At 60.0% G+C, this 56,567-nt stretch carries 55 protein-coding genes and 1 pseudogene (2 of these 56 running past the window's edge); 30 read left to right on the top strand and 26 right to left on the bottom strand.

The genetic code is table 11. The features are described 5' to 3' along the window. Both HKD46_RS06815 and HKD46_RS06810 read left to right on the top strand, forming a co-directional pair. A protein-coding gene (locus tag HKD46_RS06815; protein WP_039039541.1) for a LysR substrate-binding domain-containing protein crosses the window boundary here: on the top strand, window positions 1-891 show its 3' portion. The gene continues 15 nt to the left of window position 1, outside the view; only the last 891 of its 906 coding nucleotides appear in the window; its start codon lies beyond the left edge, outside the window; it ends in the stop codon at window positions 889-891. Between the two features lie 166 nt (window positions 892-1,057). Continuing rightward, the gene (locus HKD46_RS06810; RefSeq protein ID WP_033131364.1) at window positions 1,058-1,498 is read left to right on the top strand and encodes a TM2 domain-containing protein; all 441 of its coding nucleotides are present in this window, start codon (window positions 1,058-1,060) and stop codon (window positions 1,496-1,498) included. A 171-nt stretch (window positions 1,499-1,669) separates the two neighbouring features. Here the strand turns inward: HKD46_RS06810 and HKD46_RS06805 are convergent, their stop codons facing one another. The 4 genes from HKD46_RS06805 to HKD46_RS06790 all read right to left on the bottom strand — a co-directional run bounded on the left by HKD46_RS06805 (window position 1,670) and on the right by HKD46_RS06790 (window position 6,625). Beyond that, window positions 1,670-2,635, bottom strand: coding sequence for an ABC transporter permease (locus HKD46_RS06805; RefSeq protein ID WP_010672471.1), 966 nt, complete (start codon window positions 2,633-2,635; stop codon window positions 1,670-1,672). A gap of 114 nt (window positions 2,636-2,749) precedes the next feature. Then, window positions 2,750-3,868 (bottom strand): ABC transporter permease, encoded by a 1,119-nt coding sequence (locus tag HKD46_RS06800; RefSeq protein ID WP_171865056.1) that lies wholly within the window; start codon window positions 3,866-3,868, stop codon window positions 2,750-2,752. 79 nt (window positions 3,869-3,947) lie between these two features. Further along, entirely contained in the window at window positions 3,948-5,525 is a 1,578-nt protein-coding gene (locus HKD46_RS06795; RefSeq protein ID WP_171865055.1) for an ABC transporter ATP-binding protein, read from the bottom strand. A gap of 101 nt (window positions 5,526-5,626) precedes the next feature. Then, the gene (locus HKD46_RS06790; protein WP_041212138.1) at window positions 5,627-6,625 is read right to left on the bottom strand and encodes a BMP family protein; all 999 of its coding nucleotides are present in this window, start codon (window positions 6,623-6,625) and stop codon (window positions 5,627-5,629) included. 589 nt (window positions 6,626-7,214) lie between these two features. On the opposite strand from HKD46_RS06790, the gene HKD46_RS06785 reads away from it, so the two are divergent. The 4 genes from HKD46_RS06785 (at window position 7,215) to HKD46_RS06770 (ending at window position 14,347) form a co-directional block, all read left to right on the top strand. Further along, window positions 7,215-9,122 (top strand): hypothetical protein, encoded by a 1,908-nt coding sequence (locus tag HKD46_RS06785; protein ID WP_171865054.1) that lies wholly within the window; start codon window positions 7,215-7,217, stop codon window positions 9,120-9,122. Between the two features lie 4 nt (window positions 9,123-9,126). Further along, window positions 9,127-9,588, top strand: coding sequence for a hypothetical protein (locus HKD46_RS06780; RefSeq protein WP_171865053.1), 462 nt, complete (start codon window positions 9,127-9,129; stop codon window positions 9,586-9,588). A 68-nt stretch (window positions 9,589-9,656) separates the two neighbouring features. Then, window positions 9,657-11,828, top strand: a complete 2,172-nt coding sequence (gene uvrD, locus HKD46_RS06775) for a DNA helicase II (RefSeq protein ID WP_171865052.1) — start codon at window positions 9,657-9,659, stop codon at window positions 11,826-11,828. Window positions 11,829-12,163: 335 nt separating this feature from the next. After that, window positions 12,164-14,347: an AAA family ATPase gene (locus HKD46_RS06770; RefSeq protein WP_171865051.1), complete on the top strand. Its 2,184-nt coding sequence runs from the start codon at window positions 12,164-12,166 to the stop codon at window positions 14,345-14,347. Window positions 14,348-14,551: 204 nt separating this feature from the next. On the opposite strand, the gene HKD46_RS06765 is transcribed toward HKD46_RS06770, so the two are convergent. Both HKD46_RS06765 and HKD46_RS21560 read right to left on the bottom strand, forming a co-directional pair. Beyond that, window positions 14,552-15,592, bottom strand: coding sequence for an IS481-like element ISAs19 family transposase (locus HKD46_RS06765; RefSeq protein ID WP_119197101.1), 1,041 nt, complete (start codon window positions 15,590-15,592; stop codon window positions 14,552-14,554). Between the two features lie 123 nt (window positions 15,593-15,715). Next, window positions 15,716-15,916, bottom strand: a pseudogene (locus HKD46_RS21560) (hypothetical protein); the annotation flags it as partial. Window positions 15,917-16,089: 173 nt separating this feature from the next. Between HKD46_RS21560 and HKD46_RS06755 the strand changes: the two are divergent. Further along, window positions 16,090-16,617 carry a hypothetical protein gene (locus HKD46_RS06755; RefSeq protein WP_171865050.1) on the top strand — a complete coding sequence of 176 codons (528 nt, stop codon included), beginning with the start codon at window positions 16,090-16,092 and terminating at the stop codon, window positions 16,615-16,617. 107 nt (window positions 16,618-16,724) lie between these two features. Here HKD46_RS06755 and HKD46_RS06750 read toward each other — a convergent pair whose 3' ends face one another. Beyond that, the gene (locus HKD46_RS06750) at window positions 16,725-17,618 is read right to left on the bottom strand and encodes a LysR family transcriptional regulator (RefSeq protein ID WP_171865049.1); all 894 of its coding nucleotides are present in this window, start codon (window positions 17,616-17,618) and stop codon (window positions 16,725-16,727) included. Between the two features lie 278 nt (window positions 17,619-17,896). Continuing rightward, window positions 17,897-18,682 (bottom strand): hypothetical protein, encoded by a 786-nt coding sequence (locus tag HKD46_RS06745; RefSeq protein ID WP_104452049.1) that lies wholly within the window; start codon window positions 18,680-18,682, stop codon window positions 17,897-17,899. Between the two features lie 237 nt (window positions 18,683-18,919). Between HKD46_RS06745 and HKD46_RS06740 the strand changes: the two genes are divergently transcribed. Then, complete coding sequence (locus HKD46_RS06740; protein ID WP_171865048.1) at window positions 18,920-19,261, top strand: SH3 domain-containing protein; 342 nt, start codon at window positions 18,920-18,922, stop codon at window positions 19,259-19,261. Between the two features lie 105 nt (window positions 19,262-19,366). Here HKD46_RS06740 and ydfZ read toward each other — a convergent pair whose 3' ends face one another. Continuing rightward, the gene (gene ydfZ / locus HKD46_RS06735) at window positions 19,367-19,564 is read right to left on the bottom strand and encodes a putative selenium delivery protein YdfZ (protein WP_171865047.1); all 198 of its coding nucleotides are present in this window, start codon (window positions 19,562-19,564) and stop codon (window positions 19,367-19,369) included. A gap of 290 nt (window positions 19,565-19,854) precedes the next feature. Here ydfZ and HKD46_RS06730 point away from each other — a divergent pair, with 290 nt between their 5' ends. Next, entirely contained in the window at window positions 19,855-20,355 is a 501-nt protein-coding gene (locus tag HKD46_RS06730) for a DUF1993 domain-containing protein (RefSeq protein WP_171865046.1), read from the top strand. Between the two features lie 86 nt (window positions 20,356-20,441). Here the strand turns inward: HKD46_RS06730 and HKD46_RS06725 are convergent, their stop codons facing one another. Next, window positions 20,442-20,891, bottom strand: a complete 450-nt coding sequence (locus HKD46_RS06725; protein ID WP_171865045.1) for an SRPBCC family protein — start codon at window positions 20,889-20,891, stop codon at window positions 20,442-20,444. A gap of 92 nt (window positions 20,892-20,983) precedes the next feature. After that, entirely contained in the window at window positions 20,984-21,931 is a 948-nt protein-coding gene (locus HKD46_RS06720) for a LysR family transcriptional regulator (RefSeq protein WP_171865044.1), read from the bottom strand. Window positions 21,932-22,035: 104 nt separating this feature from the next. Between HKD46_RS06720 and eamB the strand changes: the two genes are divergently transcribed. Further along, window positions 22,036-22,623 carry a cysteine/O-acetylserine transporter gene (gene eamB / locus HKD46_RS06715; protein ID WP_171865043.1) on the top strand — a complete coding sequence of 196 codons (588 nt, stop codon included), beginning with the start codon at window positions 22,036-22,038 and terminating at the stop codon, window positions 22,621-22,623. 143 nt (window positions 22,624-22,766) lie between these two features. Next, entirely contained in the window at window positions 22,767-23,432 is a 666-nt protein-coding gene (locus HKD46_RS06710; protein ID WP_041212148.1) for a chromophore lyase CpcT/CpeT, read from the top strand. A 53-nt stretch (window positions 23,433-23,485) separates the two neighbouring features. On the opposite strand, the gene HKD46_RS06705 is transcribed toward HKD46_RS06710, so the two are convergent. The 6 genes from HKD46_RS06705 to HKD46_RS06680 form a co-directional block, all read right to left on the bottom strand. Continuing rightward, the gene (locus HKD46_RS06705) at window positions 23,486-24,124 is read right to left on the bottom strand and encodes a LysE family translocator (RefSeq protein WP_010672488.1); all 639 of its coding nucleotides are present in this window, start codon (window positions 24,122-24,124) and stop codon (window positions 23,486-23,488) included. Window positions 24,125-24,209: 85 nt separating this feature from the next. Further along, on the bottom strand, window positions 24,210-25,013 hold the full coding sequence (locus tag HKD46_RS06700; protein ID WP_010672489.1) for an AraC family transcriptional regulator: 804 nt from the start codon (window positions 25,011-25,013) through the stop codon (window positions 24,210-24,212). 56 nt (window positions 25,014-25,069) lie between these two features. After that, a complete protein-coding gene (gene rarD, locus HKD46_RS06695; protein ID WP_134996686.1) occupies window positions 25,070-25,966 on the bottom strand; it encodes an EamA family transporter RarD in 897 nt (298 codons plus the stop codon). Between the two features lie 122 nt (window positions 25,967-26,088). Further along, the gene (locus HKD46_RS06690; protein ID WP_010672491.1) at window positions 26,089-26,262 is read right to left on the bottom strand and encodes a hypothetical protein; all 174 of its coding nucleotides are present in this window, start codon (window positions 26,260-26,262) and stop codon (window positions 26,089-26,091) included. A 124-nt stretch (window positions 26,263-26,386) separates the two neighbouring features. Then, window positions 26,387-27,883: an aldehyde dehydrogenase gene (locus HKD46_RS06685; protein WP_171865042.1), complete on the bottom strand. Its 1,497-nt coding sequence runs from the start codon at window positions 27,881-27,883 to the stop codon at window positions 26,387-26,389. 251 nt (window positions 27,884-28,134) lie between these two features. Beyond that, window positions 28,135-28,677 (bottom strand): cupin domain-containing protein, encoded by a 543-nt coding sequence (locus HKD46_RS06680; RefSeq protein WP_010672493.1) that lies wholly within the window; start codon window positions 28,675-28,677, stop codon window positions 28,135-28,137. A gap of 171 nt (window positions 28,678-28,848) precedes the next feature. Here HKD46_RS06680 and HKD46_RS06675 point away from each other — a divergent pair, with 171 nt between their 5' ends. From HKD46_RS06675 to HKD46_RS06650, 6 genes are all read left to right on the top strand, one after another. Then, a complete protein-coding gene (locus HKD46_RS06675; RefSeq protein ID WP_171865041.1) occupies window positions 28,849-30,177 on the top strand; it encodes an aspartate aminotransferase family protein in 1,329 nt (442 codons plus the stop codon). A gap of 98 nt (window positions 30,178-30,275) precedes the next feature. Beyond that, on the top strand, window positions 30,276-31,772 hold the full coding sequence (locus tag HKD46_RS06670) for a CoA-acylating methylmalonate-semialdehyde dehydrogenase (protein ID WP_039039524.1): 1,497 nt from the start codon (window positions 30,276-30,278) through the stop codon (window positions 31,770-31,772). Between the two features lie 83 nt (window positions 31,773-31,855). Beyond that, entirely contained in the window at window positions 31,856-32,584 is a 729-nt protein-coding gene (locus HKD46_RS06665; RefSeq protein ID WP_171865040.1) for a glutamine amidotransferase-related protein, read from the top strand. Between the two features lie 153 nt (window positions 32,585-32,737). Beyond that, window positions 32,738-33,709, top strand: a complete 972-nt coding sequence (locus HKD46_RS06660) for a LysR substrate-binding domain-containing protein (protein WP_171865039.1) — start codon at window positions 32,738-32,740, stop codon at window positions 33,707-33,709. 60 nt (window positions 33,710-33,769) lie between these two features. After that, on the top strand, window positions 33,770-34,609 hold the full coding sequence (locus HKD46_RS06655; RefSeq protein ID WP_128272518.1) for a PfkB family carbohydrate kinase: 840 nt from the start codon (window positions 33,770-33,772) through the stop codon (window positions 34,607-34,609). Between the two features lie 275 nt (window positions 34,610-34,884). After that, window positions 34,885-35,337 (top strand): Rrf2 family transcriptional regulator, encoded by a 453-nt coding sequence (locus HKD46_RS06650; RefSeq protein ID WP_010672499.1) that lies wholly within the window; start codon window positions 34,885-34,887, stop codon window positions 35,335-35,337. A gap of 52 nt (window positions 35,338-35,389) precedes the next feature. Here HKD46_RS06650 and HKD46_RS06645 read toward each other — a convergent pair whose 3' ends face one another. Beyond that, window positions 35,390-35,902 (bottom strand): ferredoxin-type protein NapF, encoded by a 513-nt coding sequence (locus HKD46_RS06645; protein WP_010672500.1) that lies wholly within the window; start codon window positions 35,900-35,902, stop codon window positions 35,390-35,392. Between the two features lie 137 nt (window positions 35,903-36,039). Between HKD46_RS06645 and HKD46_RS06640 the strand changes: the two genes are divergently transcribed. Next, complete coding sequence (locus tag HKD46_RS06640) at window positions 36,040-36,255, top strand: hypothetical protein (RefSeq protein ID WP_010672501.1); 216 nt, start codon at window positions 36,040-36,042, stop codon at window positions 36,253-36,255. Beyond that, a complete protein-coding gene (gene rmuC, locus HKD46_RS06635; protein WP_045522434.1) occupies window positions 36,252-37,583 on the top strand; it encodes a DNA recombination protein RmuC in 1,332 nt (443 codons plus the stop codon). The genes HKD46_RS06640 and rmuC overlap by 4 nt, the downstream gene beginning before the upstream one ends. Before the next feature lie 82 nt (window positions 37,584-37,665). On the opposite strand, the gene HKD46_RS06630 is transcribed toward rmuC, so the two are convergent. The 5 genes from HKD46_RS06630 to def form a co-directional block, all read right to left on the bottom strand. Next, entirely contained in the window at window positions 37,666-39,108 is a 1,443-nt protein-coding gene (locus HKD46_RS06630) for a TrkH family potassium uptake protein (RefSeq protein WP_010672503.1), read from the bottom strand. Window positions 39,109-39,201: 93 nt separating this feature from the next. Then, entirely contained in the window at window positions 39,202-40,578 is a 1,377-nt protein-coding gene (gene trkA, locus HKD46_RS06625) for a Trk system potassium transporter TrkA (protein ID WP_010672504.1), read from the bottom strand. Between the two features lie 74 nt (window positions 40,579-40,652). Beyond that, window positions 40,653-41,945 (bottom strand): 16S rRNA (cytosine(967)-C(5))-methyltransferase RsmB, encoded by a 1,293-nt coding sequence (gene rsmB / locus HKD46_RS06620; RefSeq protein WP_052814941.1) that lies wholly within the window; start codon window positions 41,943-41,945, stop codon window positions 40,653-40,655. Window positions 41,946-42,005: 60 nt separating this feature from the next. Then, complete coding sequence (gene fmt / locus HKD46_RS06615) at window positions 42,006-42,950, bottom strand: methionyl-tRNA formyltransferase (RefSeq protein ID WP_052814942.1); 945 nt, start codon at window positions 42,948-42,950, stop codon at window positions 42,006-42,008. A gap of 12 nt (window positions 42,951-42,962) precedes the next feature. Beyond that, window positions 42,963-43,475, bottom strand: coding sequence for a peptide deformylase (gene def / locus HKD46_RS06610; protein ID WP_010672507.1), 513 nt, complete (start codon window positions 43,473-43,475; stop codon window positions 42,963-42,965). Window positions 43,476-43,583: 108 nt separating this feature from the next. Here def and HKD46_RS06605 point away from each other — a divergent pair, with 108 nt between their 5' ends. The 7 genes from HKD46_RS06605 to aroE all read left to right on the top strand — a co-directional run bounded on the left by HKD46_RS06605 (window position 43,584) and on the right by aroE (window position 49,635). After that, window positions 43,584-44,672 carry a LysM peptidoglycan-binding domain-containing protein gene (locus HKD46_RS06605; protein ID WP_041214093.1) on the top strand — a complete coding sequence of 363 codons (1,089 nt, stop codon included), beginning with the start codon at window positions 43,584-43,586 and terminating at the stop codon, window positions 44,670-44,672. Window position 44,673: 1 nt separating this feature from the next. After that, window positions 44,674-45,789 (top strand): DNA-processing protein DprA, encoded by a 1,116-nt coding sequence (dprA, locus tag HKD46_RS06600; RefSeq protein WP_042882248.1) that lies wholly within the window; start codon window positions 44,674-44,676, stop codon window positions 45,787-45,789. Continuing rightward, window positions 45,782-46,255 carry a DUF494 family protein gene (locus tag HKD46_RS06595; protein WP_010672510.1) on the top strand — a complete coding sequence of 158 codons (474 nt, stop codon included), beginning with the start codon at window positions 45,782-45,784 and terminating at the stop codon, window positions 46,253-46,255. Before dprA ends, HKD46_RS06595 begins: the two co-directional genes overlap by 8 nt. Window positions 46,256-46,309: 54 nt before the next feature. Next, a complete protein-coding gene (locus HKD46_RS06590) occupies window positions 46,310-46,867 on the top strand; it encodes a type I DNA topoisomerase (protein ID WP_045522424.1) in 558 nt (185 codons plus the stop codon). Between the two features lie 273 nt (window positions 46,868-47,140). Further along, a complete protein-coding gene (locus HKD46_RS06585; protein WP_043153548.1) occupies window positions 47,141-47,701 on the top strand; it encodes a Sua5/YciO/YrdC/YwlC family protein in 561 nt (186 codons plus the stop codon). A 100-nt stretch (window positions 47,702-47,801) separates the two neighbouring features. Beyond that, window positions 47,802-48,710 (top strand): oxygen-dependent coproporphyrinogen oxidase, encoded by a 909-nt coding sequence (gene hemF, locus HKD46_RS06580; RefSeq protein ID WP_043153546.1) that lies wholly within the window; start codon window positions 47,802-47,804, stop codon window positions 48,708-48,710. 103 nt (window positions 48,711-48,813) lie between these two features. Further along, window positions 48,814-49,635 carry a shikimate dehydrogenase gene (aroE, locus tag HKD46_RS06575; protein ID WP_043153544.1) on the top strand — a complete coding sequence of 274 codons (822 nt, stop codon included), beginning with the start codon at window positions 48,814-48,816 and terminating at the stop codon, window positions 49,633-49,635. A 980-nt stretch (window positions 49,636-50,615) separates the two neighbouring features. Here aroE and yihA read toward each other — a convergent pair. Next, window positions 50,616-51,269, bottom strand: coding sequence for a ribosome biogenesis GTP-binding protein YihA/YsxC (gene yihA / locus HKD46_RS06570; RefSeq protein ID WP_041212162.1), 654 nt, complete (start codon window positions 51,267-51,269; stop codon window positions 50,616-50,618). Window positions 51,270-51,412: 143 nt separating this feature from the next. Here yihA and HKD46_RS06565 point away from each other — a divergent pair, with 143 nt between their 5' ends. The 4 genes from HKD46_RS06565 to hemN all read left to right on the top strand — a co-directional run bounded on the left by HKD46_RS06565 (window position 51,413) and on the right by hemN (window position 55,266). Continuing rightward, window positions 51,413-52,030 (top strand): cytochrome c, encoded by a 618-nt coding sequence (locus HKD46_RS06565; protein ID WP_042882257.1) that lies wholly within the window; start codon window positions 51,413-51,415, stop codon window positions 52,028-52,030. A gap of 800 nt (window positions 52,031-52,830) precedes the next feature. Next, complete coding sequence (yihI, locus tag HKD46_RS06560) at window positions 52,831-53,412, top strand: Der GTPase-activating protein YihI (protein WP_039039515.1); 582 nt, start codon at window positions 52,831-52,833, stop codon at window positions 53,410-53,412. A gap of 11 nt (window positions 53,413-53,423) precedes the next feature. Next, window positions 53,424-53,864 (top strand): DUF2489 domain-containing protein, encoded by a 441-nt coding sequence (locus HKD46_RS06555; RefSeq protein WP_043153541.1) that lies wholly within the window; start codon window positions 53,424-53,426, stop codon window positions 53,862-53,864. A gap of 28 nt (window positions 53,865-53,892) precedes the next feature. Beyond that, a complete protein-coding gene (gene hemN / locus HKD46_RS06550; protein WP_171865038.1) occupies window positions 53,893-55,266 on the top strand; it encodes an oxygen-independent coproporphyrinogen III oxidase in 1,374 nt (457 codons plus the stop codon). Window positions 55,267-55,333: 67 nt separating this feature from the next. On the opposite strand, the gene add is transcribed toward hemN, so the two are convergent. Next, a complete protein-coding gene (gene add, locus HKD46_RS06545) occupies window positions 55,334-56,335 on the bottom strand; it encodes an adenosine deaminase (RefSeq protein ID WP_010672522.1) in 1,002 nt (333 codons plus the stop codon). 141 nt (window positions 56,336-56,476) lie between these two features. Next, window positions 56,477-56,567, bottom strand: the final stretch of a protein-coding gene (gene glnG, locus HKD46_RS06540; protein ID WP_010672523.1) for a nitrogen regulation protein NR(I). 1,328 nt of this gene lie beyond the right edge of the window; only the last 91 of its 1,419 coding nucleotides appear in the window; the start codon falls outside the window, past its right edge — the gene reads right to left on this strand; it ends in the stop codon at window positions 56,477-56,479.

Here is a 56,567-nt window from a genome sequence, read left to right as displayed (position 1 = left end):
GGGGTCTGTGAATTTGTCAGCGTGGCGGAGCAGGGGGGCTTTACCCCGGCCGCGCGCAAGCTCGGGGTGTCGGTGGCCCAGGTGAGCCGCCAGGTGGCGCAGCTCGAAGACAGGCTGCAGGCCAAGCTGCTGCTGCGCACCACCCGCCAGGTGCGACTCACCGAACTCGGGGAGATCTATTTTCGTCACTGCCGCCAGTTGCTGGACAACCTCTACGAGGCGGAGCTGGCGGTGGGACGCCATCAGGCGGTGCCCCAGGGCTCCTTGCGCATCACGGCCCCGGTCTCCTACGGCGAGAGCCGCATCGCCCCCCTGGTGAACGACTTCATGGTGCGCTTCCCCCAGCTGGAGGTGACCCTCAACCTCACCAACCAGTTGCTGGATCTGGTGCACGAGGGGTTCGATCTGGCGATCCGCCTCGGCCACCTCAAGGATTCGACCCTGGTGGCCCGCAAGCTGGCGCAGCGGGTTCCCTATGTGTGCGCCTCCCCTGCCTACACCGCCCGCCACGGCATGCCCAACAGTCTCTCGGAGCTGGCCCGTCACACCTGCCTGGTGGGCAACGGGGACGAGTGGCACTTCACCCTGAACGGTAAACCCCACAGCGTGCGGGTACGCGGTCTGCTTCAGTGCAACAGCGGCCACGCCCTGCTGGATGCGGCCATCAAGGGGATCGGCATCATCCAGCTGCCGGACTACTACGTGAGCGACCACCTCGCCCGGGGGGAGCTCATCGAGCTGCTGCCGGAGTTGCGGGCCCCCGAGGAGGGGATCTGGGCCCTCTATCCCCACAACCGCCACCTCTCCCCCAAGGTGCGGCTGCTGGTGGACTATCTGGCCGAGCGCCTCAGCGATCCCCACCAACCCGCTCTGGTTCGGCCCATCGGTTGATGGGGGCGATACAGGTATAAGAAAGAAGCTTGAATGGGTTGGTAGAATACAAGTATTCATAAATGAATTTTTGTTTCAAATGAGCCTTTGTTGTTGTAGCCTGTCAAACGCAATAGACCTGCTCATACCGGGTCTTTATCCTCTTATTGCTAAAGGACAGATAATAATGAAAGGCACAGTTATTGATTTTAATGAATCAGCTCGTACTGGTTTGATTTCTGGGGATGATAGTAATAGATATCAGTTTGACATTATTGAATGGAAAGGGAATCAGCTCCCGAAGAGTGGCTTGAAAGTTGATTTTTCTATTGAAGGCGAGCATGCAAAAGCCATCTATGCCATAGCCTCTAATGCTGGTTCTTCCAAGAAGGTCGCAGCTGCGCTGTTTGCATTTTTCCTGGGCGCTTTCGGTGCTCACAAGTTCTACCTGGGTTACACCAAACAAGGTGTGATCATGCTGCTGATATTTCTGCTTGGTTTCATTCTGCTTGGTTTGCCGTCGGTTGTTATCGGGATCATTGCCTTCATCGAATTTGTTGTTTATATCTCCAAGTCGGATGAAGAATTTGAGCAGACCTATATTATCAATAAGAAAGTATGGTTCTAGTCGATAAATTATTCGGCTAATTACAGGTTTGTTGATATGTTTGTTGCGCTGATGAAGGAATAACCCGTTCTTTGACAAGGCCGGGTTATTTTTCTATTCAGCCAAGAACATCCTGGATATCTCAAAGAAAAGGCCCATGTGCGGGCCTTTTGCATGGCATGAAGGGCGGGGCTATTCCCGCTCCTTGACGTAGGGGGTGCCGAGGGCCTTGGGGGCCACCGCCTTGCCGATGAAACCGGCCAGCAGGAAGACCGTCAGGATGTAGGGCAGCGCCTCGATGGCCTGCACCGGGATCGGGAAATCGCCGATGCTGACCCCTTGCAGCCGGATGGCGACCGCGTCGAGGAAGCCGAACAGCAGACAGGCCGCCATGGCGTTCCAGGGGCGCCATTTGCCGAACACCAGGGCCGCCAGCGCCATGAAGCCCTTGCCCGCGCTCATGTTGGGGATGAACTGGGCGGTCTGGGCTACCGCCAAATAGGTGCCCCCGATCCCCGCCAGCAGGCCGCCGATGATGAGGGCGGTGTAGCGCATCCGCACCACGGAGATACCGGCGGTATCCACCGCAGCCGGTGCCTCGCCCACCGCCCGCAGCCGCAGGCCGAAGCGGGTGCGGAACAGCACCCACCAGGCCAGGGGCACGGCGGCGAAGGCCACGTACTCCAGCAGGGAGTGACCGCTCAAGAGCTCGCTGTAGAGCTGGCCGATGACGGGCACGTCATAGAGCTCCTTGGCATAGGGCAGGTCGATGGGGGCGAAGCGCGCCGCGCCGGAGAGCGCCGGGGTCTGGCCCCCCTGATCGAACCAGTAGCGCCCCAGGGTCACGGTGAGACCGGCCGCCAGGATGTTGATGGCCATGCCGCTCACCACCTGATCACCCCGGTGGGTGATGGTGGCGAAGCCGTGCAGCAGGGCGAACAGGATGGAGATCCCCACCCCGACCCCCAGCCCAATCCAGGCGGAACCGGTGACGGCCGCCGCCGCCGCACTGGCGAAGGCGGATGCCAGCAGCTTGCCCTCCAGGGCGATGTTGACTACCCCGGAGCGTTCACAAAACATCCCGGCCATAGCGGCAAGAATGAGCGGCGGCGCGGTACGGATGGTCGCGTCCAGCATCAGGATCAGCATTTCAAACATGGCTTGGACTCCCTTCGGCTCGCAAAACATCCCCGTCATCCATGGCCGCCAGGATCAGTGGCGGTGCGGTGCGGATGGTGGCATCCAGCATCAGGATCAGCATTTCGAACATGATCAGGCTCCTTTCACTTGGGCGGCCGGGCGGTTGGCAAAGGCCAGATAGGCCTGCTCGATGCGCGGGCGCAGCATGTGCTCCAGGGCGCCGCAGAACAGGATCACCAGACCCTGCAGCACCACGACGATGTTGCGGTCCACCCCGAACTCGAAGCTGAGCTCGGCGCCGCCCTGGTAGAGGAAGCCGAACAGCAGGCTGGCGATGATGACGCCGACCGGGTGGTTGCGGCCCATCAGGGCCACCGCGATGCCGGTGAAGCCGAAGCCTTCCACGAAGTTGAGCTTGATCTGGTGCAGCTCACCCTGCAGCACGTTGAGGGCAAAGAAGCCCGCCAGCATGCCGGAGATCACCATGGCCAGGATCACCACCTTGGGGTAGGAGATGCCCGCATAGGCGGAGGCACTCTGGCTTGCGCCCACGGAGCGGATCTCGTAGCCCCAGCGGGTATGCCAGATGAAGACCCACACCAGGGCCGCACAGATCAGCGCCCAGAAGAAGCTGATGTTGAGGGGGCTGTTGGGCATGGCGATGCCGAAACCGGCCGCCAGCTCGCTCATCTTCGGCAGCCAGCTCGCCACGGCGAACACCTTGCTCTCGGTGGCCATGGATCCTGGCGGCTTGAAGATATCCACCAGCAGGTAGGCCATCAGGGAGGCGGCGATGAAGTTGAACATGATGGTGGTGATGACGATGTGGCTGCCCCGCTTGGCTTGCAGCCAGGCCGGGATGAAGGCCCAGGCCGCGCCGAACAGGCCGCCGGCGATGATGGCGAGCGGCAGCAAGAGGGCGAACGGCTGCACGTCCCCGAGCAGCAGACAGACCAGACCGACCCCGAGGCCGCCGATATAGGCCTGCCCCTCACCGCCGATGTTGAACAGGCCGGCGTGGAAGGCCACCGCCACCGCCAGACCGGTGAAGATGAAACCGGTGGCGTAATAGAGGGTGAAGCCTATCCCCTCGCCGGTGCCGAAGGCGCCGTACCACATGATTTCGGCTGCCTCGATGGGGCTGATGTCGAGGTAATAGAACAGGATGGCCGACACCAGGAAGGCCAGCAGGATATTGACTGCGGGCAGCACGCCCACGGATATCCAGGCAGGAACGCGTGCTTGGCTCATGAATGGGCCTCCTTGATATCGTCGGGGACTGGTGTGTTGACCATCATCAGGCCGAATCCGTTACAAGTGGTTGTGACCTTCATGATGTGGCTCCTTGTGATTGGCTTGCCGCCACGTCGTCAGGAACTATGTTCGCCATCATCAGGCCTATGGTGCGCTCATCCGCCCTGGCGCCGTCCAGCTCGCCGACGATGCGACCGTCGGCGATGACCAGAATGCGGTCGGAGAGGCTCATGATCTCGTCCAGCTCCACCGACACCAGCAGCACCGCCTTGCCCTTGTCGCGCATGGCGATGATCTGCTGGTGGATGTACTCGATGGCGCCGATGTCGACGCCCCGGGTCGGCTGGCCGACCAGCAGCACATCCGGGTCCTGCTCCACTTCCCGGGCGATCACCAGCTTCTGCTGGTTGCCGCCGGAGAAGTTGGCGGTCTTGTGCTCCGGGCTCGGCGGGCGCACGTCCCACTTCTCCATCTTGGCCTGGCAATCCTGGCGGATCGCCTCCTTGTCCTGCAGCCAGCCCTTGTTGTACTGGGCACGGCGGTGATAGCCGAGGATGAAGGCCTCTTTCGCCTCGAAGCGGTTGATGAGCCCCATCTTGTGTCTGTCTTCCGGGATGTGGCCGAGGCCGAAGTTGCGCACCTGCTCCGGGTCGGCCGGGTGGCTCTGGCTTACCTCGTGGCGCTGCGCCCCGGCGATGGTGAAGCCGCCCTTGCTGGGCTTGAGGATGCCGCCGAGCAGGCTGAGCAGCTCGGACTGGCCGTTGCCGGAGACCCCGGCGATGCCGACCACTTCCCCTGCCCGCACCTCGAAGCTGACGGATTTGACCCGTTCCACCCCGGCGTCATCGACGTAAGAGAGGCCCTCGACCTTGAGCTTGGCCTCGCCCGGCTGGGCGGTGCCCTTGTCGACCTTGAGGCGCACCTTGCGGCCCACCATCAGCTCGGCGAGCTGCTCCTTGTCGGTGTCTTTGGTGGCGACATGGGCCACCATCTCCCCCCGGCGCATGATGGAGACCTGATCCGTGATGGCCAGGATCTCCCGCAGCTTGTGGGTGATGAGGATGACGGTCGCCCCCTGATCCCGCAGCTTTTTCAGCACCTCGAACAGGTGATCCGCCTCTTGCGGGGTCAGCACCCCGGTGGGCTCGTCGAGGATCAGGATGCGGGCACCGCGATAGAGCGCCTTGAGGATCTCGACCCGCTGTTGCAGGCCCACCGGCAGATCCTCGACCTTCTCGTGCAGCGGCACCTCGAGACCATAGTCCCGTGCCAGCTCGCCCAGCAGCTTCTCGGCGGCCGCCAGGCTCTTGCCCAGGCGCCAGCCGTTCTCGGCCCCCAGGATGACGTTTTCCAATACGGTAAAGTTGTTCACCAGCATGAAGTGCTGGTGCACCATGCCCACCCCGGCGGCAATCGCATCTTGGGAGCCATGGGGTTTGAACGGATTCCCGTCGATCAGCATCTCGCCTCTGTCGGCGTGGTAGAAACCGTAAATGATGCTCATCAGGGTCGACTTGCCGGCGCCATTTTCGCCGACGATGCCGTGAATGCTGCCTTTACGAACCTGAAGGTCGATCTGCTTGTTGGCGTAAACCTCGCCAAAGCGCTTATCGATACCTCTTAATTCGATGGCATAGCGATCTGTCTGGTCCATGATGCAGTCCTTGCGGGTCATGAAGTAGAGACTAAAAACCGGCCCGTGCGGGCCGGTCATCACTGGTTGAGAGTCGTAGCAGTGACTCGGTATTTGCAGGATCAGTACTTACAGGAGTTGTCGCTCATGTAGTCGTGCACCTTGATCTTGCCGGCGATGATGTCGGCCTTGATGCTCTCGACCTTGGCTTTCATTTCCGGGGTGATCAGCTTGGCGTTGTTCTCGTCCAGCGCCCAGTCAACCCCGCCTTCGGCCAGACCCAGGGACTGGATGCCCGGCTTCCAGCTGCCCTTGGCGGCGTCATCCCAGCTCTTGTACGCGGCCAGACCCACGGACTTGACCATGGAGGTCAGCATGGTGCCCGGTTGCAGGTGGTTCTGGTTGGAATCCACACCGATGGCCAGCTTGCCTTCGTCCTTGGCAGCCTGATAGACACCGATCCCGGTGCCACCGGCGGCGGCATAGACCACATCGGCGCCCTTGGCGAACTGGGACTTGGCCAGTTCTGCACCCTTGGCCGGGTCGGCGAAGGCTGCCGGGGTGGAGCCGGTCATGTTCTGATAGACGTCGATCTTCGGATTGATGTACTTGGCGCCTTGCTCATAGCCGCACTGGAACTTGCGGATCAGCGGGATGTCCATGCCGCCCACGAAGCCGACCTTGCCGGTCTTGGAGGCGATGGCTGCCAGGGCACCCACCAGGAAGGAACCTTCATGCTCCTTGAAGATGAGGGACTGGACGTTCGGCTTGTCGACCACCATGTCGATGATGGTGAACTGGGTGTTCGGGAACTCGGTGGCGACTTTCTCTACTGCGGAACCCATGTTGAAGCCGACGGCGACGATGGGGCCGTTGCCACGGCTGGCCAGACGACGCAGGCCCTGCTCGCGCTGGGCTTCGTTCTGGGGTTCGAACTCCTTGACCTTGACGCCTTTGTCCTTGTTGTAGACTTCGACGCCGTTGCGGAACACGGCTTCGTTGAAGGACTTGTCGAATTTGCCTGCGGTGTCATAGATGACGGCGGGCTCGGAGGCTGCCTGGGCGGACAGGGCAGCGAGGGTGAGGGCGGCCACGGTGGCCAGCTTGAGCACTTTAGTCACGATCGTATCCTTGATTGTTATGTGAGGGTCCACAACCTGTCTTGGCAGGTCATAAAGCACGCTGGCTAACTGTAAGTGAGCCAGCCCGTTGGTCAAGGGGATCATAGAGGAAAAACGTTTGCGTTAACGGTTTGAAATATAAGCAAATTGCCTTATAAGTGTTTGTTTTATGGTGTTTTTGCAGAATTAAATTCCGGGATTAATAGGGCTCGATCGACATTTGTGTTTGGATTCATGACGTTAGGCGCAACCGTTTTCCTCCCCTGATGAAAAAACTGGCTTCCATCGGCACCAGCCCTGCGGCCTCATCGACGCCATGTTGGCGGGCGGGCTGGCTGAGCGCCAGGAGGTCCGCCCGAGGTGTGACAGCCCAAGATGGATGGCTTTTTCCCCTCCCAGGGTCGTCGTCTGTGGCCGTTTTTCCTGCTCGCTCGGGGCCTGCGTGATGGCAAGCACACTCATATGGAAATGCATTGGTGTTTGTCATATGGATACGCTAGGTTATACCCGGATTAACTTGGCCCCCGGGATGGGGCCGTATTTTTTACATTTGTTCGGGTGATAAAAATGAAAAAAAAACGTGCTGAGTATGGCAGTGGCTTGTGTGTTGTCCGGTGTCATGTTGACCGCTTGCGGGGGTGGTGGTGACGATAACGGTGGCGGCAGCAATGGTGGCAACAATGGCGGTGGCACCGACACCGGCAGCAAGCCTCTTCACACTGCCGTCTTCCTGGATTCCGTCGTGGGTGGCCTCGACTATCGGTGCAACGATTACACCGGTGTCACCAATGCCAAGGGTGAATTCCTGTTTGATGATGGCGACACCTGCGAATTCGCATTGGGCAACCAACGCCTGGGGGCGGTGACCCTCAAGGCGGGCAACTCGTTGGTGACCCCTTACACCCTGGCGGGTGACGACAAGGAGAAAGCGATCCGCATTGCGGCATTGCTGCAGACGCTCGACAGCGACAGCAATCCGGAGAACGGCATCACCCTCGACAAGGCGCAGGTCGCGCAACTGGGGATCGTCGAACTGGGTAGCGATGACGCCTTCAACACCTCCCTGGTCGAGGCGCTGAAAACAGCGGGCCTCACCAAGGCCGTCGTCTCTCTGGCTGCGGCGAAAGCCCACCTCTCCGCCACCCTGGCTGGCGTCAATGGCCGCTCCGTGGCGGTCGACAAGGTGCTGAGCGATCTGCAGGGACTGACCGATCTGAAAAACCTGGACGTCGAGAGCAAGTTCAAGGAGTACAAGGAGACCCTGCAGGCCGAGACCGGTGAGAGCGGCAAGGCCGATCGCCAGATCGTGCTGGCCATGCTGACCATGCTGGAGGTGACCAACAACCCCGTGGTGGCTGAACGCCTGGGCTTCACCTCGTCCGCCATTGGCAGTGGTTACAGCACCAGCCTGGCCAAGGTGATGGATGTCATCATCCACACCCCCGGCACCGCCTCCGTGGCGCTCAAAGGTGGCAAGGGATATACCCGTGACGTGGCCAAGCTGATGGGCGCCTATGCCGACAGCCTGGAAAACGTCGCGGCTGCCCTGGCCGATATCCAGGATCCGGATTACAGCGCCACCTATGGCGATGACGATACCGTCACCCTCAACCTCGACGGTGCCAAGGCACTGCGGGCGTCTGCGATGGCGATGGCATCGGCCCTCAACATCGCCGCCTCCTACCAGTACGGTCCGGACAGCGCCTATGTCACCCAGCAGGAAGAAGTGACCTTGCCGCGTATGCACATCAAGGACACCTGGGGCATGCAGCCGACCACCACCTATGAAGAGAGCAGCAGCACCTTCGAGACCCAGTTCAGTCAGCAGGAAATCGAGCCGGATGCGCTGGTGGCGCACGCCGATTTCTTCCGTTTGACCGACGATGCCAAGGCACGGTTGGCCAAGGCCAAGTCGCAGTTGAAGGATGCGGTGAGCCTCGCTCTGACCATCGATCAGAGCAAGCTGGACGAATCGTTGACCCAGGATGAGATCGAGGCCAATGCCGCGACTCTCAAGGAGCTGGCGAACCACTTTGCAGGCACTGTGCCCACTATCCAGTGGGAAAGCATCGAGACCCGATACGTCAATACCGGCATGGGCTGGCAGCCTCAAGAGGTGGGGGTGAAGTACAACATCAATGTGCTGCCGTTCTTCGATGAGATGCTGGATCGCAGTGACATGACCATCAAGGTGACCGGCGGCTGTGATGGCGCCGTGGGGGCGCGGGATGCCGAGCTGTCCAAGGGCATGGGAGAGCCCATGTGTCTCATCACGAGCGACGAGTTCAAGGCACTTGCCCAGAGCGATCGCGGCGCACTGAAGTACATCGGCTGGATGCAGGAAGATCAGGAGAGCCACACCGCCATCTATGCCAAGGGGGTGGGTTATGACTGGTCAACCCAGATGACGCCGGTGGCCGGGTCGACCTTTGACAAGGTATTCGTCTCCTGTACCGACCTGGATGACAACAAGGTCAGCTGTGCCGATCAGCTGTAAACCAGTGGGAGCGCTCCTGACGGGGGCGCTCCTGTTGTGGATGCCGGTGGCACAGGCTGCCGGCATGCTGACGCGCTACACCGATTATCGGGAGCGTGTCTTCGATCGTCAGGGTCAGTTGCAATATCAATTGACCACCCACGAATACTTGCAGCGGATGCCCAGCGGGCGTCCGTCATTGTCCAGTCTGTTTGCGTTGCGAGAGATGCAACGAGCATCACTGCAGCTCAAGCAGGGCACCTTGATGGTGAATGACGTCATCGTGCGCTTCGAGCATGGGCATTATCAGGACGGCATGCTGGTGATGGGGAACACGGAAGTGACCCTGCCTGAGGGCCGCATGCTGGCCTCTTCACTGCGATTTGATCCCGTCCAGCAGGTGCTGGATGCCCCCCGCGCCCGGCTGCTCAGCTTTTCCGGTGAGGTACTGGGCCAATACCGGGACTATCACCGCCCCCTTCGTTGATCCTGCCGGTTGGTCTCTGGCGGCTCAGGCCGTATAATCCCCGCCTGTATAAATAAACAGGAGTGGTGATGGACGTTTCAACCCTGCTCGACGGGCTCAATGACAAGCAAAGAGACGCGGTGGCGGCCCCCCGTTGCAACCTGCTGGTGCTGGCCGGTGCCGGTTCGGGCAAGACCCGGGTGCTGGTGCACCGTATCGCCTGGCTGATGCAGGTGGAACGCTGTTCACCCTTCTCCATCATCGCGGTGACCTTTACCAACAAGGCGGCGGCCGAGATGCGTGGCCGGGTCGAGAAGGTGATCGGTGACGGCGTGCGCGGCATGTGGATCGGCACCTTCCACGGCATCGCCCACCGACTGCTGCGGGCCCACCATCTGGATGCGGGGCTGCCGCAGGATTTCCAGATCCTCGACTCCGACGACCAGTACCGCCTCATTCGCCGGGTGCTCAAGGCGCTCAATCTGGACGAGAAGCACTGGGCCCCGCGCGCCGTGATGGGCTACATCAACGGCAAGAAGGACGAGGGGCTGCGCCCCGGCGACATCGATCTCTACGGCGACCCCGTCACCCGCACCTATCAGCAGATCTACAAGACCTATCAGGAGACCTGCGATCGCTCCGGGCTGGTGGACTTCGCCGAGCTCCTGTTGCGGGCCCACGAGCTGTGGCTCAACAAGCCGCACATCCTCGAGCACTACCGCGACCGCTTCCAGAACATCCTGGTGGACGAGTTCCAGGATACCAACGGCATCCAGTACGCCTGGCTGCGGATGCTGGCGGGCGACACCGGCAAGGTGATGATCGTCGGCGACGATGACCAGTCCATCTACGGCTGGCGCGGCGCCAAGATTGAGAACATCCAGCGTTTCCTGACCGACTATCAGGGGGCGCAGACCATCCGCCTGGAGCAGAACTACCGCTCCACCGCCAACATCCTCAAAGCCGCCAACAGCGTCATCGCCAACAACTCGGAGCGGCTCGGCAAGGAGCTGTGGACCGAAGGGGCCGAGGGCGAGCCGATTTCGCTGTACGCCGCCTTCAACGAGGTGGACGAGGCCCGCTTCGTGGTCGGCCGCCTCAAGGATTGGAAAGAGAAGGGGGGTCTGCTCGCCGACTGCGCCATCCTCTATCGTTCCAACGCCCAGTCGCGGGTGCTGGAAGAGGCGCTGATGCAGGACGCCATGCCCTATCGCATCTACGGCGGCCTGCGCTTCTTCGAGCGCCAGGAAATCAAGGACGCCATGGCCTACCTGCGCCTTATCAACAACCGGGGCGACGACGCCAGTTTCGAGCGGGTGGTCAATACGCCGACCCGCGGCATCGGCGATCGCACCCTCGAGATCTTGCGTATCAACGCCCGCGATCAGGGCCAGAACCTGTGGCAATCGGCCAAGGCACTGCTCAATGACAAGGTGCTGACCGGCCGCGCCGGCAACGCGGTGCGCGGCTTTGTGGATCTCATCGACGCGCTGGAGGAGCAGGTCTCCCTGCTGCCCCTGCACCAGCAGGCGGATATCGCCATCCAGCACTCCGGCCTCAAGGCCATGTATCTGGCGGAAAAAGGCGAGAAATCCCAGGCGCGGGTAGAGAACCTGGACGAACTGGTCACCGCCTGCCGCCAGTACCAGCGCCCGGACGAGCTGGAGGATATGAGCGATCTCTCCGCCTTCCTCGCCCACGCGGCGCTGGAATCCGGCGAGAATCAGGCGGACGAATATGCCGATGCGGTGCAGCTGATGACCCTGCACAGCGCCAAGGGGCTGGAGTTCCCGCTGGTGCTGCTGGTCGGTGTGGAAGAGGGCATGTTCCCCAGCCAGCAATCCACCGAGGAGTCAGGCCGCCTCGAAGAGGAAAGGCGCCTCTGTTACGTCGGCATGACCCGCGCCATGGAGAAGCTCTACATCTGTTATGCGGAGAGCCGCCGCATCTACGGCCGCGAGATGTTCCACAAGCCGAGCCGCTTTATCCGCGAGATGCCCGCCGAGTGTCTGGAAGAGATCCGGCTGCGCACTCAGGTCAGCCGCCCCACCCAGTACGGCCGCTTCAGCCAGAACGAGGTGCAGCAGAGCTTCGACGCCAGCGGCATCAAGCTCGGCCAGCGGGTGCTCCATCCGAAATTCGGGGAAGGAATCGTGCTCAACTTCGAAGGGGTCGGCCAGCAGAGCCGGGTGCAGATCCAGTTCGACGACGTCGGCGCCAAGTGGCTGGTGACGGCGTATGCCCGTCTTGAGGCGCTGTAACTTCTCTGCCTTTTGATGCAATCAACCCGGCTTAGGCCGGGTTGGGTTTTAAATCTGTCATCATGGCTGTCATAAGTCCTAGAACATTTAAATACTCTTCGCTGTTCACCTCCCTGCTCCTTACGTCATCCTCCCTGATAGCGCCTTGAATATTCTCTTTGCCCCTAAAAGGATTGAAGGGGATCAACCACCTAGTCTCTCTTTATTTACCCGCCATAACACCTTGTGTGAAAACTGGGATGGTCATCACGGTACTTTTTTCTTAAATCCTAATTAATAAGCATCTTTATATCATATTTCATGAGCCATCTAATACATAGAGCAAGGTTGCAGCGATGAAGCTAAAAATAGAAAAGTTAAAGAGAGATAACATTTTCACAGATGATTTCTTAGCATTGAAATCAAATAATGAAATAGATTTTGCCAGTAAAAGCATATGTGTACTTTATGGTCCGAATGGGACAGGTAAAACAAGCCTTTCAAAAGTCTTATCTAGAGAAAAAAATGCTCAGTATACAATATCATTAGATGGCTCAACGTTCACAGAAAAAGATGAGCCTGTTGCACACATAATTTCTGATCAGAATGACAGAAACTTAATTCAAGGCGAGACCCAAGATTTCATATTGGGAGACAATATAAGAAGAGAGTACGAACTAAAGGAGAGGCTAAACTCGAACTTTTCTACGCTTTTTGAAAAAGATTTAGTTTCCTTACTTAAAAATAAATATGGTATTAGTACAAAAAACTCCTTTTTTGACGAATTAATTTTAGATAAGAGTTACTTGAGCTACATTTCTGATATTGCAAACAATCGCTCTAAAGGTAAAGCTATAGATAGGCTTGATTTTATTAAAAAAATATATGAAGAAAAGGATTTTAGCGAAATTGTTTTCGATGAAGAGAAATTGAAATACTTTGTAATAGATTATGGTGAAAAGGAATCAGCCATCAGAGCTGTAATTTCTTATACATTCAACCTTACAGATAAAGATAAGAAAATTGCAAAGCTAGAAGAACAAAATCAAGCAATAAATATTTTGAAAAAATATAATTATCTTGATGATTGCATTATTTGTGATCACTCAATTAATTCAGAAGAACTTCTTGCTAAAAAAAGTAGTCAGCTTCACGATACCCAGAGTACGTTATCGGATGAAGAGAAGCTAATCGCAGAAAAAATAATTAAAGGTCTACCGCAAAATGATCCATTTAACATAAGAGATAACGTTTTAACGGCAATTAACAGATCGGATAGAACTTTTATTGATAATTTGGTTGCGGATTTCAATAGATACAAAAATATTTACTGGGAATGCCTAAAAAGAGATTTTGTCAACACTTCAAAAAATTACACTCTAAAAAGTGATAGTGATGAATACCAAAAATTAATGTTAAATAAACCTGAGTTTGACAGTGAGGATATTTTATTTATAGAGAGATTTCTAAATGAGACATTAGAAAGAAAGATCTCCTTGGAAAGGGATGATAATGGTAATATCAAGCTGCTTTTAGGTGGGGCTGAATTTCTACAAGTAGACAGAACAAAGCTGTCTTTAAGTAATGGTGAGCAAAACTTCTTATCCCTATCTTTCGAATTATTGAAAGCTAAAAACATAAATGCAAAATTTATTGTGTTAGATGATCCAATATCAAGCTTTGACTCAATTTATAAGAATAAGTTAGCCTATGCCATTATCTCATTTTTGCGCGGAAAAAAATCGGTAATCCTTACCCACAATACCGATCTAATTAAATTATTAGAGCATCAACAGCAACAAAGCATTAACCTATACTACTTTAATAACATAGAGGGTGAAAACAATGGATTTATTCCAGTTAATAGGGATGAGCTAAAAATACTGTTGTATATACACGAATTATTAGATCTTTTAAGAGATGGAATAAAAAATGAAGTTTTAGATAAAAAACAATTCCTCATATCCATAGCACCATTCATGCGGGGCTACTGTCAAATAATTGGTCTTAAGAATGAAAAGAACGAGTTGACTAAGCTCATGCATGGATATAATTCAGAAAAAGTAGACCTAGTAAAAATTTATACATCTTTATTTGGCAAGCTAGATGACTTTTTTGATGGTACTGAATGTATGATTTCGGCGTTTGACATCATCAACATGGATAGCCAATCATTTAATCCTATAAAAAAAGACACATATCCATTGCTTTCCAAATCGTTACGTCATACGATGAATTATTTATTCCTCAGGCTTAATGTAGAAAATACATTAGTGAATAAATTTAATATAGATACGAAAAAGCATGATCTATTATCTCAAATAATATTGGCTGCATTCCCTATCAAAGGAGATACACCACAGAAGAGAGCACATAGGGTTTTCTTTATGTCCAGAAAAACATTACTAAATGAATTTAATCATTTCGAAATGGACATGAATATATTTCAGCCTGCTATTGACATTACAGACAAATCCTTGAATAAAGAAAGGACGCAAATTATGGACAAGCTAGAAGATCTTAAGGCAGAGCTTACATAATCTATTTTTCTATTTCTCCCTATCCATTTAGGCTCGCTGGAGCACTTGCTTATCGATATATCAATTAAATTTGAGATATCTACTTTTTAACAAAGGCGTAGCTGGTGAAGCTACGCCGTGTTTTTGATGAAGTGTTATCCGGTTTTAAGCCGGATTGTACAGATCTAGTTATCACCTGACACCGGCCTCAAACCGGTGTCTTGTTTACGCTACTTTAGTGCGCACTTCCTTCGGTATCAATTTCAGACCCTTCTTGAACATGCTGTAAGGCGTCTGTCCCTCCATCATCCTGCCCTGATGTGGCCGCTGGGTGTTGTAGTGTTCCAGGTAGCTATCCAGGTCTGTCTGCATCTGCTCTACCGACTCATACCAGGTCGTCCTCCCCTTGATACGGAAGTGTTCATCCAGCAGTGTGCGATGCAGCCGTTCGATAAAGCCGTTGCTCTGCGGCCTGCGTACCTTGGTTGTCCGGTGCTCAATCCCCTCCAGTTGCAGGAACAGCTCGTAGGGATGGTGGTCAGCTCGTCCACAGAACTCGCGCCCGTTATCCGACAGGATGGTATAGACCCGTGCCTCGTGGGCCTCGAAAAACGGCAGTACCGTTTCATTGAGCACATGAACCGAGGTCACCGGCAGCTTGCTGGTGTAGAGCCGTCCCCAGGCGTGGCGGCTATAGCAGTCCAGCACGGTTTGCAGATACACCTTGCCAACCCCCTTGAGCGCGCCGACGAAGAAGGTGTCGACCGCCACCAGTTCTCCGGTGTAGTGAACCTCAATCTGGCGTTCGCGAAACTCGGGGCTGAAGCGTTCGAGCAGGCGAATCTGCTCGTCATTGAGCTCAATGGTCTGCTCCCGGTGAGTTTTCTCAAGGCGCAGCAAGCGGTCGTGCTTGGAGAGCAAGTCGTGCCGTTGCCACACGCCACGCACACCGCCCGCACTGACATTGATGCCTTGCAGAGCCAGTTCTTGCGCGACCCGCAGCGGGCCATGAGTTGGTCTGGTGAGGGAGTAATCGAGGATGGCCTGTTCAATCTCGGGAGCGACCCGATTGGGATGAGCCCCTTTACACCCGGGCAATTTGTCGAGCAATCCCTCGGCGCCATAGGTCTGGTAGTTACGGCGAATTTCGTAGAACTGCTGACGGCTGTAGCCGATGAGCTTGCAGGCTTTGCTGACATTATTGAGCTCTTTGGCGAGCTCTAGCAGGCTGAGTTTGCGACGTGCTACTTTCTCGTTGGTGGTCATACGGTGACTCCGGATAACACGGTAGGGGTACCGTTTTGTTATCCGGTTTGAAGCCGTATGACCACTCCCTTTTGTGGGCAACTGTCAGGTGAATACCATCTCCATACAGATGCAGGAATCTAATCACTTAACCAACTTGCTCTCCATTACCCCTGGCTTGTCCTCCTCTTCACTGATCTGACTCAGCTTGGAGCGGGCCATCAGCAGGCCCATCTTGACCTCCTGCCAGACGTAGTAGCTTCTACCCGCCTCGGTGCTGTAGGGTCAGGGTGGCATCGTTCTCCGACTTGGAGTGATGGTGTGGCTGCCCGGCGCCCTCTGTTTTGGTTGGAAGAAAGGCAAATAAAGCTTCGCATGGGGCTGCATCGTCGAGCAACTATTCAGGTCACCCCAGATGTGACGGGATTCAATATTCCAACAATTAACCGGCATGGTGCGGTACTTGGACGGTGCAGCGAACCACGGCATACTGCCCCGTCATCAGATGGGAGTCATTGATGTCTACATGGATGCCGACACTGCGCTGGCTAGGGCGATGGTTGTTACGAAAAACGGTGCTGGCGCTGCTGACCAGCCTGCTCTTTTTGCTCTCGTTCACCCTGTTCCAATACGTTTCCTGGTGGCCTGCACTGGCCGAGGATACTTTCCTTCAATGGGGCGGCTTCTCCCCCAGTCATACCTTGGCTGAGCTGATCCCGGCCATGCTGGAGTTCAGCGCCGTACTCGCTTGTGCTTTCTGGCCCCTGTTTTTGCTGACGCCCCGTCCGCTGTTGCTGCCGCTCTTTGCCGGGCTCTGGTTGTGGCAGACCTATGACCTTGCCTTTATGACGGCAACCGCGTCGACCTGGCTGCCCCACGAGATCATCTGGACCTTTATCCTGCCTTATACCCACTGGCTGCTGCTCACCCTGCTGGCGGCGTTGCTGCTGATCCGCCAGCTCGGCAGGCGACTATTTGCTGACACACGGGCAGGGGGAGCACCCCGGACGGCAAGCGGTAGCCAGGGGGATCGACCGATGACGTGATCGTCCGATTCCGCGATCGTCCGATGACGCTTCGCTAATCGAACCTACACGCTGCATACAGGTATCGTGGCCGAGAGGCACAAACTCCAAGCTCCCGCCTGTCTGACTCACCTCAACTGAAACGCCTTGACGAGAAATTCGATAAAGAGCCGTACGTTGCGCGACTGCTCCTTGTGGAAGGGGTAGACGGCGAACAGGGCGTGGGGGTCGGGTTGCCAGTCGGGGAGCAATCTGACCAGGGAGCCGTCCGACAGGTCGTTTGACACGAATTCATCCGGTACCAGGATCACCCCAAGCCCCTGCACCGCCGCCTGTTTCAGGGCGATGCCGTTGTTGGCGCAGAAGCTGGCGGGGGGCAGTTCCACCGCCACGCTCTCCGCGTCCCGGGTGAAGAACCATTTGTTGGGGGAGGAGGAGAGGCTGTAGCGCAGGCAGTTGTGGCCCTTGAGATCCGCCGGGTGGGCGGGCTGGCCCGCCTCCTTCAGGTAGTCGGGGGCGGCGCAGAGCACCCGCTGCACCTCGCACAGGGGTTTGGCGCGCAGGGTGGAGTCCTCCAGGGTGCCTGCCCCCCGGATCACCACGTCCAGCCCCTGATCCACCAGATCCATGTAGGCGTCGCTCAGGATCACCTCGATGCCGATTTCCGGATAGCGGCGCTGGAATTCGCAGACAAGGGGGTTGAGGCGGATCAGCCCGTAGGACATGGGCATGCCGATCCTCAGCCTGCCTCTGGGGGTGAAGGAGGCGGCCATGATGGACTGGTCGGCGGCCTCCAGGCTGTCCAGCACGGCGCATATCTGGCCGTAATAGGCCATACCCGATTCGGTGACGCTCAGCCGCCTTGTGGTGCGGTTGATGAGGGCGATGCCGAGAAAGGCTTCCAGCTCGTTGATGTTCTTGCTGACCGCCGCCTGGGAGAGGCGCAGATCGTCCGCCGCCGCCCTGAAGGTGCCCATTTCCACCACCCGGCGAAAGACGTTCAGCGCCGTGATCTTGTTCATCCTGCCCCCGTTAATTCACTACTGGTAAATGATGGCGCCATCATTGCGCACTTTTATCACAATAGTGCGGTTCCCCGGGGTGTCCACCCCCCATCCCCCGCCAGACAGAGAGCTGCCCGTGGCAGACCGGCCCGGATCATGGCCCTCCGGGCGTGGCAGAGACGCAGACGAAAGAGAGGCGATGGGCCCCGGGCACCCCGGCCCCGAGGCGGCAGGCATAGCAGGCATAAAAGCAGGCGGCAGGGCCCGGGCCCCGCCGCCAGATGGCACGCACCGGCTTACTGCACCTTGCCGGGGGCGGGGGGCAGGGTGATGCCGACATCGGCCCAGGGGTTGGTGCCAAGCAGCTGGGCGTGGGGCACGTCCGCCTGGTAGCGCATGGTGAATGCCCTGGGGCCGTGGGCGAAGGCCACCAACAGCCCCTGTTTTGCATCCATCAACCCGGCGTGCATGCCGAGCCCGTGATAGCTGATCCGCACGGCCTTGTCCTCCAGGCCCACCTTGTCTATCTGGAAGCGGGCGATGCTGCCGTCTTTGAGGGTAAAGCCCCAGCGGAACGGGCCGCCGCTGACCACCGTCATCACCTCGTCGATGTCGGTGCCGTCCTCGGCGGAGTTGACGTGCATGCGGCCATATTTGCCGAGCACGGCGCTGCGGGTGCGCTCGTCCAGCGCCATCAGGTCATAGACCTTGGGGTAGGGGCCGACGCCGGTCTCCTCAGTGGCGACGCCGCCCCCTTGCACCGCAGGCTCGCGCCCTGCGAGCCTGGCCTGCTCCAGCAGCTCCCCCTGACTCAGGTTGAAGGCCGCAATCAGGGCGCCGTGCTCCGCTTTGGTCAACGCGCGGCGGTGGGAGGCTTCAAGCAGCGGCCTGGCGGCCTCGGGAATGTCGACGGTGACCACGTTGACGCCGATGGGGTTGAGCGCGTTGTTGACCGCCTCGACGCCGGTCACGGCGGGGCGGCCATCGCTGAACTGCACCGAGACCAGGTCACCGGCGAAGGTGTTGAAAGAGAAGGCCGAGGCGAGGGTGCCGGCCAGCAACGGGATATGGGTGAGTTTCATACAAGACTCCTCGTTAAGGTTCGAGAAGCAGTCTAGGGCGGCGATGTGTTCACTGAAATGACACTCGGATGATATGAAAATTCACTGGCAGTAATGAATCGTGGGGATCAGGGTCGTCGGCCCGCCCTGGGGGAGAGCACCCTCTGCCAGAGGGTGTGAGCCCGGTTGACGCAACGGGGCCCGGCTTGTGGTATGACTCGGGGCGTCATCAAACAGAACCTGTCGGAGGAAGAGACAATGCTGGCGTTGATCACCACGGCGCACCACACCTGTTACCCCAATCCCATCGCCTTTCGGGCCGGAGAGCGGGTGCGCATCGGCCACGAGGACGACGAGTTCCCGGGCTGGGTACGCACCTTTACCGCAGACGGCAACGAGGGGTGGGCGCCCCTGTCCCTGCTGACCCCGATCGGCACGGAGGAGGCGCAGGCGCGCCAGGACTATACCGCCCGGGAGCTGGACGTGGCGGCGGGGGAGCGGGTATGGGTGGATCGGGAGCTGGCAGGCTGGCTCTGGGTTCACAACGAAGCGGGGCAATCAGGCTGGATCCCGGCCAGCTGCATCGCCTCGCCCTCATAAGGTGCAGCGGCTCGAAGAAGAAGTAGAGAGGGGAGAGAGAAACCCGGCCAGCGACATGGCGTGCGGCCGGGTGAATTGTAAAGAGTAGGGTGACGGAAAACGGGATCAGCCTAGTCTAATCAACTCGATGGGGGCGTACTGCTCCCGGGAGTTGGCCAGCAGCACGCACTTCTCATGCTCGGCCTGATAGGGGGTCAGGTTGTCGGTGTGGGCCTCTTTCAGAAAGTCGACGGCGCCGGTGGCGGCGATCATCACCCGTTGGCCCAGGGTCAGCACATTGCGGTTTCGATCGTAGATCTTCATGGCATTCTCCTTGTGGGATGGGTGCCCCGGCCCGTGCCGGGGCAACGGGCTCCAGACTACGCCCCTCGAAAAACGAGATGCCTGTCACAGATCAAAAAAAGGGGAAAGAGGGACTCGGGGCGGCGACGGGGTATGGCGCTCTGGCCTCGCAGCCCGCCGGTGATCGCCACCGCCTGTCGCAGGGCAGGGAGGACGCCCCCGCTTTTCATCCCCTCGGGCTCGAACTGCAAGGGGGATGCGCTATAGTGGAGCCGCTCGTTTTACTGCCTTCAACCAACCGAGAGTGCATTATGAATCGTGATATCGCAGCCCAGTTCATCAAGATGCTGACCAACCTGGACCAGTGTCTGGCCAAGGCCGAGGCCCACGCCGAGGCAAAGAAATTCAACGTGGACAACTTCTTCAATGAGCGCCTCATCGTCGACATGCTGCCCCTGAGCAAGCAGGTGCTGATCTGCTGTGACAGCGCCCGCGCCGTGGTGGCCACCGCCAGCCTGAGCGAGCCGCCGGTGCTGGGGGATGATCCCAAGACCATGGCGGATCTGCGCGCCCACGTGGCCAAGACCATCGCCTACCTGCAAGGCAAGCTGGACGCCGATTTCAGCCAGTATGCGAGCGGCCACTACTATCCCTACTGGGCCGGTGGCAAGGGGATGGACGGCCACAGCTGCGTGCATGAGTACGGCATCCCGAACTTCTACTTCCACCTCACCATGACCTATGCCCTGCTGCGCCAGGGCGGGGTGGATCTGGGCAAACGGGACTATCTGGGCGGCCTGAACCTGCAATGAGTGCTGGGCATTGCACATGAAAAGAGCCTGCCATCCGGCAGGCTCTTTGCTTTTTGCGGGTCCGGCATCCCCGGGATGGCGCCGGGTCATTCGTTCGGGATCTCGGGCTCCACCAGGGCGGCGAGCTGCACCAGGGACTCCTGCCAGCCGAGGTAGCACATGGCCACCGGGATGAGCTCGGGGATCCCGGCCTGCTCTATCTCCAGGCTGGTACCGCACACCACCTCGGTCAGGGTGATGGTGACCCTCATCTCCCCCGGCAGGTTGGGGTCGTCGAAGCGGTCGGTGTAGCGGATGCGCTTGCCCGGCTCCAGCGCGAGATACTCGCCGCCGAAGGCGTGGGTGTGGCCGCTGGCGAAGTGGGTGAACGACATCCTGAACTGGCCGCCGACCCTGGCATCCAGCGCCGCCACCTTGCAGGTGAAGCCATGGGGCGGCAGCCATTTGGCCAGGGCGTCCGGCTCGATAAAGGCTCTGTATACCCGCATCGGCGGGGCCTTGAGTACGCGGTGCAGGGTGACTGTTCCTGTGCTCATCTTGGGTTCCTTCTCGGTTGTATCCGAGCAAGGATAGTCGCTCGGGGGAAGGACAACCGAGGGTCAGGAGTCGTGGCGCTCCCATTGAAGGGTTAGGTTGTCATCCGGCGGCGCGCGTCCTGGTCGCCATGAGCGGCCGCATTTGCCGCTGGCGGCTCCTCCTCTGTCAGGCACGTCTGCACGCACTCCATAAACACCCGCATGGCGGGGCTGACAAACTTGCCGGCGTGGTGGGCGCACAGGGCCGTGATGACGAGGGGCGTGGGGGAGAAGGGCAGCTCCTGCAGCTCCCCCGAACTCAGCTCCCGCTCGACGGCGAAGCGGGGCAGGAAGGAGACGCCGAGGTTGCTGGCCACGCAGCGCTTGATGCTCTCTATGCTCCACAGCTCTATGGTGCCGTCCAGAGTGATGGCTCGCTGGCGTAATGTGCTCTCGAAAATCTGACGGAAGATGCACTGGGGTTCGTTGATGATGAAGCTGACCGGCAGGTGCTGATCCGGGCGGGTGAAGTCGATACCACCGCTGAGGGCGGGGGAAGCTACCAGCACCAGGGGTTGCTCGCCAAAGCTCTCCATCAGCAGGGCGGCATCGTTGCCGACCCGATAGAAGATACCGAGATCGGCCTCGTCCGCCAGCAGCGCATCGCGAATGACGTAGCAGTTCAGGGACCGGAGCGACAGTCGGACCCCGGGAGCCAGCCGCTTGAAGCGCTCGAGCACCGCCGGCATCTTGTAGGCCAGCAGAGTTTCGCCGATGGCGACCCTGAGCTCGCCGCTCGGCTCGGCGTCCTGCTGCGCCGCCTGGCGCAGACCCGACATCACTCGGATCATCTCGTGCACATGCGGCATGATGTTCTGTCCGGCCTTGGTCAGGCACATGCGACGCCCTATTTTTTCGAACAGTTGTAGCGAAAGTTCCTGCTCCAACTGCTGGATATGGAAGGTTACCGTCGACTGGGTGCAGCAGAGCTTGCGGGATGCCTTCACGAAGGAGCCCTCCTCGATCACCGTCTTGAGGGTAATGAGACGTCGCAAATCCATGGGGACTCCAATTCATCGAAATGGTTGAATTTAGAATGCTAAAACATTCGATTTTTTGATGCCAGTGGCCGCGTTAAGGTATCACTCCCATTTGGAGAAACACCATGACCACGACCCTTGTCAGCGCATTTTTGACTTACACCCTGATCACGGCCATGACGCCGGGACCGAACAACATACTGGCTCTGAGCGCCGCCAATCAGCATGGTCTGCGCCGCAGTAGCCGGGTGCTGGCGGGCATGAGTGCGGGCTTCCTGCTGATCATGCTGCTGTGTGCCCTGTTCACCTTCACCCTCATCAGCCTCTCCCCCGCGCTGGTTGGCTGGCTCAGCTGGGCCGGGGCGGCTTATGTGCTCTGGCTGGCCTGGCGCATTGCGGCCAGCGGCTCCAACCTGTCGAGCACAGATGGAGCCTTGCCCGGCTTCTGGACCAGCTTCTGGCTGCAGTTCGTGAACGTGAAGATCATCCTCTACGGCATCACGGCGCTCTCCACCTTCGTGTTGCCCCACACCACAGAATTCGTCTGGGTGCTGGGCGTCAGCCTGCTGCTGGCGCTGATCGGCACGCTGGGGAACCTCTGCTGGGCCCTGGCGGGTCATCTGCTGCAGCCCCTGTTCCAGCGCCACGGCCGCATTCTGAACCTGACGCTGGCGGCCTTGTTGGTTTACTGTGCGCTTCGGATGCTGATCTGACGGAACGCAGGCCGGGGTGCGTCGCCTCCTTTCGCCTGCAGAGGGGATTTTTCGTTTTCTCTTCAAGGAGTTGATCAAGATAGAGGTTATTGTCACCGTTCGCTCATATAATCGCCGCCATGCAAGCGACTCGGAAGGATTCGATGACACAGCTGATGGCGGCCCTGCTGGGGCTGTTTTACGCCAGCCTGATCTGGGCGGCGCCCGTCCCCTTCGTGACGGCCCCCGGCCCCCATGCCACGCAGGGGAGGCTGGAGCCCCTGCTCTCCTGGTTCTCGGGGGAGTTTTCCAGCCAGGAGCAGGCCACCTTCGATGCCCGCTTCACCAGCGCCGAGCTGCGGCTGGTGGAGATCTGGCCCGGGGAAGGCCCCTTTCGCTGGGTCTATGCGGAGCAGTTTCTGACCGAGCGGGCGCAGCGACCGTTTCGCCAGCGCATCTACCGCTTCTCCTCCCTGCCCGATGGCCGCATCCTGATGGCCGAACTGACCATGCCGAGGGCCACGGATTTTGCCGGCGCCTGGCGTCGGCCCGAGCTGCTTGACTCCCTCACCCCGCAGCAACTCTCCCTGCGCGAAGGGTGCGAGATCTGGCTGACCCGCCAGCCGGGCGGGGAGTACAAGGGACAGACCCGGGTCGGGCATTGCGCCACCGATTTTGGCGGTGCCACCACCCTGGTGCAGTACCTCTGGATCGGCCCGGACAGTGTCCGGCTGCTGGACAGGGCCTATGACAACGGTGCCCATCAGCGCTGGGGCAGCCCGGGGGAGGGTTACGTCTACCTGCGCAAGGGGATGCGGCGCGGGGAGTAGTCGCGCCGTCCGTCAAGGCCTGTCCCTGCTTGCCGCCAACAAGGGCGTGCCGGTCAGGCCGCTGGCCAGTGCCCCTGCAGATCCACCAGGATGGAGAGGCTGACCGCGCCAAACAGCAGGCCTGTCATCAGGTTGAGCGGGCGCTGGATGCGGCCGAGCAGGTGCTGGGCGCGGGGAGTGGAGAGGCTCCAGGCCAGGGCGCTGAACCAGACGAGGGAGAGCAGGAACAGCTCCAGGATCAGCAATCCCCGGGTCAGGCCATCCACCTGGGGCGTCACCATGGCGGCCAGCAGTCCCATGAAGAACAGCATCGCCTTGGGGTTGAGCAGATTGGTGGCCAGCCCGCTCTTCACCCCCTTGCGCCAGCCCGGCCGCTCGCCTCCGGCGCGCAGCGCCAGATCCCCGCTTCCCTGCCAGGCCGCTTTCAGCGCCCCCCAGCCCAGCCAGCCCAGATAGAGGGCACCCACCAGTTTCACGGCGAGAAAGAGCCAGGGCTGGCTTGCGATCAGCAGGCTGATGCCGGTCAGGCTCAGGGTGGCGTGGAGCAGGATGGCGAGGGCGATGCCAAGGGCCGCTCCGAGGGCAGTGGGCCTGTGCAGGCTGGTGCGCAGGATGAGTGCGAAATCCGGGCCCGGGCTCGCCAGAGCGACGAGGTGGACGAGACCCAGGGTCAGAAACAGGCTGGTGAACATAAAAGACCTCCGACAGCGGTATGGAGGTGACAGCATGGGGCAGGACGGGGGACGGGAGATTGTAAAAGATTGCAGCAGCGGTGATTCAGGCGGGCAGCATCTGCTGGCGATACTCCGCCGGGGTGAGCCCGAAGGCCTGACGAAAACCGTGGTGGAAGTGGCTCTGATCGAAGAAGCCCACCGCCAGTGCCACTTCGCTCACCGGCAGACCGCTGCCGAGCAGGCGCTTGCCCTGTTCGAGGCGCAGCCGCTTGAGCCAGGCATAGGGGGTCATGCCGGTCTTCTTCTTGAACTGACGCAGGAAGGCGAAGCGATCCAGCCCGAACAGGGCGGCCAGGTCCTCCAGGGTGTGGCGCTCGTCCAGCCGGGCCAGCAGATGGTCGCGCAGGAACCTGAGCTGGGGATCCGCCAGGGCGTGGCGCTCGGGGGCGAGCCGGAACAGTTCACCCAGCAGGGCCAGCAACTGGCTCTCCGCCAGCAGGCCGTCGGGGGCAGGGCCGTCCAGGTGCATGTGCAGGCGGGCAAAGCCCTGATAGAGGTCGGGGCGGCTCTGCAATCCCTGGTGGAAAAAGGGCTCGGGGTGTTCCGGCAGCCAGCGGGCCAGCTGCTCGGGGGCGATGGAGAAGACCCGCACCTCGTACCCTTCCGGCAGCAGGCTGAGGCCGTCGTGCATCTCGTCCGGGTTGACGGTGGAGAGTTCGCCGCGCACCAGGTTGTGGCTGTTCCCCTTGTGGATGAACTTCTGGCCGCCCCGCTGCACCAGACCGATATGGTAGTCCAGATGCACGTGGCGGCCATAGCTGAACTCCCTGTGGTGGGAGTGGGAGAGTTCAACCCCCGGCAGCAGCCGAGATTGCCAGTAGTGGATGCGGGATTGGGGTGCGTTCATCCCCTATTGATACCCCGAAAGCGGCCCCTTGGCTTGTAGATTATTGCGCCGGCGCCTCAGACGGCCTCCTGGCGCCGCTTGCCGCTGCGCAGGCCATCCAGGCTGAACAGCACCAGGGCGCTCCAGATGCAGCCGAAGGTGATCATCTTGTCCAGCGCCAGCGCCTCGCCATACAGGGTCACCGCCAGGATGAACATCAGGCTGGGGCCTATGTACTGGAAGAAGCCCAGGGTGGAGAGCTTGAGCCGGGTGGCCGCTGCGGTGAAGCAGAGCAGGGGGGCCGTGGTGACGGCGCCCGCGGCGATGAGCAGCAGGTTCAGGTGCCAGTCATTCTGGGTGAGGTGGCTGGTGGGGCTGTCGGCGATGCCCCACAGATAGAAGGCGGCTGGCGGCAGCATGATCAGGGTCTCGATGAGCAGGCCGGTGAGGGCGTCCAGGGCCAGTTTCTTGCGAATGAGGCCGTAGATGGCGAAGCTCGAGGCCAGCACCAGGGCTATCCAGGGCAGGGAGCCGAAGGCGATGAGCTGGACGGCAACACCGACAAAGGCGAGCCCTACCGCCCACCACTGCAGGCGGCGTAGCTTCTCGCTCAGAAACACCATGCCGAGCAGCACGTTGAACAGGGGGTTGATGTAGTAGCCCAGGCTCGCATCCAGCATGTGGCCATTGTTGATGGCCCAGATGAACAGCAGCCAGTTGCCGCCGACGGTGACGGAGGTGAAGGCCAGGGTGAGCAGCACCTTGGGCTGGCGCAGCACCGCCTGCACCTTGTGCCACTGGCGTCCGAGCAGCACCAGCACCATCAGCAGGGCGCAGGACCAGATCATGCGGTGGGTCAGGATCTCGGCGGCCGGCACGGCGGAGAGGGACTTGAAGTAGATGGGTGCCAGGCCCCAAAGGGTGTAGGCGCCGAGGGCATAGAGGACGCCCTGGCGCTGGATCTGTTGTTGCATGCGGATAACCTTCACTGGAGTGCGGATGTCGGGAAACATCGCAAAAAGTCAGTGTAGCGATCCTTTTGCAGGGAAAGAAGACAATAAATGGGTCTGACGGGATTTTAACAGCAGGAGCAACTTCAGCGACCGCCCCCGCGGCGGATCTTCTCCACGTCCATCAGCAGCCATAGCATGAGGGCGATGGCGGAGATCCAGGGGCCCCAGGTGACATAGGCTTCCCCCTGACCCAGCACGAAGAACAACAGCGGCAGTCCCACCACCAGAAACAGTACACTTCCCAGAAAAAACAGCATTTTTATCTTTAAATTTAATGGCTTGCTATTTGACGATTATATCGATTGAGCGAGGGGATAAAAGAGTAAAAATGAGAAAGGGGGATTTCTCCCCCTGTTTTGTTGATAAGCGTCATTTATGACGTTATTCGAGCTGGATCCAGGTGCTTTTCAGCTCGGTGTACTTCTCCAGGGCGTGCAGGGACTTGTCGCGCCCGTTGCCGGACTGCTTGAAGCCGCCAAACGGCATGGTCATGTCGCCGCCATCCCAGTTGTTGACGAAGACGGTGCCGGCGCGCAGGGCGCGCGACCCTTTCACCGCCTGGTTGAGATCCGCCGTCCAGATGGCGGCCGCCAGGCCGTAGTCGGTGTCGTTGCCAAGGGCGATGGCCTCTTCCAGGGTGTCGAAGCCGGTCACCGCCAGCACGGGGCCGAAGATCTCCTCGCGGAAGATGCGCATCGTCGGGGTCACGTCGTCGAAGATGGTGGGTTCGATGTAGTAGCCGCCCTCCTCGGGCTGGGTGCGCTTGCCCCCCAGCAGCAGCTTGGCGCCCTCCTGCTGGCCGATGGCGATGTAGTTGAGCACCTGCTCCATCTGGATGTGGTCCACCATGGCGCCGATGCGGGTGGTGGGGTCGAGCGGGTTGGCCGAGATCCACTCGTGGGCGTGGGCCAGCAGCCGCTCCATGAACTGGGGCTTGATGCTGTTTTGTACCAGCAGGCGGGAGGCGGCGGTGCACACTTCCCCCTGGTTGTAGAAGATGGCGCCGACGGCGCTTCTGGCGGCGGCGTCCAGATCCGGTGCATCCGCCAGCACGATGTTGGGGCTCTTGCCGCCGCACTCCATAAAGGCGCGCTTGAGGTTGGACTTGCCGGAGCACTGCACCAGATGCTTGCCGATCTTGGTGGAGCCGGTGAAGGTGATGCAGTCGACGTCCATGTGCATGGCCAGCGCCTCGCCCACGGTATGGCCGAAGCCTGGCAGCACGTTGAAGACGCCGTCGGGGATGCCCGCTTCCTTCGCCAGACCCGCGATGCGCAGGGCGGTGAGGGGGGATTTCTCGGAGGGTTTGAGGATCACCGAGTTGCCGGTGGCGAGCGCCGGGCCCAGCTTCCAGCAGGCCATCACCAGGGGGAAGTTCCAGGGCACGATGGCAGCCACGACACCGAGGGGCTCGCGGGTCACCAGGGCCAGGGCGGACTCTTCCACCGGGGCGACCTGATCGTAGATCTTGTCTATCGCCTCGGCGTTCCAGGCGATGCAGTTCGCGGCGGCGGGGGCGTCATACCCCATGGCGTCGCCGATGGGCTTGCCCATATCCAGCGACTCCAGCAGTGCCAGCTCCACCAGGTTCAGGCGCATCAGCTCGGCGAAGCGCTGCATGATGAGCTTGCGCTGCTTGGGAGAGAGGCCGCACCAGCGCTTGTCGTCGAAGGCGGCACGGGCCGCCTTGACCGCCAGCTCGGCATCGGCGGCGTCGCAGGAGGCGACCTTGGTCAGCAGTTGGCCGTTGGCCGGATTGATGCAATCGAAGGTGGCGCCGTTGACGGCATCCCGGTAGGTGCCGTCGATAAAGGCTTGCGAGGGCAGGGTCAGATGGGCGGCCTTGTGTTGCCACTGGGCCAGGGTCAGGTCACTCATGTTCACTCCTTGAACCGGCAGAAAGTCAGTCTCCGCGTATCAATATGCTAAACATCCTGCCGCTTGTAAATCCATCTTGTAACAATTCATTAAACACTGACTCCGAACAACCCGGGCCAACGGCGGGGCAAACCGGGCGCCCTGGCCTGTGGTGTCGGGGGCCGCGCGGCGGGGCTGGAGCCCGTGTCGCGGGCCTGATCCCCGGGTCGGGCAGGGGGGGATCCCGGCGGGCTGTTCCGGGAGAAGGCCCGTCAGAAGCTGGCGGGCGTGTTGGCCGAGATCAGCACGCACTCCTGATCCCCCACGTTGCGAAAACGGTGGGGAGTGCGGCTGTCGAAGTAGTAGCCATCCCCCGGTGCCAGCAGGTGAACCTGCTCGCCCACGGTGACTTCCACCTGACCCCGGATGACGATGCCGCACTCTTCCCCTTCGTGACTCAGCATGTCGTCACCGGTGTCGGCGCCCGGGGGCAGTATCTCCTGCATCATGCCGATGGCACGGTTGGCGCGGCTGTGACCCACCAGACGGTAGCTGATGGGGTGGGTGCCGAGATCCGGCATGTCGTCCGCACGGAAGATCACCTCGGAATCCATCTCCGTCTCGTCGGTGAAGAAGCTGGCCAATGACATGGGGATGCCTTCCAGCACCTTGCGCAGGGAGGCCACCGAGGGGCTCACCTGATTTTTCTCGATCTGGGAGATAAAGCCGTTGGTCACACCGGAGCGTTTTGCCAGCTCGCGCTGGGAGAGGGCCGCCTTGGTGCGAACCGCCTTGAGGCGGTGACCGATATCCATCGATAGACACTCCTTGACTGTTTACTATTATTAAAATTGTGTTAAATATCTTATACCACCCCTGAGGGGTGACACCAAGCCGGGCGATAAAAGCCCTTTTTTATGGATTCAGGTGTTTAATTTAATAGGCATTAGCCGGGTGTTACTAAACGCCTTAAGGATGAGGTGACCATGAAACCTGTCAGCGACATCAATACCCCCGACATGTCCGCATTCTGGATGCCGTTCACCGCCAACCAGCAGTTCAAGGCGGCGCCGCGCATCCTGAAGTCGGCAGAGGGGATGTATTATCACTCAGAGGATGGCCGCAAGATACTGGATGGCACTGCCGGACTCTGGTGTTGCAACGCAGGCCATGGTCGGCGCGAGATCGCCGAGGCGGTCTCCCAGCAGATCTCCCACCTCGATTTTGCCCCCACCTTCCAGATGGGCCACCCCCTGCCGTTCGAGCTGGCCAACCGGCTGGTGGAGATCGCCCCCAAGGGATTCGGTCACGTCTTCTATACCAACTCCGGATCGGAGTCCGTGGACACCGCGCTCAAGATTGCGCTGGCCTGGCAGCGGGCTCGCGGCCAGGGGACCCGTACCCGGCTCATCGGCCGCGAGCGCGGCTACCACGGGGTGGGTTTTGGCGGCATCTCGGTGGGGGGCATTCCCGGCAACCGCAAGTGGTTCGGCTCCCTGCTGACCGGGGTGGATCATCTGCCCCACACCCTCAACATAGGGAAAAATGCGTTCACCAAGGGATTGCCAGCAGAAGACCTCATCCTGGCCGATGAACTGGAGAAGATTGTTTTTCTGCACGACGCCAGCAACATCGCGGCGGTCATCGTCGAGCCCATCGCCGGCAGCACCGGGGTCATCATGCCCCCCAAGGGCTATCTCAAGCGGCTGAGGGAGATCTGTACCAAACACGGCATCCTGCTGATTTTTGACGAGGTGATCACCGGTTTCGGCCGCCTCGGCTCCCCCTTCGCCGCCCAGGAGTTCGACGTCATCCCCGACATGATCACCTGCGCCAAGGGGCTCACCAACGGCGCCATCCCCATGGGGGCCGTGCTGGTGCAAAACCATATCTATGACGACATGATGGCGGCGGGCAAGGGGGCCATCGAGCTGTTCCACGGCTACACCTACTCGGGCCACCCGGTGGCGGCGGCGGCGGGTCTGGCCACCCTCGAGATCTACCGGAGCGAAAATCTGCTGACCCGGGCAGCCGAGCTGGCGGGCTACTGGGAGGAGGCTGCCCATTCCCTCAAGGGCTGCAAGCACGTGAAGGACGTGCGCAACTACGGCCTGGTGGCGGGCATCGAACTCGAATCCATGCCGGATGCACCGGGCAAGCGGGCCTACGAGGTGTTCGTGCGCTGTTTCGAGAAGGGGGCGCTTATCCGGGTGACCGGCGACATCATCGCCCTGTCGCCTCCCCTCATCATCGAGCGCAGCCAGATCGACGATCTCTTCACCCTGCTGCAGGACGCCCTGCAGGCCCAGGACTGACCCCCACATCACACAGGATGGCGCTCGTCCCGGGCGTCATCCCCCTGTGCTGCCCCGGCGCGGCGAGGGGAGGACGGATGACCCATCACGGAGGATTTATGAGTTACAGGATCGACAACTTCATCGACGGCGAGACGACCGAGAGTCGCAGCGAGCGTTTCGGTGCCATCTTCAATCCGGCCACCGGCCAGCAGCAGGGCTCCGTCGTTCTCAGCACGGCCGATGAGTGTGCCGAGGCGATTGCCTGCGCCGAGCGCGCCTTTGGGGAGTGGTCCCAGACCCCGCCGCTGGTGCGGGCCCGGGTGCTGTTTCGCTTCAAGGAGCTGATGGAGCAGCACAGGGACGAGCTGGCCCAGCTCATCAGCCGCGAGCACGGCAAGGTCTTCTCCGACGCCCAGGGGGAGCTGACCCGGGGGCTGGAGGTGGTGGAGTTTGCCTGCGGCATTCCCCACCTGCTCAAGGGGGAGCACTCTCTCAACGTGGGCCGCGGGGTGGACAGTCACTCCATGATGCAGCCGGTGGGAGTCTGCGCCGGCATCACCCCGTTCAACTTCCCTGCCATGGTGCCGCTCTGGATGTTCCCGGTGGCCTTGGCCTGCGGCAACACCTTCATCCTCAAGCCCTCGGAGAAGGATCCGTCCCTCTCTCTGCGCATGGCCGAACTGCTCAAGCAGGCGGGCCTGCCGGACGGGGTGCTCAATGTGGTCAACGGCGACAAGGAGGTGGTGGACGTGCTGCTGACCGACCCGAGGGTCGGTGCCGTGTCGTTTGTCGGCTCCACCCCCATCGCCCAGTACATCTATGCCACCGCTTCGGCCCACGGCAAGCGGGTGCAGGCCCTGGGCGGCGCCAAGAACCACATGGTGGTCATGCCGGATGCCAATCTGGATCAGGCGGTTTCCGCCCTGATGGGGGCCGCCTATGGCGCGGCGGGCGAGCGTTGCATGGCGATCTCGGTGGCCGTGGTGGTGGGTGACGAGACCGCCGATGCCCTGGTGGCGAAGCTCTCGCCCCTGGTGGCGGCCCTGCGGGTCGGCCCCGGCCTTGGTCAGAGTCCGGAGAACGAGATGGGGCCCCTCATCAGCCGGGAACACCTGGCCAAGGTGCGCGGCTACGTGGATCAGGGGGTGGCCGAGGGGGCCGAGCTGGTGGTGGATGGCCGGGGCCTGAGCCATGGCGAGGGCTACTTCATCGGGGGCAGCCTGTTCGATCGGGTCGGCCCCGAGATGCGCATCTACCGGGAGGAGATCTTCGGCCCCGTGCTCGCCATCGTGCGGGCCCCGGACTACGAGACGGCCCTGCGCCTCATCAACGAACACGAGTACGGCAACGGCACCGCCATCTTCACCGGTGACGGAGATACCGCAAGGGACTTCACCACGCGGGTTCAGGTCGGTATGGTAGGGGTGAACGTTCCCATTCCGGTGCCCATGGCGTTTCACAGCTTTGGTGGCTGGAAACGGTCCATCTTCGGGCCGCTCAACATGCACGGGCCGGATGGGGTGCGCTTCTACACCCGGATGAAGACGGTGACCGCCCGCTGGCCCCAGAGCCTGCGCGCCGGCGCCGAGTTCTCCATGCCGACCATGAAGTGAGCCACCGGCTCGCTGCCATGGCTTTAATCTCTTGCCCCCGCAGGCCGCCGGTCTGCGGGGGCGCTTCTGTCAAGGAGTAACAGATGCGACTGGGTATTCTCGATTGTGACCGGCTGGACCCCGATTTGGTGGGGGATTTTGGTCCCGTTTACTCCGAGATGTTTATCAAGGGTTTCCGGGCGTTGGCCCCCGAGCTGGAATTTCGGGTCTGGTCCGCCCTCGACGGCGATCTGCCCCCGGATCTGACCGAATGCGATGCCTGGCTCATCACCGGCTCGCGCCACGATGCCTACAGCGACATCCCCTGGATCCTGGCGCTGCGCGACTGGATCCGCCGGGCCCACGATGCCAACGTCAAGCTGGCCGGGGTCTGCTTCGGCCATCAGGTGATCGCCCAGGCGCTGGGAGGGGAGGTAATGAAGTCCACCAAGGGGTGGGGGCTTGGGGTGTCGGTCCATGCCATGCAGACGACAAAGCCCTGGATGGCGCCGGGGCTGGACACCATCCGCATCCTGGCAAGCCACCAGGATCAGGTGGAGCAGCTTCCGCCGGGGGCGACCCTGCTCGCGGGCAACGACTTCTGCCCCAACTTCATGTTCCTGCAGGGGGATCACATCGTCGCCATCCAGGGCCATCCTGAGTTTTCGGTGGAGTACAACCGGGCCCTGATCGAGCGGCGACGGGATAGATTGCCCGATGCGCACTACCAGAGCAGCCTCTCTTCCCTGGAAGGGGAGGTGGATTCCGCCACCATGATGCAGTGGCTGCTGCAGTTCCTCGGCATCCTGCCGATCGGGGCCGACGCGCGCTGAACCCCGTTTGTCATATCCACCGCGCTGATGCTAGATTTTGTAGCAAAATGAAGGATCAAGCGGCGATATGCCCAGTCCGGATGATACACTGGCCGCCATTTTTGGCGGCCTGGTCCATCGACGAGCGCCGCGTCAGTCTGTGAGGGGGCAACCTTGAAACTACAGCAGTTGAAGTATCTGATCGCGGTGCGGGACCACAATCTCAACGTCTCCGTTGCCTCCGATGCGCTCTATACCAGCCAGCCTGGGGTGAGCAAGCAGATCGGCTTGCTGGAGAGCGAGCTGGGGGTGCGCATCTTCGAGCGCCGCGGCAAGCACCTGCACCGGATCACCCCGGTGGGGGAGGAGATCATCAAGTGTGCCGAGGCCATGCTCAATATCGAGAGCAAGATCAAGGCCATCTCCCGGGAGTACCTGGATCCGACCGTGGGCACCCTCAACATCCATACCACCCACACCATCGCCCGCTACCTGCTGCCGAAAAGCGTCACCTACTTCACCAAAAAGTACCCCAAGATCTCGTTCCACCTGCATCCTGTGATGTCCGCCACCAAGGAGCAGATCAGCAAGGGATACTCGGATTTTTCCATCGTGGCCCACGAGATAGGCTTCGACAATGAGCTGATCGCGCTGCCCGCCTACCTCTGGACCCTCTCCCTGGTGGTGCCCCAGGAGCACCCCCTGGCCAAGGTGAAGAAGCCGACCCTGGAGCAGCTCTGCCAGTATCCCATCCTGAGCTACGAGAGCGGCGCCACCGGGCGTCAGGTGCAGGACAAGGTGTTCCAGGCGGCTGGCCTCACTCCCAACTACTACATGACGGTGATGGATGCCGGCGTCATCAAGCGCTACGTGGAGCTGGGCTTTGGCATCGGCATCATCTCCTCCCTGGTAGCCAACGATAGCGATGCCCCCGGCCTCGTGGCCATCAATCTGGAGCACCTGTTCGAGCCTTGCCCGGCCCAGATCTGCTTCAGCAAGAGCATCCTCTTGCAGAACTACATGTATGACTTCATCAGCTCCTTCTCCCCCCATCTCACCAAGGAGATGATCCAGAACGTGATGCAGCAGCCGACCCAGGCGCGCATCGACGAGCTGCTGTCAGGGGTGGAGCTGCCCGTCTACTGATCCCGCTTCCGTTTCTGTGCCGGCACCCCGGGGTGCCGGCCTCCTCCCGCCGAGGTTTCCATGTCCCGCATCCTGCTGCTCGCCAATCTCAACTGTGATCATGTGCTCTCCCTGGCCGAACCCCTGGTGGCGGGGGCGAGGCTGCAATACGTGGATCAGGGGCGCAGGCTCGGCGGCGGCGCCGCCAATACCGGCATCGGATTGGTGTGGGCGGGGCACGAGGTGATCATCGCCTCCCGGGTCGGGCTGGACGACACCGGTGACTGGCTGCTGGAGCAGGCGGCCTCATACGGCCTGGATTGCAGCCATGTGGAACGCTTTGGCGGCGAGACCGGCGAGCTGCTGGTGCTGGTGGACGCCACCGGTGAGCGCACCATCCTCAGGCGCCCACGTCGTCCGGATCTGCCGGGGGATCTGCCGGCCGAAGGGGTGGACTGCCTCTATGTGAACTATCCGGGCACCGCCATCGTGGGCTACATGCGCCAGATGCTCGCCAAGAGTTTCGTGGTGGCCCAGTATCCCAAGGGGGGGCAGGCCCGCCGCCCCTGCCACGTGCTGGTGGCCTCCCGCTCCGATCTCGGCGAGGTGAGCGACCCCTGGCAGCATGCCCGCCAGCTCGCGGGGGAGCAGCTTGAATGGCTGGTGCTGACCGAGGGCAAGGCGGGCGCCGTGGCCATTCACGGGGAGGAGCAGGTCAGGGTGGCGGCGCGACCGGTCTCCGTGGTGGATACCACGGGGGCAGGGGATGCCTTCGCGGGCGGTCTCATCCACGGTCTTGCGCGGGGCATGGCCATGGCCGATGCGCTGCAGTGCGCCGTGGACTGGGGCGCCTTCGCGGTGGCCTCAGAGAGCTCCATCCCCTCCCAGGCGCTGCGCAACTGGCTGAAGCAGCCCCACTGAACTCGCCGGACAACGGTTCCGGCGATGGCAGAGGAGGTGGGGGTTTGTCGACGGAAACCGCCAAAACCCCTCGCTGAGGCGGCAAGTTTGCGATCAATCAAAGAAAGTGTCGATTTATGTACATCTTCGTCGACACCCGCCCGGGCTGCTCTTACCCTTGTGACTTCACGACTCGGTCGAAGAAGCCCATCCCGTGCGCACGCATGTGCAGACCCCCTCTTTGGCCACCGGCTGTCGTCCTGATTTCTGGCTTGTAGTAAGAGGCAAGTGCGACCATGCAACTGACACGATTTACCGACTACGCCCTGCGTACCCTGACCTTCCTGGCCATCCAGCCCGGTGATCGCCTGTCGACCATCACGGAAGTGGCCGACACCTTCGCCATCTCCCGCAATCACGTGGTCAAGATAGTGCATCAGCTCGGCATCAAGGGTTACATCGAGACGGTGCGTGGCAAGCATGGGGGCATCCGCCTCGGCCGTGCCGCCGTCTCCATCAACCTGCGCGATGTGGTGATGGACATGGAGCACGTGCTCTGCCCGGTGGACTGCAAGCGCGAAAACTGCCGTCTCTCCGGGGGCTGCCGCATCCAGGGCATTCTGCGCCGCGCCATGCACGCCTTCCTGGAGGTGCTGGGGGAGTACACTTTGGCGGATGCGGTGCGGGATCCCACTCGTCTGTGCCACCTTCTCGGCATAGAGCAGGATAATATCCTGACCATGGCATGATGCCACGGTGAATGACAGAGGGGCCTGCGGGCCCCTCTGTCATTGCCAGCGGTCAGAGCTGGGGCACAAGGGTGATGGCTCCGTGCAGGCAGGCGAGGCCGCAAGCGCCGCAGCCATCGCAGGCGGCCATGTTGACGGTCACTCCCTCGCTGCCGACCTTGATCGCCTGCTGGGGGCAGGCATCTTCACACAGCAGGCAGTAGTAGCCCTGACGGGCCTGGCAGCTCGCCTCTATCCTGACCCGGGTCTGCACCTGGCGGCCGAGGCAGAGATCCAGTGCGCCCGTGGGGCAGGCTCTGGCGCAGCTGCCGCAATAGCTGCACTGGCCACAGGCGAGATCCAGCACTGGGGTACCGGCGATGGGACTGCCGTCATATTCGGGGCGATCGGCGGGCTTGATGAGGCCGTTGGGACACGCCTTGAAGCAGTCGCCACAACGGGTGCAGAGGGTGAGGAACTGGGACTCGTCGATGGCCCAGGGCGGGCGTGCCTCATGGCAGACCACCTCGGGTCTGCGGGGGCTCCCCCATGCGTGTGCCAGCCAGCGACAGAAAAAATGCGTCATGCCCACCTCTATACCTATTAGGGGTTAATTTTATCCAGTTTTAGGCCGGCAAGCCAGAGAATAGCGGCGGGCAGGATCGCAAGCCGGGTTGCCCTTGTGTAAGCTAGGCGGGTCTTTTTGCGGGATTGAATGAACTCATGTGGCTATTTCTGTGGCGTGCTTCTCTGCTCTATGTCTTCCCCCTGCTGATGTGGGCCTACTGCCATCTCAAGGGTATCGAGTTCAGTGAACTGGATACCGGGGTCAACAGCCACAAGTGGGTGGTGCTGGCGGCCTACCTGCTCTATGTGCTGATTTGGTTGCTGCTCAACCGCTATCTCGAACTCTTCCTGCGCCAGCGGGGGCGCAGATGACCCCGCTGCTGACCTGGTGGCCTGCCATGCTGGCTGGCGGGCTGGCGCTGCTGTTCGGCTGGTGGTGGGGGCGACGCAGCGGCCGTGAAGAGGCGCTGCTGCTGGAGGAGCGTTATCAGGGGTTGCAGGATCGCTGGGACGCGCTGCAGGACGAGAAGATGCTGGCTCAGCAGAAGCTGGATCAGCAGCAGACCCTGCTGCTCAAGCTCACCGCCCGCCTCAAGGAGGCCGAGGCGACCCTGCGCAGCGAACGCATCGCCAGCGCCGAGAAGCTGCAGTTGCAGCAAGAGGCTGAGCAGCGCCTCGGCCAACAGTTCGAGAACCTCGCCAATCGTATCTTTGAACAAAATGCTGGAAACTTCCGCGAACTGAATCAGAACAGCATGGATCTCCTGCTGACTCCACTCAAGGAGCAGTTGGAGGGCTTTCGCCGCCAGGTGGGAGAGACCCACGCCCAGGAGACGGCCCAGCGCCACAACCTCAAGTTCGAGCTGGAGCGCCTTGCCGAGCTCAACGCCCGCATGACCGAAGAGGCGGCGGCGCTGACCCGGGCCCTCAAGGGCGACAGCAAGCAGCAGGGCAACTGGGGGGAGGTGGTGCTGGCGCGGATCCTCTCCGAGTGCGGCCTGCGCGAGGGGCATGAGTACCACACCCAGGTCAACATCGAGGTGGACAAGGGCAAGCGCTACCAGCCCGACGTCATCGTCCACCTGCCCCAGGAGAAGGACATCATCATCGACGCCAAGGTGTCGCTGACCGCCTATGAGCGCTGGTACAACGCCGCTGACGATCTGGAGAAGGCGGTGGCGCTCAAGGAGCACGTCGCCTCGGTGCGCAACCATATCCGCGAGCTGGGCCGCAAGGATTACCAGCAGTTGCCCGGGGTGCGCACCCTGGACTATGTGCTGATGTTCGTGGCGGTGGAGCCTGCCTTCCTCGCTGCCCTGGAAGCGGACCCTTCCCTGGTGCGCTACGGGCTGGAACACAACATCCTGCTGGTGAGCCCTACTAACCTGATGGTGGCGCTGCGCACCATAGAGAACCTGTGGCGCTACGAGCGGCAGAACCAGAACTCGCGCCAGATAGCGGAGCGGGCCGGTCGCCTCTACGAGAAGTTGCGGCTGTTCGTGGAGGAGATGCAGCAGATGGGGGGCAGCTTGCACAAGGCGCAGGAGAGCTACGACAAGGCGATGGGCCGGCTGGTCAACGGTCGTGGCAACCTGATCGCCCAGGCCGAGCGCTTTCGCGAGCTGGGGGTCGAGGTGACCAAGCCCTTGCCGGACGCGCTGGTGGACAGGGCGCTGGAGCGGGAGGAGTCGGCGGACTGAGGGGAGTCGTCATTCGCCGGGACAACGAAAAGGGCAGCCATTGGCTGCCCTTTTCGTTTCATGCAACAGCCTGGACGGCTGCTTATTGCTTCCAGAAGGAGGGGAAGAAGAGCACCGCCACCGTCAGGATCTCGAGGCGTCCCAGCAGCATGCCGAACGACAGTATCCACTTGGCCGCATCCGGCAGACTGGCGAAGTTGGTGCTGGGACCGATGACAGGCCCCATGCCCGGGCCCACGTTGGCCACGGCGGTGATGGAGCCCGAGATGGCGGTCAGGGGGTCCAGCCCGATGGCGGCGAGCAGGGCGGCGATCAGCAGGATGATGGCGAAGTAGACCAGCACGAAGGAGATCAGGGAGCGGATGATGGCGTCGTTGACCGGACGGCCGTTGTACTTCTGGGGAAACACGGCGGAGGGGTGCATCAGCTGGCGCATCTGTTTCTTGAACAGGGCGAAGGCCACCTGGACCCGAAAGATCTTGAGCCCGCCCGAGGTGGAGCCGGAGCAGGCGCCGAGTGCCAGCAGGATGATGAAGATAATGGTGGTGAGCGGGCCCCAGGTGCCGAAGTCACCGAGTCCGAAACCCGTGGTGGTAAGCACGGAGACGATATTGAAGCTGCTGATGCGCAAGGCATCCATGAAGCCGTAGATGTCTCTCACCCAGAGATAGAAGGTGACGACCAGGGTCACCCAGACGATCAGCCAGAAGAAGCCCTGCACCTGGGCATCCTTGAACAGGCTGTTGTCACGGCGGGAGAGAGCCTGCACATAGAGCAGGAAGGGCAGGCCACCGAGGAACATGAAGAGGGTGCCTATCCAGTGCGCCGCGTGGGAGAAGTGGGACATGGATTGATCGGAGGTGGAGTAGCCGCCGGTGCTGAGGGTCGTCATGGCGTGGTTGACCGCTTCGAACAGGTTCATGCCACTCACCCAGTAGGCGAGGAAGCAGAGCATGGAGAGTACCAGATAGACCAGCACTATGTTGTTGGCCACCGTTTTGGCGCGGGGGGCGCTCTTGTCGGACCAATCGGAGCTCTCGGTCTGGAACAGCTTCATGCCACCGACGTTGAGGTAGGGCAGCACCGCCACCGCCATCACGATGAAGCCGACCCCGCCCAGCCACTGCAGGATGGATCGCCACAGCAGGATGCTGTGGGCCATGCCGTCCAGCCCCGACAGCACGGTGGATCCCGTGGTGGTGACCCCCGACATGGTCTCGAAGTAGGCGTCGGCAAAGTCGATATGGGTGATGAAGACGAAGGGCAGGGCCCCGAAGACGCAGGCGACCACCCAGACCGAGGTGGTGAGCAGGAACATCTCCCGCACGCCGAGGTGAAACTCTGCCTTGCGACCGTAATGGAGGCAGAGCAGAGCGGCACCATGGGTGATCAAGACCGACTTGAGAAATTCGACGAAACCTTCCGAACCGGTCAGCAGGGCCAGCAGGGTGGGCAGCCACATGAAGAGCGCCAGCTTGGAGAGCACCAGCCCGAGCGTGAAGACGATGGGATGCAGCTTGATCATGCAAGAAAACCTGGTCGTTGATTGAAAAAAGACCCGGACCTTTCCTGAGAAAAGGGGCCGGGTCCGGATACCGTTGCCAGAGACATGGCCGGCTTACAGGAAGAAGGGACTGGGCTGGAACAGACGCTCCACTTCCGGGATGTACTTCTTGTCCACCAGGAACATCACCACGTGGTCATCCTGCTGTATCTGGGTACGATCGTGGGCGATCAGCACCTCATCACCGCGCACCACTGCGCCTATGGTCGTGCCCGGGGGCAGCTTGAGCTCGCCCACTGTCTTGCCCACCACCTTGGAGGTGTTCTCGTCCCCGTGGGCGATCGCCTCGATGGCTTCGGCCGCCCCGCGGCGCAGGCTGTAGACGTTGGCGATGTCGGCGCGACGCACATGGGTCAGCAGGGCCGAGATGGTGGCCTGCTGGGGGGAAATGGCGATGTCGATGGAGCCGCCCTGTACCAGGTCCACGTAGGCGCCGCGCTGGATCAGCACCATGGTCTTCTTGGCCCCCATCTTCTTGGCGAGCAGGGCCGACATGATGTTGGCCTCATCCTCGTTGGTCACCGCGATGAAGACGTCGATCTGGTCGATGTGCTCCTCCGCCAGCAGCTCCTGATCCGCCGCATCGCCGCAGAAGACGATGGTGTGTTCCAGATGCTCGGAGAGCTGCTCCGCCCGCTTCTGGTTGCGCTCGATGAGCTTGACGCTGTAGCGCTTCTCTAGCTGGCGGGCGAGACCGGCGCCTATGTTGCCGCCGCCGACGATCATGATGCGCCGGTAGGGGCTCTCGAGGCGTTGCAGCTCCGACATCACGGCGCGGATATGGCCCGCCGCGGCCACGAAGAACACCTCGTCATCGGCTTCGATGATGGTGGTGCCCTGGGGGCGGATGGAGCGCCCCTGGCGGAAGATGGCGGCGACCCGGGTTTCGATGTTGGGCATGTGTTCCCGCAGAGTGGAGAGCGCATTGCCCACCAGGGGGCCGCCGTAATAGGCCTTGACCGCCACCAGGCCCACCTTGCCGTCGGCAAAATCCACCACCTGCAACGCCCCCGGATACTCGATCAGGCGACGCACGTAGTCGGTCACCAACTGCTCGGGGGCGATCAGGTGATCCACGGGGACGGATTCGGGCAGGAACAGGCGATCCCGCTCCACCAGATAGGCGGGGGACCGAATGCGCGCCACCTTATTTGGGGTGTTGAACAGGGAGTAGGCGACCTGGCAGGCGACCATGTTGGTCTCGTCGCTGTTGGTGACGGCGACCAGCATGTCGGCATCCTGGGCGCCGGCTTCGCGCAGCACCCTGGGATGGGCGCCGTGGCCGTTCACCACCCGCAGGTCGAATTTGTCCTGCAGTTCGCGCAGGCGCTCGCTGTCGGTGTCGACGATGGTGATGTCGTTGTTCTCGCCGGCGAGATTTTCGGCCAGGGTGCCACCCACCTGACCTGCGCCCAGAATGATGATTTTCATAAGGCCATCTTACTCAAGGTTGTTGCTTCGTAATGAGGCGGCCCGTCACCGGGCCTGCCATCCGCCGGTTCGGCCTACAGCTTGATGAGCTTGGCATAGTAGAAGCCGTCCATCTCCGCCTCGCCGGGCAGGAACTGGCGACCCGGACAGGCCGGGGTGTCTTCTGCATGCAACGGCACCAAGCGGGCATCCGGGGTATCGGCCAGGAAGGCGCGGATCTGCTCCCGGTTCTCTTCCGGCAACACGGAGCAGGTGGCGTAGAGCAGGGTGCCGCCCTGCTTCAGCTTGCCCCAGAGGGCATCGAGAATGCGGCGTTGCAGCTCGGCCAGCTCGCGGATGTCCTGATCCCGGCGCAACCACTTGATGTCGGGGTGACGACGGATGACGCCGGTGGCGGAGCAGGGGGCATCCAGCAGGATGCGGTCGAACTGCCCCTGTGGCCACCACAGATCCGGCGTGCTGGCATCACCGTGGATCACTTGGGCCTGAAGGCCGATGCGATCCAGGTTCTCCTGCACCCGCTTGAGGCGGTTGTCGTCGGCGTCGACGGCAACCACGCCGGCAAGGGCCGGCTGGCGTTCCAGCAAATGGGCGGTTTTGCCGCCGGGGGCGGCGCAGGCGTCCAGCACCCACTCGCCTGGCTGGGGATCGAGCAGGGCGGCAGCCTGCTGGGCGGCACCGTCCTGCACCGAGCAGTCACCCTGCTCGAAGCCGGGCAGCTTTGTCACGTCGCAGGGGCGCTCCAGCAGGATGCAATTTTCCCCTTCCACACCGGCCATGGCCGGGATACCCACCTCGCTCATGCGGGCCAGCATGGCCTCGCGGCTCTGGCGCTGGCTGTTGTTGCGGATCCACATGGGCGGGCGCTGGTTGTTGGCCTCCATGATGAACTCCCAGTCATCGGGATAGGCCTGACGCAGGCGCTTGGTGAGCCATTCGGGGTGGCCGAGGCGGACGCTGGGAACGCGGTCGATGCGCAGCAGAATCACTTCGGCGCTGCGCTGGAAGTTGCGCAGTACGCCGTTAATGAGGCCGCGCAGGGAAGAACCCTTGAGCAGCTTGACGGCGTTGACGGTCTCGGCCACGGCGGCGTGAGCCGGAATGCGGGTATAGATGAGCTGGTAGAGGCCGACCAGGATGAGGTAGTGGAAGATGCGGCTCTTGTTCTTGAGCGGCTTGTCCATCATCTCGCTGACCGCCGCATCGAGGCGGGGCAGCCAGCGCAGGGTGCCGTAGCAGAGTTCTTGCAGGAGGGCGCGATCGCGAGGGGCGACCTTCTCCTGGGCAGCAGGCAGAACGGCGGAGAGAGATTGGCCCTGATCCAGCACCTGTTGAATGACGAGAGCAGCCTGTGCGCGTGTTTTCATAGCGTTACCTTAGATGCACAAGTCGGGGCCAGGGCCCCGCTTGTGTCAATTCAATCCAGATCAAATCAGTTGCGTGCCAGGTTCAAACCAGTCGCGGCGAGAGTTGAGCAGATCCGAAACGGACATGGCCTTCTTGCCGGGAGGTTGCAGGGTCAGCAGGCGCAGCACCCCCTGACCGGTGGCAACCTCGATCCCCTGCTTGTCGGCCTTGAGCAGGGTTCCGGCTGCCTGGCCGTGCGCCTTGGGAAGGACTTCGGCCTGCCACACCTTGACGGTCTGTCCGGCGACCTCGAACCAGCTGATGGGCCAGGGGTTGAAGGCGCGGATGCAGCGTTCGATGGCAACGGCGTCCATCGACCAGTCGATGCGGGCCTCTTCCTTGGAGAGCTTCTCGGCGTAGTTGGCCAGCGCATCGTCCTGGGGCTCGGCGGCGGTGCCGCCGGCAGCCATGGCGTCCAGGGTATCGACCAGTGCCTGCGGGCCCAGACCGGCCAGCTTGTCATAGAGGCTGGCAGAGGTCTCATCACTGGCGATGGGGCAGGTTACCTTGCGGATCATGGCGCCGGTATCCAGCCCCACATCCATCTGCATGATGGTGACGCCGGTTTCGGCATCCCCCGCCCAGATGGAGCGTTGAATCGGGGCGGCACCACGCCAGCGTGGCAGCAGAGAGCCGTGGACGTTGATGCAGCCCAGACGCGGCGTATCGAGCACCGCCTTGGGGAGGATGAGGCCATAAGCCACGACGACCATCAGATCGGCACCCAGAGCGGCCAGTTCGGCTTGCGCCGCTTCATTGCGCAGGGAGGCAGGTTGATAGACCGGCAGATCGTGGGCCAGCGCCAGCTCCTTGACCGGGCTGGCAGTGAGCTTCTGGCCGCGACCGGCGGGCTTGTCCGGCTGGGTATAAACGGCGACGACCTCGTGGCCGGAAGACAACAACGCCGCCAGATGACGGGCGGCGAAGTCGGGGGTACCGGCAAAAATCAGTTTCAGCTTGTTCAATGGAGCGGATCCTCAGAGGACTTTGCGATCTTCACGGGCCATCTTTTCCAGCTTCTGACGAATGCGCTGGCGCTTGAGTGGGGACAAGTAATCCACAAACAGCTTGCCGACCAGATGATCCATCTCATGTTGTATGCAGATGGCGAGCAGATCGTCCGCTTCCAGCTCGAAGGTGTTGCCGTGGCGATCTTGCGCCCTGACCTTGACCCACTCGGCGCGCGGAACCAGAGCACGGTTGCCGGGCACGGAGAGGCAGCCCTCTTCGATGCCGGTGCTGCCGGACTGTTCCAGGATCTCCGGGTTGATCAACACCAGCTGTTCTTCGCGGTTCTCGGAGACATCGATGACGATGATGCGCTGATGAATGTCGACCTGGGTCGCGGCCAGGCCGATGCCTTCCTCCGCGTACATGGTTTCGAACATATCATCTACAATGTGTTGTAACTCGGGTGTAAAGGCTTCGACAGGGGCCGCGACTGTGCGCAGACGCTCATCGGGGAAACGCAATACATCTAGAATGGCCATAATTTTTTCTTTAGTTTCATATAAACGCAGTCAATATTGACGTAATTCTAGTCATTTACGCCGACAAAAAACAGCAACACTTTGCGTGCAGAAGTAACAGGGAGTGTTATGTATCTGAAGCAAATCGTCGTCGCCTGCCTGGCGACAGCCCTGGCCGGTGGCGCCATGGCACAGCAGTTGACGCTCAAATCCGGTTACCCCGAGACTTATGTGGTGCAAAAAGGGGACACCCTCTGGGATATCTCGGGCCAGTATCTGGCCGAACCCTGGCTCTGGCCACGCCTCTGGAACATCAATCCGCAGATCGCCAATCCCCACTGGATCTATCCCGGTGACGTGCTGCACCTGAGCTGGGTCAATGGTGAGCCTCGGCTCGGCAAAGCCAGTCAGGGGGGCAAGCAGGTCATCCGTCTCTCGCCCAAGAACCGCTATGAAAACAAGGCCAATCCCATACCGACCCTGCCTCTGAGCGAGATAGCGCCCTTCCTGCAGACCGACCACATTCTAGCCAACAGCCAGCAGAGCAAGGACCTGCCCTATGTGCTCGGCAACAATGACAAGCATGTCGGGATGCTGGAGGGTGACATTCTCTATGTGAAAGGAGCCTTGAACCCGGGCCAGAGTTATGGCCTCTATCGCCCGGGGGTGGCATACAAGGACAAGCATACTGGCGAGTCGCTCGGTCAGGAGGCGATTTTTGTCGGCACGGTGCGGGCAGAGGAGTACCTTGCCCACGACACCACCAAAGTAACGCTGACCCATAACCGGCGTGAGGTGTATCAGGGCGACAAGGTGATGCCGCTGCCGTCGCAGGAGAGCATTTCTGCCGTGTTCATGCCAAAGGCGGCGCCCTCCATTTCCCCCGGCTATGTGATCGAGCTGCCGAGCAAGGTACATGGTGGGGGCAAATTTGATGTGGTACTCATCAACAAGGGGGAGCGTGATCAGGTGGCCCCGGGCGATGTGCTCGAGATCCTGCGCCCGGGAGCCGAGATGGTGGACAAGAATGGCAAGGTGTCATACCGGGAATATTCATCCGTCTATGACAAGGCGTTCTATTCTGCCGGCAAGTCATCGCTGCCTGCCGAGGCCGTTGCCAGAGTCATGCTGTTCAAGGTCTACGACAAATTGAGTTACGGTCTTATCCTGCAGAGCCAGGATCTGGTCGGCTCTGGTTATCAGGTCAGTAATTTCTGACGTGTCCTTGCCACTGGAGCGGTTGTCGCTATGGCTGACGCTGGATGCCGTTACAGGCATAGGTCCGGTCACCGCCGCTCGCCTGTTGGCTCATGTGGGTGGTGACATCACAACTCTGTTTGACTCAGACGATGGCGCCCTCCGAGCTCTTGGTCTGCAGAGTGCCCAGATTCAGCAGATGAGATGGCCTCTTCCTGTCGTGGAGCAGGGATTGAGCTGGGCCGCCGAGCCCGGCAATCACCTCCTCTGTCCCGATGACCCCGCATATCCTGCCCTGCTCAAAGAGATCCCCGGCGCCCCGCTCTTGCTCTACTGCCGCGGGAACGTCTCATCCCTCTCCCTGCCACAGTTGGCGATGGTGGGTACCCGCCACCCCACCTATGCCGGCAAAGACAATGCGACACGTTTGTGTGCCGAGTTGGTGGGCTGTGGTCTGGCGATCACCTCCGGCCTCGCGTTGGGCATCGATGGCGTTTGCCATCAGCAGGCGCTGGCATCGGGCGGAATCACCCTGGCGGTGCTCGGGTCCGGTCTGGATTGTCTCTACCCCAAGCGTCATCAGGGGTTGGCGATGCAGATCCTCGAGCAGGAAGGTCTGCTTGTTTCCGAGTTGGCGCCCCAGCAAGGCCCCCTGGCTGAACACTTCCCTCGCCGCAACCGTATCATCAGTGGCCTGTCGCTGGGGACACTGGTGGTGGAAGCGGCAGAACAGAGTGGTTCGCTCATCACGGCCCGTTATGCGCTGGAGCAGGGCCGCGAGGTCTTTGCCGTTCCCGGCGCCCCGCAAAATGCACAGGCAGCAGGGTGCAACCGTCTGCTTCAACAGGGTGCCAAGCTGGTCTTGAATGCCGCCGATATCCTGGAAGAGTTTCCAAGGCTGGTCTTGCCCCCCGGACCCGCCAACGGTTCTTCCGAGGCGCAGCATAATAGCGAATTGCCTTATGCCGATTTGTTGGATAACGTAGATTATGAGACCACGAGCGTGGATACCGTTGCCGAACGGGCCCGGCTTCCTGTCGATGTCGTACTGGGCAGGTTGGTAGAGCTGGAGCTGGTTGGTGCAGTGATGGCGGTAGCCGGTGGATACGTCAGAGCGAGGAGGGCGAATCATGTTTGATGTATTGATGTACCTTTTCGAGACCTACATCCACAGCGATGCAGATGTGATGGTCGAGCAGGATGAACTCACCGACGAACTGAGCCGGGCCGGTTTCGACAAGGACGAGATCGAGAAAGCGCTCAACTGGCTGGAGCGACTGGCCAACCTGCACGACAGCGAGCGGGAAGTCTATGTCACCGCAAGCCAGCAGGGCTCTATGCGGATCTATGCGCCGCAGGAGCTGGTTCGCCTCAGTACTGAATGTCGCGGTTTCCTGCTGTTCCTGGAGCAGGCGCAAGTGCTGAATGCCGAAACCCGTGAAATCTGCATCGAACGGTTGCTCGAGCTGGACAAGCCGGACATCGAGCTGGACGATCTGAAGTGGGTCGTCATGATGGTGCTGTTCAATGTGCCAGGCAGTGAAAACGCCTACCAGCAGATGGAAGAGCTGGTGTTTGACGAGTCGGACGGCGTCATCCACTGACAGCCCGGTGCCGCGCTGGTAGAATTCAGGCCATCTGGATTTCAAGGCGCGGCCATGTCAAAGATCGATCACCACCTCTTCTCTGCCCACGAACATGCCTTCGAGCGCGAGCCGTGCCCGCAGTGTGGTGCTGAACTGGTGATCCGCCAGGGCAAGCACGGTCCCTTCCTTGGTTGTTCAGCCTATCCCGCTTGCGATTACATTCGCTCCCTCACCCCCTCTGGCCGCGATATAGAGAAAGTGCTCGAGGGGTCGTCCTGTCCGGATTGTGGCCATCCACTGGCCATCAAGAAGGGTCGTTACGGTCTGTTTGTGGGATGTACCCAGTACCCGGCCTGTCAGCATATCGAATCCCTTCAGGAGAGTGACGATACCCAAATCCTCTGCCCGGAGTGTGGCAAAGGTCATCTGGTGAGCCGCACGTCCCGTTATGGCAAACAGTTCTACTCGTGTGACGCCTATCCTCACTGTAAGTATGTGGTGAATGACAAGCCGGTTCCCATACCCTGTCCCGAGTGTGGCTGGGGCATCATGATCGAGAAGAAGGTGCGGGGAAACCTGCGCTGGGTCTGCCCGCAAAAGAAATGCTCCCACCAGATTGAGCGGGTATAATCTCGCCGCCCATGATCAGGCAGGCGGATTGCTGGTCAGCGTGAGGTTGTGAGCTGATGCACATCGCCCAACTTGCCCTGCTCCTGATCGCCATCTCAAGCTCCCTGCGGTTGCTCGGTTCACTGATGCACTCAAGCGTCTGAGCCGAAATGCATGACTGAAGAGGAGCAGAGATATAGCCCATATCGCAGCAGTGATGGCCCCGATGCCGTCATGTCGGTTCAACATACAATCCAGTGATGAGAGGCGGCAGCGTGGCTGTCGCATGTGCTTATGCCAAATGAATTTGAACAAGCGGTTGCCGCCCTTCAAGGAGAAGGGGTTATCGCCTATGCCACCGAAGCCGTGTTTGGTCTGGGGTGTGATCCTGATTCCGAAGCCGCCGTGCAGCGGCTGCTGGCCATCAAACAGCGGCCGGTGGAGAAGGGATTGATCCTGATTGCGGCAGATCTGGCGCAATTGCAGGACTACATCGACCTGAGCCAGCTCAGCGATGAGCAGCTTGCTTGCGTGCAGGCGAGCTGGCCTGGTCCCTTCACCTGGATCATGCCCGCTCGCGCGACGACGCCGTCCTGGTTGACCGGTCAGTTCGAGACCCTGGCGGTGCGGGTCACAGGCCATCCCCAGGTGCAAGGGCTTTGCCGGGCATTTGGCAAACCGCTGGTGTCCACCAGTGCCAATCTAACCGGTGAGGAACCCGCTCGCCGGGTGGCTGATATTGGCGATCTGCTGGCAAGCCAGCTGGCTTACATTCTGCCCGGCGAAGTCGGGGGGCAAGCCAACCCGTCCGAAATCAAGGACGCCCGCACCGGGGCCATCATTCGCCCATCCTGAGTTGGGCACGGCCCTGTTTCATGCAGGTTGTGCGATGAGGTCATGACAATACGAGAAGTGCAGGCAGAGCATGCATGATGCCTGTCTGACAGGAGATAAAATGAGCAAACCGGATGTGGCCCAGGTAAAAGCCTTCCTGCTGCAATTGCAGGATGATATCTGCCGTGGCCTGGAGCAGGCCGATGGATGCGGGCGCTTTGTGGAAGATGCCTGGAGTCGCGAAGGTGGTGGTGGCGGTAGAACACGGGTGCTGCGCCAGGGGGCGGTGATCGAGCAAGGTGGGGTCAACTTCTCCCATGTCTATGGCGATGCCATGCCGGCATCCGCGACCGCACATCGTCCCGAACTGGCTGGCCGCAGGTTTGAGGCCATGGGGGTGTCGCTGGTGATCCACCCGCATAATCCCTATGTACCGACCAGCCATGCGAATGTGCGGTTCTTCATCGCCGAGAAAGAGGGGGAGGAGCCGATCTGGTGGTTTGGTGGCGGCTTCGACCTGACGCCCTTCTATCCGTTCGAAGAGGACGTGAGGCATTGGCACCAGGTCTCCCATGAGCTCTGTCAGCCGTTCGGCACCGACATTTATCCCGAGTTCAAATCCTGGTGCGATCGTTACTTCTTCCTCAAGCATCGGGGCGAAACGCGCGGGGTGGGTGGCCTGTTCTTCGATGACCTTAACCGCTGGCCCTTTGCCGACTGCTTTGCCTTCATGCGTGCAGTGGGTGAGGGTTATCTGGCGGCCTACTTGCCGATTGTCGAGCGACGCAAGGATCTTGCTTATGGGGAGCGGGAACGGGCGTTCCAGCTTTATCGCCGTGGCCGCTACGTGGAGTTCAATCTGGTCTACGACCGCGGGACCCTGTTCGGACTGCAGACGGGGGGGCGCACCGAATCCATTCTGATGTCGATGCCGCCGCTGGCGCGCTGGGAGTACGACTGGCAGCCGGAGGCCGGCAGCCCGGAGGCATTGCTCTACAGCGACTACCTCAAACCGCGCGAGTGGTTGTGACCAGAGGGGCCATGATGGCCCCTTCTTATTGGCCGATATTCGGCTTGTTCCTTCATGAGAAAACCCGTTAAATCGGGATATTGCCTTCAAAAGGAACGCCTTGATGGATCGTTATCTGGTTTTTGGCCACCCCGTGCGCCACAGCAAATCTCCCTTCATTCATACCCTGTTTGCCAGGCAGACCCAGCAAGAGTTGGAGTATGGTCTGGCAGAACCTGCTGTCGATGAGTTTGCCAGCGCTCTGAACCACTTCTTCGCCGAAGGAGGGAAGGGGTGCAACGTGACCGTACCTTTCAAGGAGCAAGCCTTCGGGCTGGTGGAGCGGCTGAGCCCCAGGGCCAAGCGGGCGGGAGCGGTCAACACCATCAAACTGACTGATGATGGTGTGCTGCTGGGTGACAATACCGACGGCGCCGGGCTGGTCGCCGATCTCAAGGCTCACGGAGTGAACCTTGCCGGTAGCAGGATCCTACTTCTGGGGGCCGGTGGCGCAGCTCGTGGTGCCCTGGCCCCCCTGCTGGCGGAAGCGCCGGGCGAGATCGTCGTGGTCAACCGTACCCATGCCAAGGCGGAACAGCTGGCTGTGGAGTTCAGGGATCTGGGCAGCATCACTGCTCAGTCCTATGAACAGCTGGTGGGGCCGTTCGATCTCATCATCAATTCCACCTCAGCGAGTCTGCAAGGAGAGTTGCCACCTTTGGCGCCAACCCTCATCCACCCGGACATCGCGATCTACGACATGATGTATGGCGCAACGGACACAGCCTTCATCGGCTGGGCCAAACAACATGGCGCGCGCCATACCATGGATGGATTGGGCATGCTGGTCGAGCAGGCTGCTGAGGCCTTTACCGTATGGCGAGGGATCCGGCCCGGCACCAAGCAGGTATTGAGAGAGTTGCAGCGCAATCTGGGCGTCGTGTGAACCAGCTTGTGCGTTCTATTGGGCTGTCGGCAGGTCTGATGTAGAGATTCTGCATCTCTGGATAAGGGCTCCCTCGTGATGCGGCACGGCACGTGTGATGTGAAACGGTCGTTCTGCGGTGGGTGTGTGGCAGAACAGGTGCCATTTTTATAAAACCATTTCATAACAATAAGTTACTTTTACTTTGCCGTCACTCGCAGAATTTTTTTGAGTTTTTTCTCAAAGCAGCGGAACTTCTGTAACGGACTGCTGACTAACTGGATAGTTGAGGAAGTGCTAGCTAGTCACCTTTATAACTCCCCGGTATTCGTACTGGGGATTTTTTTATCTGCATGAAAATTATGAATATTTTTTTCCTTCCCTATCTTTGAAACTAAATTACATAAATTACTTTCACTTTCTGCTGCTTTGCTGTACAGTTGTCGGCGTAGGGTACAGAGGTAAGATGTTCTATCTTTCAGACCTTTTATTTCACGTAATTGAATGTGGCTGAATAGCAGCCCCGATGAGTCATCGTCGGGGCGTTTTTTTATGAGTAACGTTTAGAGTAAATGCTTTAATTATTGCCGTTCTTTGTTAGAATGAAGGCGTTTCTTGAGGAAAACCAATCGTCTTTGTTCTCGAGAACTCGCTTTTTCCCAAATTTTTGAACTCATTTCTTCAGGCCGGTTTGCAATGGCAAGACCGGCCTCATTTTTATCCCTATATTGCCTCATCGTGTAATTAAATTTCAGTTTCGTTTGTTACAGCCTTCAATTTTGATTTTTTACTCGATATCCATGAAAACGGTGTCATGTTGATAATTAGTTAATTCTTTTCGCGTCGAAATATGCTATCAGTATGATTTAAATATATTTTTTGAGGTTATTCTTCAGAGATGGCGAAGGCGGGGAGGAAGGGCTCGGAGATGGGGGGATCATGAAAGCCTTTCAATCAGCGGAGGTCCAACTCCGCCAATTGCAGCCAGGGAGAGGAGTCGTTTACTCCTCGTTCTGATGATCTTCGTCGTCTGCCTGGGCGTTGTCTGCTTCGGATAGATACCAGCCGCTTAGGGTCTGGGCCAGCTTCTCGACGCCGATATTGGTCAGAGAAGAGAATGCTTCAACCTGGATCTGCGGGCCCAGTTCTGCCACCGCCTGACGAACCTTGATCACCTGGTTGTTGCGGGGCCCCGGGCTTAATTTGTCCGCCTTGGTCAGCAACAGCATCACCGGCAGTTCACGGTGTGAACTCCATTCCAGCATGTTCATGTCGGTTTCCTTGAGCGGATGGCGGATGTCCATCAGGATCACCAGACCTTTCAGGGACTCCCGTCGCTGCAGGTATTCAGCCAGTGACTTTTGCCACTTGAGCTTCATTTCCAGCGGAACCTGGGCATATCCATAGCCAGGCAAGTCAACCAGGCGTTTGCCCGGTTCCAGCTCAAACAGGTTGATCAGCTGAGTACGGCCAGGGGTCTTACTGGTACGCGCCAGGTTCTTGTGTTTGGTCAAGGTATTCAATGCAGACGATTTGCCAGCGTTGGAACGACCGGCAAACGCAATCTCGACACCCCCATCATTTGGCAGGTGGCGGATGTCGGGTGCGCTGGTCACAAAATGCACCTTATTGAAATTCAGAGTTTGTGTATCCAACGTAAATTCCCCATAGAGATAGAGGGTTATAGAGTTACTTTTTTGTGAAATAGTGTAAAATGGCGTCGCTTGAACGCGTTTATTTTAACATGCCTTCAGCGGCATGGGATCTGGAAGCCTAATAACGAGAAAGTTGGAACGCCATGAAGAACCTAGTCATTACACTTGCTCTGATGGTTGGCGTAACTGGGATGGCACAAGCCAAGGGCGATGCCGCTGCGGGACAAACCAAGGCTGCCGTCTGTGCGGCCTGTCATGGACCGGACGGCAACAGCCCAGTCGACATGTATCCCAAGATTGCTGGTCAGCACGCATCATATATCAAAAAACAATTAGTTGAACTGAAGGCTGCAGCTTCTGGCCAAACTGGTCGGGTTGCGCCCGTCATGGGACCCATGGCGTTGCCGTTGTCCGAGCAGGATATGGACGATCTTGCCGCCTATTTCTCCAGCCAGAAGGTGACGCCGGTTGCCGTGCCCGATGATGTGGTTGCCGCAGGCAAGGCGCTTTATATGGGGGGAGACATGGAGCGAGGCCTGGCCGCCTGTACCGCCTGTCATGGCCCACGGGGTTCCGGCGTCGAGCAAGCGAAGTACCCCAGCCTGTCAGGGCAGCATCCCGCCTATATCAAGGCCCAGCTCACCGCTTTTCGTTCGGCGACCCGCGACAACGATCCCAATGGCATGATGCGGGATGTGGCCAAGAAGCTGACGGATCAGGACATCGAGGCGCTCTCCAAGTATGTGGCGGGGCTTCACTGATATAGCCTGTTAGTTATCTTGTTGAAAAGAACAGGGAACCATTGTGTTCCCTGTTCTTTTTTGAGGTTGTAGCGATCGCCCGTAAACAGCCTGCATTGCTGTAAGAGATCTTCTATATACGGGGCTGGTCGTGTCTGAAAGATTGCTCACATATATTTTTTTATGTTTTGTTTTTCAATGAATTAAGAAATATAACATCACTTTGTACCAGTTCGAAATGTGCTTTGGTTGATTGAGTCATCCAGCGAAGAAGTTACAGTAGGCAATCAGGATTGGCCGGAGAGAGGGTGCAAGACCCGTCTTCGGTTTGACAGGATGTCGGCTCGGAGCATGCGATGAGCAATAGATGCAAAAAGCCAGGATGGTGACCGCCAGGGATGAGCGGGGCTGCGGGAGGCAACCACCCCGATGGGAGGCAGGATGTCGCCGGTTTGGGTTAGACAAACAAACACACGCACACTCAGGACTGGTCAATAAGGATCAGGATGATCCAACGAAATGATGCGCCGTGGTTCGCCCAGGGATAAGGCGATTGGCTACCAGGGAATGGCACTCGCATGATGGAAAAAGGCAGCTTCGGCTGCCTTTTTTCTATTGGGTCATTAACCCGCCAAGACATTCTGTGTCAAAATACCAGCAACATGCCCAGAGGATGCCGATCCTGCGGTGTTCAGCGGCCCAAAGTGGTCGAATTGGTGCGGGATCCCACTCTTGTTCCATATTTACTGTTCCCCGCTTCAGCATCCTCCCCGGACGACACGCTCCGGGGGTTTCCATTCAGTTATTTGTCGGAGTCATTCATGTCGGCCAAACAACCCAACCGCAAGCCTACCGGCAAGCGCAAAGAATCAGATGCCAGTGCTCAGGAAGGTCGTGAGCGCAAGCGCGCCGCCAAGCGCAAGGGCCTGAAGGCGGGCTCCCGCCAACAGGTCGAGCAGGCGGGCAAAAAGAGCGGCTCCAAGCAGGCCAAGGATCCACGCATCGGCTCTCGCAAGCCCATCGCGCTGATTGCCGACGAGAAGGGCAGCAAGCCGGTGGCGACCAAGCCTGCGAAAGAGAAGCGGGTGGTGATGACCCCCGAGCAGGAGCTGGCGTCCATCGAGAATGATGATCGCCTCAATGCCTTGCTGGATCGTCTGGATGCCGGTGAAACCCTGGAGGCCGCAGAGCAGGCATGGGTCGATCAGCGGGTTGACCGTTATCAGGAGCTGATGGACGAGCTCGGTATCATCGACAACGACGATGACGAAGATGGCGACATGGATTTTGATGATGCCGATTTTGACGAGCCGAGTCAGCCTGCCTCCGAAGAGGAGCTGTGGGAACGTTTCTCTCAGGCAGACTACCAGCCTGAAGCCAAACCCGAGCCGAAGAAAAAGTGATGAGTGGATGGATGCTGGCCGCCCTGCTGGGTGGCCTGATTTTGCTGGGGCTGGCCGTCTATGCCGGCACCCTGATGGCGCGTCTCAAACGCCAGCAAGAGATGCAGCAGCACGCCATTACGGCCCGCAACGAGCGGATCCTGGAGAGTGTCAGGGTGATCGCCCACGCGGTACGAGATGGTCAGTGCGACTACTCGGAAGGTGCCATCCGGCTGACCAATCTGCTGGATGCCTTGCAAATAAAGGGGGGCCGCGCCTTTGCCACCGAGTTCCCGGGGCTCTACGGCCTCTATGAGAAGGTGAAAGAGATGCCGACCCATGAGGCGAGGCGGGCACTCAAGCGCAATGAAGTGATGAAGATGGATCTCGAACGCAGTGGCTACGAGGCCGAGCTGGAGGCGCAGATCCTTGAGGATGTCGCCAGACTGAAGGATTTTCAGTTAAGCCGGTGAGCCCATAACAAAGACAGAGGAAGCAAGCGTGCAAGCAGAACAGATTGTGTGGGATCAGGCCCTGATCGAAAAATACAACTACAGTGGTCCGCGTTACACCTCCTATCCCACTGCGCTGGAGTTCAACGAGGGGTTCGGCTATCCGGACTTTGTCCAGGCAGCGGGCCAGTATCCTGCACGCAATCTGTCGCTCTACGTGCATATCCCCTTCTGTCACAAGCTCTGCTACTACTGCGGTTGCAACAAGGTCATTACCCGGCACCAGCACAAGGCAGATCAATACCTCGACTACCTCGAACAGGAGATCAAGGCCCAGGCCCCCCTGTTCAAGGAGAGACTGGTCACCCAGCTGCACTGGGGTGGCGGCACACCCACCTATCTGAGCGAACCCCAGACTCGTCGCCTGATGGCCATGTTGCGGGAGCACTTCCACTTCGCCGAGGAGGGGGAGATCAGCATCGAGGTGGATCCCCGCGAGATCGAATTGTCCATGCTGGATGTGCTGCGGGAGCTCGGTTTCAACCGCATCAGCCTCGGCGTTCAGGACTTCAACAAGGCGGTCCAGGTCGCGGTCAATCGGGAGCAGGACAACGACTTCATCCGCGCCATGCTGGTTCGTGCCCGCGAGCTGGGGTTCCGCTCCACCAATCTGGATCTCATCTACGGTCTGCCGCACCAGAACCGGGAGAGCTTCCATCACACCCTGGAAGAGGTGCTCAAGACCGACCCGGCCCGCCTCTCCATCTTCAACTATGCCCACCTGCCGAGCCGTTTTGCCGCCCAGCACAAGCTGAAAGAAGCGGACATGCCGGCGCCGCAGGAGAAGCTGGCCATGCTGCAGGACACCATTGCCTTCCTGACCGGCCAGGGTTATCAGTTCATCGGCATGGACCACTTTGCCAAGCCCGATGACGAGCTGGCCGTCGCCCAGCGCGAGGGCAAGCTGCATCGCAACTTCCAGGGCTATACCACCCAGGGGGATTGCGATCTGCTGGGGCTGGGGGTCTCTTCCATCAGCATGATGGGGGATGCCTATTCCCAGAACCAGAAGGATCTCAAAACCTACTATGCCCAGGTCGAGTCACTGGGCCATGCCCAGTGGAAGGGGTGCTCCCTCAATCGGGACGATCTGATCCGTCGTGAGGTGATCAAGCGCCTCATCTGCGATTTTTCCCTGAACTTCGCCGCTGTGGAGCAGGCCCACGGCCTAGTGTTCAAGGAGTATTTTGCCGAGGATCTCAAGCTGTTGGAGACCTTCATCGATGACGGTCTGGTGCGCATGACCGAAGAGGGGCTGGAAGTGGTCTCCACCGGTCAGCTGCTGATCCGCAACATCTGCATGTGCTTCGATGTCTACCTGCGCAGCAAGGCGCGCCAGCAGCAGTTCTCCCGGGTGATCTAGGCCGGGCAATGTCGTTGGACAATAAAAAACCGCCTTTCGGCGGTTTTTTATTGGGTTTTACCCCTGCTCAGCGTTGAGCCGCACGGGCACTCAGCTCGGCCTTCTCGGCTTCGCTCAGGAAGGCCAGGGTCAGGCCGTTCTGCTGGGCGGTGCGGATCTCGCTCACCGTCATGCCGGCAGCCGGGGCCGCCACCTCGTATTCATGGGGCAGGTCGATCCCCTCCACCGCCGGATCGTCGGTATTGAGGCAGGCCAGCACGCCGGCTGCCAGGAACTGGCGGATCGGGTGATCGGCCAGACTCGCCACCGTGGTGGTCTGGAGGTTGGAGGTGAGGCAGGACTCGATGCCGATGCGGTGTTCGGCCAGATAGGCCATCAGGGCCGGATCCTGGATGGCCTTGACGCCGTGGCCGATGCGCTCGGCTCCCAGCTCGCGAATGGCCTGCCACATGCTCTCGGGGCCGGCGGCTTCACCGGCGTGCACGGTGACCCGCATGCCTGCATCCCGCACCCGGCGGAAGTGGTCGGTGAAGAGCTCGCCCGGGAAGCCCAGTTCGTCGCCGGCCAGATCGATGGCGACCAGGCGATCGCGATGAGCCAGACAGGCATCCAGCTCCTGCTTGCACTGCTCGGTGCCGAAGGTACGGCTCATGATGCCGATGAGATTGGTCTTGATGCCGAAGTCACGGCTGCCTGCGGCCACACCGTCGATGATGGCTTCGACCACGCCCTGCGGGTGCAGTTTGTGGGTCATCGCCATGTAGGCCGGGCTGAAACGCAGCTCGGCATAGTCGATCCCGGCACGCAGCAGATCTTCCACGTTTTCGTAGGCGACCCGGCGGCAGGCATCGTAGTCGGCCAGCACGGCCACGCCCCAGTCCAGTTTCTTAAGGAAGGCCACCAGACTCGGCTCGTTCTCGACGATCTGCACGTGCGGGCGCAGGGCCTCCAGTTCATCGGCCGGCAGTCGGATGTTGTGCTGACGTCCCAGCTCGAGAATGGTCTGCGGGCGGATGTTGCCATCCAGATGGCGATGCAGGTCGGTCAGGGGGAGGGATCTGTCAATCATGGGGCACCTTCTGCGAGTCGGGTTGGAAAGCCTGCCATTCTAGGCGGGGCGCCTGAAAAAGATACCCCGTTTGCAAGCAAACGGGGTGTGATTGGTCAGGCTTTCCCTCAAGGCGTGATGGGAATCGTTTTTCCCGCAGGCTCAGGGAATGTCGAGCTCCTTGAGCTTGCGGGTCAGGGTATTGCGGCCCCAGCCGAGCAGGCGGGCTGCCTCCTGCTTGTGACCGTGGGTG

The organism is Aeromonas sp. TW 6 (assembly GCF_013168745.1).
GTDB classification, from domain to species: Bacteria; Pseudomonadota; Gammaproteobacteria; order Enterobacterales; family Aeromonadaceae; genus Aeromonas; species Aeromonas caviae.
Note: the sequence above shows the minus strand (reverse complement) of the source record. Positions and strands in the feature narration are given on the sequence as shown.

Excerpts from the sequence above, each read along its gene's own strand:
- HKD46_RS06810 (WP_033131364.1), top strand. The coding sequence starts at position 1,058 with ATGAAAGGCACAGTTATTGATTTTAATGAATCAGCTCGTACTGGTTTG.
- HKD46_RS06805 (WP_010672471.1), bottom strand. The coding sequence starts at position 2,635 with ATGTTTGAAATGCTGATCCTGATGCTGGACGCGACCATCCGTACCGCG.
- HKD46_RS06800 (WP_171865056.1), bottom strand. The coding sequence starts at position 3,868 with ATGAGCCAAGCACGCGTTCCTGCCTGGATATCCGTGGGCGTGCTGCCC.
- HKD46_RS06795 (WP_171865055.1), bottom strand. The coding sequence starts at position 5,525 with ATGGACCAGACAGATCGCTATGCCATCGAATTAAGAGGTATCGATAAG.
- HKD46_RS06785 (WP_171865054.1), top strand. The coding sequence starts at position 7,215 with ATGGCAGTGGCTTGTGTGTTGTCCGGTGTCATGTTGACCGCTTGCGGG.
- uvrD (WP_171865052.1), top strand. The coding sequence starts at position 9,657 with ATGGACGTTTCAACCCTGCTCGACGGGCTCAATGACAAGCAAAGAGAC.
- HKD46_RS06770 (WP_171865051.1), top strand. The coding sequence starts at position 12,164 with ATGAAGCTAAAAATAGAAAAGTTAAAGAGAGATAACATTTTCACAGAT.
- HKD46_RS06765 (WP_119197101.1), bottom strand. The coding sequence starts at position 15,592 with ATGACCACCAACGAGAAAGTAGCACGTCGCAAACTCAGCCTGCTAGAG.
- HKD46_RS06755 (WP_171865050.1), top strand. The coding sequence starts at position 16,090 with ATGTCTACATGGATGCCGACACTGCGCTGGCTAGGGCGATGGTTGTTA.
- HKD46_RS06750 (WP_171865049.1), bottom strand. The coding sequence starts at position 17,618 with ATGAACAAGATCACGGCGCTGAACGTCTTTCGCCGGGTGGTGGAAATG.
- HKD46_RS06745 (WP_104452049.1), bottom strand. The coding sequence starts at position 18,682 with ATGAAACTCACCCATATCCCGTTGCTGGCCGGCACCCTCGCCTCGGCC.
- HKD46_RS06740 (WP_171865048.1), top strand. The coding sequence starts at position 18,920 with ATGCTGGCGTTGATCACCACGGCGCACCACACCTGTTACCCCAATCCC.
- ydfZ (WP_171865047.1), bottom strand. The coding sequence starts at position 19,564 with ATGAAGATCTACGATCGAAACCGCAATGTGCTGACCCTGGGCCAACGG.
- HKD46_RS06730 (WP_171865046.1), top strand. The coding sequence starts at position 19,855 with ATGAATCGTGATATCGCAGCCCAGTTCATCAAGATGCTGACCAACCTG.
- HKD46_RS06725 (WP_171865045.1), bottom strand. The coding sequence starts at position 20,891 with ATGAGCACAGGAACAGTCACCCTGCACCGCGTACTCAAGGCCCCGCCG.
- HKD46_RS06720 (WP_171865044.1), bottom strand. The coding sequence starts at position 21,931 with ATGGATTTGCGACGTCTCATTACCCTCAAGACGGTGATCGAGGAGGGC.
- eamB (WP_171865043.1), top strand. The coding sequence starts at position 22,036 with ATGACCACGACCCTTGTCAGCGCATTTTTGACTTACACCCTGATCACG.
- HKD46_RS06710 (WP_041212148.1), top strand. The coding sequence starts at position 22,767 with ATGACACAGCTGATGGCGGCCCTGCTGGGGCTGTTTTACGCCAGCCTG.
- HKD46_RS06705 (WP_010672488.1), bottom strand. The coding sequence starts at position 24,124 with ATGTTCACCAGCCTGTTTCTGACCCTGGGTCTCGTCCACCTCGTCGCT.
- HKD46_RS06700 (WP_010672489.1), bottom strand. The coding sequence starts at position 25,013 with ATGAACGCACCCCAATCCCGCATCCACTACTGGCAATCTCGGCTGCTG.
- rarD (WP_134996686.1), bottom strand. The coding sequence starts at position 25,966 with ATGCAACAACAGATCCAGCGCCAGGGCGTCCTCTATGCCCTCGGCGCC.
- HKD46_RS06690 (WP_010672491.1), bottom strand. The coding sequence starts at position 26,262 with ATGCTGTTTTTTCTGGGAAGTGTACTGTTTCTGGTGGTGGGACTGCCG.
- HKD46_RS06685 (WP_171865042.1), bottom strand. The coding sequence starts at position 27,883 with ATGAGTGACCTGACCCTGGCCCAGTGGCAACACAAGGCCGCCCATCTG.
- HKD46_RS06680 (WP_010672493.1), bottom strand. The coding sequence starts at position 28,677 with ATGGATATCGGTCACCGCCTCAAGGCGGTTCGCACCAAGGCGGCCCTC.
- HKD46_RS06675 (WP_171865041.1), top strand. The coding sequence starts at position 28,849 with ATGAAACCTGTCAGCGACATCAATACCCCCGACATGTCCGCATTCTGG.
- HKD46_RS06670 (WP_039039524.1), top strand. The coding sequence starts at position 30,276 with ATGAGTTACAGGATCGACAACTTCATCGACGGCGAGACGACCGAGAGT.
- HKD46_RS06665 (WP_171865040.1), top strand. The coding sequence starts at position 31,856 with ATGCGACTGGGTATTCTCGATTGTGACCGGCTGGACCCCGATTTGGTG.
- HKD46_RS06655 (WP_128272518.1), top strand. The coding sequence starts at position 33,770 with ATGTCCCGCATCCTGCTGCTCGCCAATCTCAACTGTGATCATGTGCTC.
- HKD46_RS06650 (WP_010672499.1), top strand. The coding sequence starts at position 34,885 with ATGCAACTGACACGATTTACCGACTACGCCCTGCGTACCCTGACCTTC.
- HKD46_RS06645 (WP_010672500.1), bottom strand. The coding sequence starts at position 35,902 with ATGACGCATTTTTTCTGTCGCTGGCTGGCACACGCATGGGGGAGCCCC.
- HKD46_RS06640 (WP_010672501.1), top strand. The coding sequence starts at position 36,040 with ATGTGGCTATTTCTGTGGCGTGCTTCTCTGCTCTATGTCTTCCCCCTG.
- rmuC (WP_045522434.1), top strand. The coding sequence starts at position 36,252 with ATGACCCCGCTGCTGACCTGGTGGCCTGCCATGCTGGCTGGCGGGCTG.
- HKD46_RS06630 (WP_010672503.1), bottom strand. The coding sequence starts at position 39,108 with ATGATCAAGCTGCATCCCATCGTCTTCACGCTCGGGCTGGTGCTCTCC.
- trkA (WP_010672504.1), bottom strand. The coding sequence starts at position 40,578 with ATGAAAATCATCATTCTGGGCGCAGGTCAGGTGGGTGGCACCCTGGCC.
- rsmB (WP_052814941.1), bottom strand. The coding sequence starts at position 41,945 with ATGAAAACACGCGCACAGGCTGCTCTCGTCATTCAACAGGTGCTGGAT.
- def (WP_010672507.1), bottom strand. The coding sequence starts at position 43,475 with ATGGCCATTCTAGATGTATTGCGTTTCCCCGATGAGCGTCTGCGCACA.
- HKD46_RS06605 (WP_041214093.1), top strand. The coding sequence starts at position 43,584 with ATGTATCTGAAGCAAATCGTCGTCGCCTGCCTGGCGACAGCCCTGGCC.
- HKD46_RS06595 (WP_010672510.1), top strand. The coding sequence starts at position 45,782 with ATGTTTGATGTATTGATGTACCTTTTCGAGACCTACATCCACAGCGAT.
- HKD46_RS06590 (WP_045522424.1), top strand. The coding sequence starts at position 46,310 with ATGTCAAAGATCGATCACCACCTCTTCTCTGCCCACGAACATGCCTTC.
- HKD46_RS06585 (WP_043153548.1), top strand. The coding sequence starts at position 47,141 with ATGCCAAATGAATTTGAACAAGCGGTTGCCGCCCTTCAAGGAGAAGGG.
- hemF (WP_043153546.1), top strand. The coding sequence starts at position 47,802 with ATGAGCAAACCGGATGTGGCCCAGGTAAAAGCCTTCCTGCTGCAATTG.
- aroE (WP_043153544.1), top strand. The coding sequence starts at position 48,814 with ATGGATCGTTATCTGGTTTTTGGCCACCCCGTGCGCCACAGCAAATCT.
- HKD46_RS06565 (WP_042882257.1), top strand. The coding sequence starts at position 51,413 with ATGAAGAACCTAGTCATTACACTTGCTCTGATGGTTGGCGTAACTGGG.
- yihI (WP_039039515.1), top strand. The coding sequence starts at position 52,831 with ATGTCGGCCAAACAACCCAACCGCAAGCCTACCGGCAAGCGCAAAGAA.
- HKD46_RS06555 (WP_043153541.1), top strand. The coding sequence starts at position 53,424 with ATGCTGGCCGCCCTGCTGGGTGGCCTGATTTTGCTGGGGCTGGCCGTC.
- add (WP_010672522.1), bottom strand. The coding sequence starts at position 56,335 with ATGATTGACAGATCCCTCCCCCTGACCGACCTGCATCGCCATCTGGAT.